The 57,319-nt window shown below is 38.7% G+C and carries 63 protein-coding genes and 3 riboswitches (2 of these 66 running past the window's edge); of the genes, 19 read left to right on the top strand and 44 right to left on the bottom strand.

Annotation, left to right across the window (positions count from 1 at the left end; genetic code table 11):
- On the top strand, nt 1–39 hold the 3' portion of the coding sequence (locus AC6CHS_RS12275; RefSeq protein ID WP_119575442.1) for a TraR/DksA C4-type zinc finger protein. 315 nt of this gene lie to the left of the window's left edge; only the last 39 of its 354 coding nucleotides appear in the window; its start codon lies beyond the left edge, outside the window; it ends in the stop codon at nt 37–39.
- A gap of 128 nt (nt 40–167) precedes the next feature.
- On the opposite strand, the gene AC6CHS_RS12270 is transcribed toward AC6CHS_RS12275, so the two are convergent.
- The 3 genes from AC6CHS_RS12270 to AC6CHS_RS12260 form a co-directional block, all read right to left on the bottom strand.
- Nucleotides 168–752 carry an ECF transporter S component gene (locus tag AC6CHS_RS12270; RefSeq protein WP_161464049.1) on the bottom strand — a complete coding sequence of 195 codons (585 nt, stop codon included), beginning with the start codon at nt 750–752 and terminating at the stop codon, nt 168–170.
- Between the two features lie 161 nt (nt 753–913).
- Nucleotides 914–1,057, bottom strand: a riboswitch (FMN riboswitch).
- 185 nt (nt 1,058–1,242) lie between these two features.
- Nucleotides 1,243–5,628: a S8 family serine peptidase gene (locus AC6CHS_RS12265; RefSeq protein WP_498236418.1), complete on the bottom strand. Its 4,386-nt coding sequence runs from the start codon at nt 5,626–5,628 to the stop codon at nt 1,243–1,245.
- A 570-nt stretch (nt 5,629–6,198) separates the two neighbouring features.
- Nucleotides 6,199–7,257 (bottom strand): M20/M25/M40 family metallo-hydrolase, encoded by a 1,059-nt coding sequence (locus tag AC6CHS_RS12260; protein ID WP_498236417.1) that lies wholly within the window; start codon nt 7,255–7,257, stop codon nt 6,199–6,201.
- A gap of 282 nt (nt 7,258–7,539) precedes the next feature.
- Here AC6CHS_RS12260 and AC6CHS_RS12255 point away from each other — a divergent pair, with 282 nt between their 5' ends.
- Entirely contained in the window at nt 7,540–8,091 is a 552-nt protein-coding gene (locus tag AC6CHS_RS12255) for a thioredoxin family protein (RefSeq protein WP_498236416.1), read from the top strand.
- A 93-nt stretch (nt 8,092–8,184) separates the two neighbouring features.
- On the top strand, nt 8,185–9,192 hold the full coding sequence (locus tag AC6CHS_RS12250; RefSeq protein WP_498236414.1) for a potassium channel family protein: 1,008 nt from the start codon (nt 8,185–8,187) through the stop codon (nt 9,190–9,192).
- Here the strand turns inward: AC6CHS_RS12250 and AC6CHS_RS12245 are convergent.
- Nucleotides 9,169–9,582: a YugN family protein gene (locus AC6CHS_RS12245; protein ID WP_036574641.1), complete on the bottom strand. Its 414-nt coding sequence runs from the start codon at nt 9,580–9,582 to the stop codon at nt 9,169–9,171. The two genes, AC6CHS_RS12250 and AC6CHS_RS12245, sit on opposite strands and share 24 nt — an antisense overlap.
- A 114-nt stretch (nt 9,583–9,696) precedes the next feature.
- On the opposite strand from AC6CHS_RS12245, the gene yugI reads away from it, so the two are divergent.
- Nucleotides 9,697–10,083 (top strand): S1 domain-containing post-transcriptional regulator GSP13, encoded by a 387-nt coding sequence (gene yugI, locus AC6CHS_RS12240; protein ID WP_498236412.1) that lies wholly within the window; start codon nt 9,697–9,699, stop codon nt 10,081–10,083.
- A gap of 190 nt (nt 10,084–10,273) precedes the next feature.
- Here yugI and AC6CHS_RS12235 read toward each other — a convergent pair whose 3' ends face one another.
- The gene (locus tag AC6CHS_RS12235) at nt 10,274–10,516 is read right to left on the bottom strand and encodes a DUF378 domain-containing protein (RefSeq protein WP_238019978.1); all 243 of its coding nucleotides are present in this window, start codon (nt 10,514–10,516) and stop codon (nt 10,274–10,276) included.
- Between the two features lie 144 nt (nt 10,517–10,660).
- On the opposite strand from AC6CHS_RS12235, the gene AC6CHS_RS12230 reads away from it, so the two are divergent.
- The gene (locus tag AC6CHS_RS12230) at nt 10,661–12,010 is read left to right on the top strand and encodes a glucose-6-phosphate isomerase (protein WP_498236411.1); all 1,350 of its coding nucleotides are present in this window, start codon (nt 10,661–10,663) and stop codon (nt 12,008–12,010) included.
- A 38-nt stretch (nt 12,011–12,048) separates the two neighbouring features.
- Here the strand turns inward: AC6CHS_RS12230 and AC6CHS_RS12225 are convergent, their stop codons facing one another.
- Complete coding sequence (locus AC6CHS_RS12225) at nt 12,049–13,542, bottom strand: hypothetical protein (protein ID WP_498236409.1); 1,494 nt, start codon at nt 13,540–13,542, stop codon at nt 12,049–12,051.
- 241 nt (nt 13,543–13,783) lie between these two features.
- On the opposite strand from AC6CHS_RS12225, the gene AC6CHS_RS12220 reads away from it, so the two are divergent.
- Nucleotides 13,784–14,956, top strand: a complete 1,173-nt coding sequence (locus AC6CHS_RS12220) for a MalY/PatB family protein (protein WP_498236407.1) — start codon at nt 13,784–13,786, stop codon at nt 14,954–14,956.
- A gap of 245 nt (nt 14,957–15,201) precedes the next feature.
- Here AC6CHS_RS12220 and AC6CHS_RS12215 read toward each other — a convergent pair whose 3' ends face one another.
- Entirely contained in the window at nt 15,202–15,780 is a 579-nt protein-coding gene (locus AC6CHS_RS12215) for a superoxide dismutase family protein (protein ID WP_498236405.1), read from the bottom strand.
- Nucleotides 15,781–15,858: 78 nt separating this feature from the next.
- Nucleotides 15,859–16,050, bottom strand: coding sequence for a hypothetical protein (locus AC6CHS_RS12210; RefSeq protein ID WP_106897233.1), 192 nt, complete (start codon nt 16,048–16,050; stop codon nt 15,859–15,861).
- A 119-nt stretch (nt 16,051–16,169) separates the two neighbouring features.
- Here AC6CHS_RS12210 and kapB point away from each other — a divergent pair, with 119 nt between their 5' ends.
- Nucleotides 16,170–16,547 (top strand): kinase-associated lipoprotein KapB, encoded by a 378-nt coding sequence (kapB, locus tag AC6CHS_RS12205; protein ID WP_498236403.1) that lies wholly within the window; start codon nt 16,170–16,172, stop codon nt 16,545–16,547.
- 96 nt (nt 16,548–16,643) lie between these two features.
- On the opposite strand, the gene AC6CHS_RS12200 is transcribed toward kapB, so the two are convergent.
- Nucleotides 16,644–16,907, bottom strand: a complete 264-nt coding sequence (locus AC6CHS_RS12200) for a phosphocarrier protein HPr (protein WP_036574659.1) — start codon at nt 16,905–16,907, stop codon at nt 16,644–16,646.
- Nucleotides 16,908–17,121: 214 nt separating this feature from the next.
- Between AC6CHS_RS12200 and deoD the strand changes: the two genes are divergently transcribed.
- The 3 genes from deoD (at nt 17,122) to AC6CHS_RS12185 (ending at nt 19,346) form a co-directional block, all read left to right on the top strand.
- Entirely contained in the window at nt 17,122–17,829 is a 708-nt protein-coding gene (deoD, locus tag AC6CHS_RS12195) for a purine-nucleoside phosphorylase (RefSeq protein WP_498236401.1), read from the top strand.
- Nucleotides 17,830–18,010: 181 nt separating this feature from the next.
- Nucleotides 18,011–18,604, top strand: coding sequence for a biotin transporter BioY (locus AC6CHS_RS12190; RefSeq protein ID WP_498236399.1), 594 nt, complete (start codon nt 18,011–18,013; stop codon nt 18,602–18,604).
- A gap of 268 nt (nt 18,605–18,872) precedes the next feature.
- Complete coding sequence (locus AC6CHS_RS12185) at nt 18,873–19,346, top strand: divergent PAP2 family protein (RefSeq protein ID WP_036574666.1); 474 nt, start codon at nt 18,873–18,875, stop codon at nt 19,344–19,346.
- 96 nt (nt 19,347–19,442) lie between these two features.
- On the opposite strand, the gene spsC is transcribed toward AC6CHS_RS12185, so the two are convergent.
- The 3 genes from spsC to AC6CHS_RS12170 form a co-directional block, all read right to left on the bottom strand.
- Nucleotides 19,443–20,141 (bottom strand): stationary phase survival protein SpsC, encoded by a 699-nt coding sequence (spsC, locus tag AC6CHS_RS12180; protein WP_498236397.1) that lies wholly within the window; start codon nt 20,139–20,141, stop codon nt 19,443–19,445.
- Between the two features lie 107 nt (nt 20,142–20,248).
- Nucleotides 20,249–20,560 carry a YuiB family protein gene (locus AC6CHS_RS12175; protein WP_498236496.1) on the bottom strand — a complete coding sequence of 104 codons (312 nt, stop codon included), beginning with the start codon at nt 20,558–20,560 and terminating at the stop codon, nt 20,249–20,251.
- A gap of 214 nt (nt 20,561–20,774) precedes the next feature.
- Nucleotides 20,775–21,992 (bottom strand): NAD(P)/FAD-dependent oxidoreductase, encoded by a 1,218-nt coding sequence (locus AC6CHS_RS12170; protein ID WP_498236395.1) that lies wholly within the window; start codon nt 21,990–21,992, stop codon nt 20,775–20,777.
- Between the two features lie 649 nt (nt 21,993–22,641).
- Here AC6CHS_RS12170 and AC6CHS_RS12165 point away from each other — a divergent pair.
- Complete coding sequence (locus AC6CHS_RS12165; protein WP_498236393.1) at nt 22,642–23,628, top strand: NAD(P)/FAD-dependent oxidoreductase; 987 nt, start codon at nt 22,642–22,644, stop codon at nt 23,626–23,628.
- 61 nt (nt 23,629–23,689) lie between these two features.
- Here AC6CHS_RS12165 and AC6CHS_RS12160 read toward each other — a convergent pair whose 3' ends face one another.
- The 3 genes from AC6CHS_RS12160 to AC6CHS_RS12150 all read right to left on the bottom strand — a co-directional run bounded on the left by AC6CHS_RS12160 (nt 23,690) and on the right by AC6CHS_RS12150 (nt 25,325).
- On the bottom strand, nt 23,690–24,046 hold the full coding sequence (locus AC6CHS_RS12160; protein ID WP_106897239.1) for a HesB/IscA family protein: 357 nt from the start codon (nt 24,044–24,046) through the stop codon (nt 23,690–23,692).
- Between the two features lie 82 nt (nt 24,047–24,128).
- The gene (gene dapF, locus AC6CHS_RS12155; RefSeq protein ID WP_498236391.1) at nt 24,129–24,959 is read right to left on the bottom strand and encodes a diaminopimelate epimerase; all 831 of its coding nucleotides are present in this window, start codon (nt 24,957–24,959) and stop codon (nt 24,129–24,131) included.
- A gap of 36 nt (nt 24,960–24,995) precedes the next feature.
- Nucleotides 24,996–25,325, bottom strand: coding sequence for a YuzD family protein (locus AC6CHS_RS12150; protein WP_498236389.1), 330 nt, complete (start codon nt 25,323–25,325; stop codon nt 24,996–24,998).
- 148 nt (nt 25,326–25,473) lie between these two features.
- On the opposite strand from AC6CHS_RS12150, the gene AC6CHS_RS12145 reads away from it, so the two are divergent.
- A complete protein-coding gene (locus AC6CHS_RS12145; protein WP_036574679.1) occupies nt 25,474–25,698 on the top strand; it encodes a NifU family protein in 225 nt (74 codons plus the stop codon).
- 157 nt (nt 25,699–25,855) lie between these two features.
- Here the strand turns inward: AC6CHS_RS12145 and AC6CHS_RS12140 are convergent, their stop codons facing one another.
- Entirely contained in the window at nt 25,856–26,821 is a 966-nt protein-coding gene (locus AC6CHS_RS12140; protein WP_498236494.1) for a 2-hydroxyacid dehydrogenase, read from the bottom strand.
- A 27-nt stretch (nt 26,822–26,848) separates the two neighbouring features.
- On the bottom strand, nt 26,849–27,817 hold the full coding sequence (locus AC6CHS_RS12135; RefSeq protein WP_498236492.1) for a YutH/CotS family kinase-like spore coat protein: 969 nt from the start codon (nt 27,815–27,817) through the stop codon (nt 26,849–26,851).
- 149 nt (nt 27,818–27,966) lie between these two features.
- Between AC6CHS_RS12135 and AC6CHS_RS12130 the strand changes: the two genes are divergently transcribed.
- Nucleotides 27,967–28,476 (top strand): phosphatidylglycerophosphatase A family protein, encoded by a 510-nt coding sequence (locus AC6CHS_RS12130; protein ID WP_498236387.1) that lies wholly within the window; start codon nt 27,967–27,969, stop codon nt 28,474–28,476.
- Nucleotides 28,477–28,544: 68 nt separating this feature from the next.
- Here the strand turns inward: AC6CHS_RS12130 and nucF are convergent, their stop codons facing one another.
- Together nucF and AC6CHS_RS12120 are read right to left on the bottom strand one after the other, a co-directional pair.
- Entirely contained in the window at nt 28,545–29,318 is a 774-nt protein-coding gene (gene nucF / locus AC6CHS_RS12125) for a 5' nucleotidase NucF (RefSeq protein WP_498236385.1), read from the bottom strand.
- Between the two features lie 46 nt (nt 29,319–29,364).
- Nucleotides 29,365–29,805 carry a DUF86 domain-containing protein gene (locus AC6CHS_RS12120; protein ID WP_498236383.1) on the bottom strand — a complete coding sequence of 147 codons (441 nt, stop codon included), beginning with the start codon at nt 29,803–29,805 and terminating at the stop codon, nt 29,365–29,367.
- Nucleotides 29,806–29,946: 141 nt separating this feature from the next.
- Between AC6CHS_RS12120 and AC6CHS_RS12115 the strand changes: the two genes are divergently transcribed.
- Genes AC6CHS_RS12115 through AC6CHS_RS12105 form a run of 3 tightly spaced genes read left to right on the top strand, consistent with a single transcriptional unit; the run spans nt 29,947 to nt 32,019 of the window.
- A complete protein-coding gene (locus tag AC6CHS_RS12115) occupies nt 29,947–30,216 on the top strand; it encodes an SAV0927 family protein (RefSeq protein ID WP_498236381.1) in 270 nt (89 codons plus the stop codon).
- A 36-nt stretch (nt 30,217–30,252) separates the two neighbouring features.
- Nucleotides 30,253–31,704, top strand: coding sequence for an amidase (locus tag AC6CHS_RS12110; protein WP_498236379.1), 1,452 nt, complete (start codon nt 30,253–30,255; stop codon nt 31,702–31,704).
- Nucleotides 31,705–31,764: 60 nt separating this feature from the next.
- Nucleotides 31,765–32,019 (top strand): hypothetical protein, encoded by a 255-nt coding sequence (locus tag AC6CHS_RS12105; RefSeq protein ID WP_443148868.1) that lies wholly within the window; start codon nt 31,765–31,767, stop codon nt 32,017–32,019.
- Between the two features lie 146 nt (nt 32,020–32,165).
- On the opposite strand, the gene AC6CHS_RS12100 is transcribed toward AC6CHS_RS12105, so the two are convergent.
- The gene (locus tag AC6CHS_RS12100; protein WP_498236377.1) at nt 32,166–32,465 is read right to left on the bottom strand and encodes a YutD family protein; all 300 of its coding nucleotides are present in this window, start codon (nt 32,463–32,465) and stop codon (nt 32,166–32,168) included.
- A gap of 129 nt (nt 32,466–32,594) precedes the next feature.
- On the opposite strand from AC6CHS_RS12100, the gene AC6CHS_RS12095 reads away from it, so the two are divergent.
- Together AC6CHS_RS12095 and AC6CHS_RS12090 are read left to right on the top strand one after the other, a co-directional pair.
- Nucleotides 32,595–33,182, top strand: a complete 588-nt coding sequence (locus tag AC6CHS_RS12095; RefSeq protein WP_498236375.1) for a YhcN/YlaJ family sporulation lipoprotein — start codon at nt 32,595–32,597, stop codon at nt 33,180–33,182.
- Nucleotides 33,183–33,296: 114 nt separating this feature from the next.
- Nucleotides 33,297–34,256: a M23 family metallopeptidase gene (locus AC6CHS_RS12090; RefSeq protein ID WP_498236373.1), complete on the top strand. Its 960-nt coding sequence runs from the start codon at nt 33,297–33,299 to the stop codon at nt 34,254–34,256.
- Between the two features lie 75 nt (nt 34,257–34,331).
- Here the strand turns inward: AC6CHS_RS12090 and AC6CHS_RS12085 are convergent, their stop codons facing one another.
- The 9 genes from AC6CHS_RS12085 to AC6CHS_RS12045 all read right to left on the bottom strand — a co-directional run bounded on the left by AC6CHS_RS12085 (nt 34,332) and on the right by AC6CHS_RS12045 (nt 43,312).
- The gene (locus tag AC6CHS_RS12085; RefSeq protein ID WP_119575406.1) at nt 34,332–34,430 is read right to left on the bottom strand and encodes a methionine/alanine import family NSS transporter small subunit; all 99 of its coding nucleotides are present in this window, start codon (nt 34,428–34,430) and stop codon (nt 34,332–34,334) included.
- A 1-nt stretch (nt 34,431) separates the two neighbouring features.
- The gene (locus tag AC6CHS_RS12080) at nt 34,432–35,964 is read right to left on the bottom strand and encodes a sodium-dependent transporter (protein WP_498236371.1); all 1,533 of its coding nucleotides are present in this window, start codon (nt 35,962–35,964) and stop codon (nt 34,432–34,434) included.
- Nucleotides 35,965–36,280: 316 nt separating this feature from the next.
- Nucleotides 36,281–37,840, bottom strand: coding sequence for a Na+/H+ antiporter NhaC family protein (locus AC6CHS_RS12075; protein WP_498236369.1), 1,560 nt, complete (start codon nt 37,838–37,840; stop codon nt 36,281–36,283).
- 165 nt (nt 37,841–38,005) lie between these two features.
- Nucleotides 38,006–38,181: riboswitch (Lysine riboswitch) on the bottom strand.
- A gap of 51 nt (nt 38,182–38,232) precedes the next feature.
- Nucleotides 38,233–39,024 carry a sporulation protein YunB gene (gene yunB, locus AC6CHS_RS12070; RefSeq protein ID WP_498236367.1) on the bottom strand — a complete coding sequence of 264 codons (792 nt, stop codon included), beginning with the start codon at nt 39,022–39,024 and terminating at the stop codon, nt 38,233–38,235.
- A 58-nt stretch (nt 39,025–39,082) separates the two neighbouring features.
- Complete coding sequence (locus AC6CHS_RS12065; RefSeq protein WP_498236365.1) at nt 39,083–40,168, bottom strand: HD-GYP domain-containing protein; 1,086 nt, start codon at nt 40,166–40,168, stop codon at nt 39,083–39,085.
- Nucleotides 40,169–40,366: 198 nt separating this feature from the next.
- Nucleotides 40,367–40,669 carry a YunC family protein gene (locus AC6CHS_RS12060; RefSeq protein ID WP_498236363.1) on the bottom strand — a complete coding sequence of 101 codons (303 nt, stop codon included), beginning with the start codon at nt 40,667–40,669 and terminating at the stop codon, nt 40,367–40,369.
- On the bottom strand, nt 40,666–41,022 hold the full coding sequence (locus AC6CHS_RS12055) for a hypothetical protein (protein ID WP_498236362.1): 357 nt from the start codon (nt 41,020–41,022) through the stop codon (nt 40,666–40,668). The genes AC6CHS_RS12060 and AC6CHS_RS12055 overlap by 4 nt, the downstream gene beginning before the upstream one ends.
- A 58-nt stretch (nt 41,023–41,080) precedes the next feature.
- On the bottom strand, nt 41,081–42,484 hold the full coding sequence (locus AC6CHS_RS12050) for a bifunctional metallophosphatase/5'-nucleotidase (RefSeq protein WP_498236360.1): 1,404 nt from the start codon (nt 42,482–42,484) through the stop codon (nt 41,081–41,083).
- Between the two features lie 12 nt (nt 42,485–42,496).
- Complete coding sequence (locus AC6CHS_RS12045) at nt 42,497–43,312, bottom strand: sulfite exporter TauE/SafE family protein (RefSeq protein WP_498236358.1); 816 nt, start codon at nt 43,310–43,312, stop codon at nt 42,497–42,499.
- 411 nt (nt 43,313–43,723) lie between these two features.
- Here AC6CHS_RS12045 and AC6CHS_RS12040 point away from each other — a divergent pair, with 411 nt between their 5' ends.
- Nucleotides 43,724–45,043 carry a TrkH family potassium uptake protein gene (locus tag AC6CHS_RS12040; protein ID WP_498236357.1) on the top strand — a complete coding sequence of 440 codons (1,320 nt, stop codon included), beginning with the start codon at nt 43,724–43,726 and terminating at the stop codon, nt 45,041–45,043.
- A 226-nt stretch (nt 45,044–45,269) separates the two neighbouring features.
- Here the strand turns inward: AC6CHS_RS12040 and AC6CHS_RS12035 are convergent, their stop codons facing one another.
- From AC6CHS_RS12035 to AC6CHS_RS11965, 15 genes are all read right to left on the bottom strand, one after another.
- Complete coding sequence (locus AC6CHS_RS12035; RefSeq protein WP_498236355.1) at nt 45,270–46,283, bottom strand: Gfo/Idh/MocA family protein; 1,014 nt, start codon at nt 46,281–46,283, stop codon at nt 45,270–45,272.
- A gap of 226 nt (nt 46,284–46,509) precedes the next feature.
- Nucleotides 46,510–47,907, bottom strand: coding sequence for a Fe-S cluster assembly protein SufB (gene sufB / locus AC6CHS_RS12030; protein ID WP_498236353.1), 1,398 nt, complete (start codon nt 47,905–47,907; stop codon nt 46,510–46,512).
- A 46-nt stretch (nt 47,908–47,953) separates the two neighbouring features.
- A complete protein-coding gene (sufU, locus tag AC6CHS_RS12025; RefSeq protein ID WP_036574842.1) occupies nt 47,954–48,388 on the bottom strand; it encodes a Fe-S cluster assembly sulfur transfer protein SufU in 435 nt (144 codons plus the stop codon).
- Nucleotides 48,378–49,598 (bottom strand): cysteine desulfurase, encoded by a 1,221-nt coding sequence (locus AC6CHS_RS12020; RefSeq protein ID WP_498236351.1) that lies wholly within the window; start codon nt 49,596–49,598, stop codon nt 48,378–48,380. The genes sufU and AC6CHS_RS12020 overlap by 11 nt, the downstream gene beginning before the upstream one ends.
- Nucleotides 49,598–50,905, bottom strand: coding sequence for a Fe-S cluster assembly protein SufD (gene sufD, locus AC6CHS_RS12015; RefSeq protein ID WP_498236349.1), 1,308 nt, complete (start codon nt 50,903–50,905; stop codon nt 49,598–49,600). Before sufD ends, AC6CHS_RS12020 begins: the two co-directional genes overlap by 1 nt.
- A gap of 17 nt (nt 50,906–50,922) precedes the next feature.
- Complete coding sequence (gene sufC, locus AC6CHS_RS12010; protein ID WP_036574850.1) at nt 50,923–51,708, bottom strand: Fe-S cluster assembly ATPase SufC; 786 nt, start codon at nt 51,706–51,708, stop codon at nt 50,923–50,925.
- Nucleotides 51,709–51,963: 255 nt separating this feature from the next.
- Nucleotides 51,964–52,125, bottom strand: a complete 162-nt coding sequence (locus tag AC6CHS_RS12005; protein ID WP_182858757.1) for a YuzK family famiily protein — start codon at nt 52,123–52,125, stop codon at nt 51,964–51,966.
- 209 nt (nt 52,126–52,334) lie between these two features.
- The gene (locus AC6CHS_RS12000; protein WP_498236346.1) at nt 52,335–53,165 is read right to left on the bottom strand and encodes a MetQ/NlpA family ABC transporter substrate-binding protein; all 831 of its coding nucleotides are present in this window, start codon (nt 53,163–53,165) and stop codon (nt 52,335–52,337) included.
- 24 nt (nt 53,166–53,189) lie between these two features.
- Entirely contained in the window at nt 53,190–53,858 is a 669-nt protein-coding gene (locus AC6CHS_RS11995; RefSeq protein WP_498236344.1) for a methionine ABC transporter permease, read from the bottom strand.
- On the bottom strand, nt 53,848–54,873 hold the full coding sequence (locus AC6CHS_RS11990; protein ID WP_498236342.1) for a methionine ABC transporter ATP-binding protein: 1,026 nt from the start codon (nt 54,871–54,873) through the stop codon (nt 53,848–53,850). The genes AC6CHS_RS11995 and AC6CHS_RS11990 overlap by 11 nt, the downstream gene beginning before the upstream one ends.
- Before the next feature lie 99 nt (nt 54,874–54,972).
- A riboswitch (SAM riboswitch) is annotated at nt 54,973–55,085 on the bottom strand.
- A 78-nt stretch (nt 55,086–55,163) separates the two neighbouring features.
- Nucleotides 55,164–55,478, bottom strand: coding sequence for a thioredoxin family protein (locus AC6CHS_RS11985; protein ID WP_498236340.1), 315 nt, complete (start codon nt 55,476–55,478; stop codon nt 55,164–55,166).
- A 22-nt stretch (nt 55,479–55,500) separates the two neighbouring features.
- Complete coding sequence (locus AC6CHS_RS11980; RefSeq protein WP_058950550.1) at nt 55,501–55,854, bottom strand: toprim domain-containing protein; 354 nt, start codon at nt 55,852–55,854, stop codon at nt 55,501–55,503.
- 133 nt (nt 55,855–55,987) lie between these two features.
- Nucleotides 55,988–56,374, bottom strand: coding sequence for a glycine cleavage system protein GcvH (gcvH, locus tag AC6CHS_RS11975; protein ID WP_498236338.1), 387 nt, complete (start codon nt 56,372–56,374; stop codon nt 55,988–55,990).
- Nucleotides 56,375–56,443: 69 nt separating this feature from the next.
- Nucleotides 56,444–56,806, bottom strand: a complete 363-nt coding sequence (locus AC6CHS_RS11970; RefSeq protein ID WP_498236336.1) for an arsenate reductase family protein — start codon at nt 56,804–56,806, stop codon at nt 56,444–56,446.
- A 196-nt stretch (nt 56,807–57,002) separates the two neighbouring features.
- Nucleotides 57,003–57,319 carry the end of an acyl-CoA dehydrogenase FadE gene (locus AC6CHS_RS11965; RefSeq protein ID WP_498236334.1) on the bottom strand. The gene runs 1,468 nt beyond the window's last position, so 317 of the gene's 1,785 nt are visible here — the last part of the coding sequence; its start codon lies off the right edge, out of view; the stop codon is at nt 57,003–57,005.

Raw genomic sequence — 57,319 nt, 5'->3', positions numbered from 1 at the left:
GTACAACCCACAGCAAGATATCTTGTTGAAGAACAATAGATTACAGAAAAACCTGCTTGCATATAATTAATGCAAGCGGGTTTTTTAAATAATATTTATATATAGTAAAAGATGCAAAAAGGGCTAGTCTTCGCATGACTAGCCCTTTTAGAAAATAAAATATTAAATTAGATAAGACTTGCTCGCTTTTCCTCAATCCACTGTCTCATTTTCAAGAATAATGGTACAAACAACAGCCCGACCACAATTCCTTTTATTAGATTAAATGGTAGTATACCAGCGTATACCGAAAACCACTTAAATTGCTCTGTCATTTCCCAGCCCATAAACCAGCCATAAGCTGGTAATATTAAGAAGTAATTCAGTACACTCATGCCCAACGCCATCACAATTGTGCCCGTAACTAACCCTGAAATAACACTTTTAACACCTTTAAATTTATGATACATCAAGGCAACAGGGACGATAAATAAAACACCAGTAAGGAAATTAGCTAGTACGCCAATTATTTCTCCCCCACCGATTGCTAAATATAAAACATTTTTAATTGCAACAACAATTACTCCTGCTAATGGCGAGAAAATAAACGCGGCCATAAGGGCTGGCACCTCACTAAAATCAATTTTTAGATAAGGGGTTGGTAGAAAAGGTAATGGAAAGTTAATAAAGAATAATACCAATGAAATGGTCCCCAGTAATGCGAGAATAATAAGTTTTAATAAGCTAAATGATTGTGTCTTTGATGATTGCATCATCATTCTCCTCCTTCATCTTTAATCGATTCCTATCTCGTGATGAAGGATCCACCGTCTTCCATTTAAACACAAAAAACCCTAAAGCCTAATCGGGGCTTTAGGGTATGTTTAAAAAATCATAGGAAAATTAAGCGCAATATATGCACTAAATTCCGGCTCGACATCTTCTCCCATCCAGACTGTAACTGTCGGTTCTGGACTTGCACCAGATCAGCCGCAAATAACTTTGCGGGTCACGGACTTAAAGCATGAAATTGCTTCTTACCGTCGGTCGGGAATTGCACCCTGCCCCGAAGATGGAATCGATTATTAAATTATATTAATAGTATACGGGAGTTTACGAAATTTGAAAAGTGTTTTGCTTCGTTTCCTTAGTATGTAGTTTGAAAACCTTTGTTTAGTATACCTAAACCTCAGCTACTCTTAAATCTTCTTCAAAAAAACAAGGTGTGTAGACTAAGCTACACACCTTGTTAGATTAGTTGGTTCAGTCGACGTTAATAATTAGTTTTCCGTCAGCCTGTTCCCTTGTTTCATTTCCATAGTCATCCTTAACTTTCACTTCTACTAAAGCACCATCTGCTACAACATTGCTAGTCGCAGTCCAGTAGCCTACATAGTGCCCATCAGAAGTTTCCATCATAGGCAATTCTGTAGCATTAGATACACTGCTCTTTGCATTTGTTAGTGGCATATGGATAGCGAAAGTTGCGTCTAACCCAGGCTCACTGTCAAATTCAATTTTGACACTTTCGCCTGCTTCTAGTGTTTTATCTTCAGTTGGTGTTAGATTCTCAATCTCAGGCGCATCGTATTTTACGTCAATTGTTACTGTTTCAGATGTCGTATTACCGGCAAGATCGTGTGCGATAACTTCGATTTCATTTTCCCCGTTATCTAACAGAATCCGCTTGGAGTACGCACCATCTTCTACAGCTGCAGACTGTCCATTAACTTCTACAAAGTCTAGGTTAGCATCAGATACAGTTCCCTCTACAGTAACTGTCTCACGATTAGATTTGTCCCCATCCTCTGGGCTGTCAATGGTTAATTCAGGAGCTTCTGTATCCAATGTTACGACAACCGGCTCTGATTCACCTATTTCTGTACCATCTAGCAGAGATACAGCAGTAAGTTCATTTTCTCCTTCTGTTAATTCTGCATCAATAGCGAAGGATCCTTCTTCACCAATTTCAGCAGACCCAACTTCTTCTCCGTTATTCAGAAGTTGTACAGTAGTTGTTGGTGAAGCAGTTCCTTCTACAGTGATTTCTGCTTCATTTGTAATTAGATCCTCTGCAGGAGAGGTAATTACAGGAGTTTCTGCTTCATAGCTTACACGTGAACGAATCATATAGTTACCTTCAGCAGCTGGTGACGGAGACCAAGCTCCTCCTACCATTTGATAACTTCTTTCTGCATTCGGTCCATTTTCATCTGTTGCAAGGCCAGGTGCGGCAGTATTCGGCTGTGTTTGGACATAAACCATGTAGAAGTCGCCCTCTACAACAATTCCATGCTCTGATAAGTCTACAACAGTCCAAGTACTAGAATCTCGGGTTGCTTCAGCAGAAATTGGTCCAGCTAGTTTTTCACCAGGCTGTCCATCTGTACCAGAGGCATCCCATACTTCTACTGCAAATTCTGTTCCACCTGGAGAAGGAAATTCTTCATCCCAGAATTTGAATACACCGTCCGTTACGACAGCAGATTCTTCGCCTTCTGGAAGTGACATTTTTACTGCCCAGCCGTTTCCTGCATCATAGAAAGCACGTGCGTTTTCCGCAGTACCATCATCATAGCCGATTTCCCCACCTGGTACAGTGTAGAAAGGTTCTAGAGAGACGTTTGCTTCTGCATCGCCTTCCTCCAAATTAACTTCTACTTCTGTTCCATGGTAACCAGCAGCCAAAATTTTCAGCGTATAGTTACCTTCATAAGCTGTTAATTCATAATTACCTTCTGCATCCGTTTCTACAGGTGCAATATTTGCATCTTCCACTACTATTACAGTAGCACCTTCCACTGGTTCACCAGTAGCCGCATCTGTCACGGTACCACTTACAGTATGTTGTGCAACCTCTTCGAGTGTAAAGTCAGCAGTTGTGCTTTCATCACCTTCTATAGTGACTGTTTGTTCTTCTGATTCAAATCCATAAGCTTCTGCTTTAACAGTAAACTCACCTGCTGCGTGAAGCAAAGAATACGAGCCATTTTCTGGATCAGTATTAACTGTTCTTCCGCTCTCAAGCACACTTACTTGTGCACTCATAGGTAACAATACCGGGCTGATTGGATCCTTTTCTGGCTTATCCTTCTTTTCAGGCATTAGTGGAGCAATTTTAGCCGGATTTACTTTTTCTTTTAAAGAAGCCTTTTTATCACTTTTTATTACTCCAAGTGCATTGTTAAAGCCTGCAACTCCCATTTGCCCATTATTAAGGCTGATGGCACCTTTATTCTTACCATTAGCTTTGCCTTTATTTCCTTTTACAGAAGCACTCGCACTATCAGAAGTGTCAGCTAGTTTAACATCATCAATGTAGAAACCATCTCTGACAACAGAGCCATCTGTAGTTAAGTTAAAGCCAATGTAAACACGTTGTCCACTGTATTCGGATAGGTCAAGTTCAACCTCTTCCCAATCCTCAGATACATTTGTTATTCTAGCTAACTGTGTCCATTGTTCTTGATCTGTCGAAATAAATACATGTCCATAATCCCAGTTATTTTCTATGTTGTACCACTGACTGAATTGTAAGTATGATTCTCCTTCTGGTAAGTCAACGGGAGGCATAACGAGCGTTGTATTTGCATTACTATCATACGTTCCTGCTAAGTTTGTTGCATATACGTTCTCACCGGATACAGCACTTTCCGGTCCTGACGTAGGAACACCACGTTCCCAACTGTTATTTTCTCCGAATACTGTCCAACCTGCAGCCTCTGATTCAAAGTCCTCTGAATAACCAACAGAGATTCCAGGGTGCAAGGTTACAACATATTCATCGCTGGAAACCTCATTGTTTCCAAAGTCGTTAATTTTCCAGCTGTAAGTCAGGGAGTCACCATCAATGTGGTCTCCAGGAATGGTAGCTGTATATTCTCCATCTTTGAAGTCTCCAGAAACTCGATCTGCATCAATTGTTTGAGTATCACCATTATGATCTGTGTACTCAAGTTGAACAGAAGAAACACTGATGTTGTCCATTACTTGAATGGATAGATCTAGATCCATTCCAATATAGGATTCTGCAGGTGCTTCATGTTCAAAAGTAGGCGCTTCAGTATCTTCTCCTTCTTTTGTAACTTGACCTTCAAGTGTCCCTAATCCAGTCACAAGGGATGATACTGCGTCATATCCACTAACAAGGCCATATCCATATCCGTTGTTTGGCACTTCTGTAAAGTTACCATCTGTTAATGGTGTGGCAGTAGTGGTGATAAGTTCTTCTATTTCATCTACAGTTAGACTAGCATCCGCTTGCTTTATCAAAGCAACCACTGCAGCTACTGCAGGTCCTGCCATTGAAGTACCATTCCAGCCACCTTCATAACCTCCACCTGGTACACTAGAGCGAATATTCACTCCAGGTGCAGAAATATCCGGTTTCACTTCATCATAAGGAGAAGGTCCTTGTAATGAAAAGCTTGCCAGCGCATCATTCGCATCAGTAGCTCCAGTTGCGAATGACTCTGGGTAATTGGCTGGTACTGCAATTGATTCAGGTCCGCCTGGGTTTGTCAATGTAGTATTACCTGCAGAGAATTCAGGGAAAATTTCCGCTGCTCTCCAGTTAGTAACAACATCACGGTACCATTCATCTAATCCAGGTCCACCGCCCCACGAGTTGTTTACGACATCTGGTGCCATATCAACACGTGCATTGCCTTCTGAGTCTGTAGGAGCTAAAATCCACTCCGCAGCTTCGAGTAAATCAACATCTGTTCCACCAGCTGCTGTAAATGCTTTAACAGCAATCCATTGTGCACCAGGTGCCACACCAACCTGATTAGATCCATCTGGCTCACTACCAACCATTGTTCCTGTTACGTGTGTACCATGTCCTTGATCATCGTATGGTGCTTCTTCACCTGCAGTAGCGTCAAACCAGTTAAAGTCATGGTTTACTTCGCCCGTACTTGCATCATACCCACGGTATTTTTCTTGTAGTGCAGGGTGATCATATTGAACCCCTGTATCAATACTTGCAACTGTAACTCCAGAACCATCAAATCCCATGTCCCAGACAGCTGGCGCGCCAACTCTTTCTACGTTCCATTCTACATTGGCGATTTCGGAAGTAGGTGCTTTCGCGTCTTCTGTAACGGTTGTAAACAGTTCGCGATTTTCGTTTGGCAAAATCTTTTCAACTTCCGCAAATGTGGCTATTTTTTCGGCCACTTCTTTCGTAGCAGTAACAGACATACCGTTTACTATATGAAAAGATTTATAATCCTCTACCTTCCCTGAATCCAATTGTGATTCAAGAAAGTCTTTTACATTTTGTTGAGAAGTAAGAGATGTCGCTTTTAATTCGGAAACGACTGCTGAACGTTGTGCCAGTTCTGCCTTTTGTGCCGAAAGGTTTGCTTTAGCTGTAGATTTCTTAGCTTCCTCCGCTACCTTTGCCGTATCTGCCTTTTCTGCAAACTTTACGAGAAAGGTAACTTTGTCATCTTTCTTAAACGTATCAAGCAATCGATCCGTTACCTTATTCTGTACAACCGAGCTTGATGATTCATTAACAGACTGGTGCAGCTTGTTGTTTGATTCGGCACTAGCCAAGCCTGGTGTGACCAATGAGAAAGTCATTAATACGGACGCAGCAATACTAAATGCTCTCGTCTGACGCCTCTTCTTTGTTTTCAAACTATTTCCTCCCCTCAATTTGTAAAACAGATTTTGCTAAGCAAAAAAACACCTACTGCCTCCTCTCCCTTTTGATTCTTATGTGGGTTCATTGGTGTCAGTGGTGGGATTTGTAGAATCTATGTTGTTAATGTAAGTATAATCAGCGCCTAGCTAGATTTGTGTCGAATTATGTCGTTTATATACTGAATTTTCAAAATTAATTAAATAGTCGCGGTTTTTCCTTCAGAGTTCATAGGCCCAATGACTAAAGACTAGTAGAAAACTGTTCTCCAACACCCTGCCAAGCCCGTCATCATAGGAATTAGAACGTGTTGCAAAAGGTATTCTACTTAGCACTAATAATAAAAATGAATCAAATTACCCTGTCTAACCAAATAAAAAAGTCCTTTTATTTCTTATTAAAGAAATAAAAGGACTTTTGCAGCTATTTAATTAACTAATCATCCATCTATCTTCACATTAAAGTTAACAAATGAATCTTTCGAACTAAACGCTATCTAATCTCGTTTTTGCAGAAAATAGCAATTGATGGTCTTTTCTCAAACATCTTTTGTTATTACAAGAGAATTAATCTTCTAATGGGTTTAAGCTTTCTTCTCCTGTTAACGATGCCAGCATTGTAACCAGTAATTCAATTTCTTCATCAATATCTTTTAAGCTCGCCGTTTCTACTGGGGAATGCATGTAACGTAATGGTAATGAAACGAGTGACACCGGAACTCCTGCTCCAGTTAATCTCATCTTATCGGCATCCGTACCAGTCATTCTCGGTGTCAATTCATACTGAACAGCCATCTCTAAACGTTTTGCAGCTTTTTCCAACAGTTTATTTATTTTAATATTAATCGGCGCACCCTTTGCTAAAACAGGGCCTTTTTCAAGTCTCACATCACCGTGTTTGTTTTTGTTCACGCCAGGATAATCTGTTGCAAAGGTAACGTCACATGCAATCGCCATAGTTGGTTGAATACCTGCCGCAGCGAAATAAGCTCCACCCATATTTGTTTCTTCATTAACTGTACTTGCTGCATATACACCTACAGAACAGCCTCTTTCCTTTAAACGCCTTAATACTTCAGCAACAATGAATGCACCAGTGCGATTATCCAACCCACGGCCGGCAACATAGCGATCCTTTAAAATTTCTGGTTCTGTTTTATAAACAGCCAGATCCCCAATTTGTATATTTTTTTCAGCTTCTTCTTTTGATTGATAGCCACAATCAATAAATAAATCTTCCAATCCAAAGTCGTTTTTTAAGCCACCATGATGCTGGGCGTTCACACCAATCACACCTGTTACGGTTTTGTTATAGCCCAGTACTGTTGTTTTCATGCCTACTGCTGCCTTTGGATTTATGCCACCCATCTTATCAAAATGTAAGAATCCCTCTTCATCAATTCGGTTGATAACCAGACCTATCTCATCGCAATGTCCTGCTAGCAATACCTTAAAAGTAGCATCAGGATTTAAAACACCAATTGCATTGCCTGCATTATCTGTTCTTATTTCATCTGCAAATTCCTTTACATAGGTAATCCATTTCTTTTGAATTTCCATTTCATTACTCGACGGTGAGGCTGTATGTAACAAATCTAATAGGAAATCACGGTTTGCATTTTCCATTTATTATTCCTCCTTCAATTACTTCTTTTACTCCCGGTGCAAGCGTCCGTAACACTCCCACTTCAAAACATGAAGTGAAACAGTGATGTTTAAGTGGAAGTAAACGGACGCTAACACCCCGATTCGTTCAACTAACAATCAGTGGGGGAAGAACGAAAAGCCCCCGCCGATTGAAGTTTCACTTTATATAATAGCAAATAATCAAATAAAGAGCACTTTAGTTTACGTAACATTTTATTATGGATACACTCAAAGTAAATATAAAAAAGGGAGCAGATAGCGATGAATCTGAATACGTGGTTTGAAAAAGGAATGTCTCCAGATATGTATATAGAATCAATGGAAAAGCATAAGGAAAACCTGCTTTATATATACGATACTTTTTCTTTACCAGAGGATACTGCGTTTTTCACACGATTGCAGAAAGAGCAACTACGTGCCATCGTCTTAACAGAAGACTGGTGTGGCGATGCCATGCTTAACATCCCAATATTACTTCATATTGCTGAAGCAGGTCACATTGATGTTCGTATGTTACTTCGCGATCAGAATTTGGAGTTGATGGATAGCTATTTAACAAATGGAAAATCCAGATCCATCCCTATTATCATCTTTCTAGACCAAGATGGAAATGAAGTTTCAAAATGGGGACCGAGGGCAGAAAAGATTCAAGAATTTGTAACGGAGTCACAGGCAAAACTCCCAGAAAAGGATGCGTCTGACTATAAAGAGAAATTTAACGAAATGATTCTTTTTATGACTAAGTCGTTCCGTGACAATCATGATTTTTGGGAAGAAGTTTATAACAGTTTAAAAGAAACCCTATCTAAGTAATAGAAAAGCTGGCAAATTATTGTCAGCTTTTTTGTATACACCTTAAAAGCCTGTGTCCATACTAGAAGTAAAAAAGGAACAACAGGTGAGCATATGAGCGTTCGATTTATTAAACAAGTCTACCACCAATTACCAGTTATCTTTAGACTGCTATTGAGTATTACTGCCCTTATGCTTTTTTTCGGTACCATCATTCATTTAGTGGAACCAAATCAATTTCCTACTGTATTTGAGGGAATTTGGTGGGCAATTGTTACAGGCGCAACAGTTGGCTATGGAGATTATGTACCTCTAACCATTTCGGGGAAAATCGTAGCAATCACATTAATTCTGTCAGGTGGTGGACTCGTAGCATTCTACATTACCACTTTGTCAGCAGCCACGGTACAGCATGAAAAAGATCTCTTGGAAGGAAAGCTTCAGTTTAAAGGAAGTAATCATTATATCTTTATTGGCTGGAATGAACGCACCCGCAGACTGATCGACTTGACCATTGAAAACAGTCCTAGCACCCAAATTGTCTTAATTGACCGTACACTAAACGCTGTAGAATATCGTCACTATCCTGTGCATTTTATAAAAGGAGACCCCACGGAGGATCAAACCCTCAAGAAGGCAAACATTTCACTGGCTCATCGTGTCCTTATTTCAGCAGACATTTCTGCAAAGAACGAAAGACAGGCTGATAATGACACTATTTTATCAACCGTGGCCATAAGAGGAAATAATAAACACGTACTCATTATTGCGGAGATCCTCACAAGAGTACAGATAGAAAACGCACTGCGAGCTGGCGCTACGACGATTATTCGCACGAATGATTTTATGTCTGGGCTTTTTTATCATGAATTATCTCATAAAGCATCCTCTACACCCTTTGAAGACTTATTACAGCTAATGAAAACACAGCAATTTCATCATACGGAGGTCACCGAGGACTTGCACGAAAAGACATTTAGTGAACTTTCTACTATTCAAACAAAACAGCAACATATTTTACTCGGGATTATACGTAACCATGACTATTATTTAAATTGTGCCCCCACTTTTGTACTAAAGCAGGGCGACATTGTAATTTCATTGGTCGCTTGGAAGAATTAGCGCCTCAAGTTTTTGAACGAGGCTTTTACCGATCTCAATATATTCTGCAGGAACATCTGCATCTGGGTTTGTCGGTGTCTGGAATTGATTAACCATACCTTGAAATGGACCATTTCGACTATCTTGATCATTCCCAGACTCGTATTCATGCGCCAACAAGAAGGGCTTTTCCAAACGAACCGTGACCCCGGGATAATCCAGAGAACCTGCTACGGCATAAAACGGCACACGCAAAAAATAATATGCCCCCTTATCATCCACTTTCAAGTCAAAGTAACCATTATCATAATCCCAATTCGCACCAATCACATAGCCTTCTGGTTTTAATAGTTCTTCCAATACAAATAACGGATAAATTCTCTCTTCCACTTTTGAGTCTAATGGTACCATTCTTAACATCCCTTTCTACATTGTTTTTCTTATATTTTGCCTAAACCTGTTTATTATGCTAAAATAATATATTGTGTGAAATGAATCGAATAATGTATATAGGAGTTGTTCAGCATGACAAACAAATTTGAGGTTGGTCAAATATTAGATGGTAAGGTAACAGGCATTCAACCATACGGTGCTTTCGTTGCTTTAGATGAGGAAACACAGGGCTTAGTTCATATATCCGAAGTAACACATGGCTTTGTAAAGGATATTAACGAACATCTAACTACCGGCGATGAAGTAAAAGTTAAAGTTCTTACTATTGATGAAGAAAAGAACAAAGTTTCTTTATCCATCCGAGCTACAGAAGAAGCACCAAAAAAAGCACCAAAGCCACGTAAGCAACAAACTGTAGCAGTTCAACAAACCAATGATTCAGCTGGTTTTAACACACTAAAAGACAAGCTTGAAGAGTGGATTGAACAATCTGAAGAACGTGACTCATTTAAGAAATAAGTAGAAAGGGAAACTCAAACTTGAGTTTCCCTTTTTTTACACGTTGGGAATGTTTGAAATTTTAGCCAGAAAGCAATGACAATCTAGCTGGAATTTCGAAGTCCCAAGTATTAGAAAACTTACACATTCACTAAAAGACGAGCGAATGAAAGCTTTTCTAATTTGTATAGCAACTTACTTATGTTCAGGATTAACCATCAACACGGTCGGGTTCTCTTTGTTTTGAAAAAGCCTCATCTGTTTTAAATAGCAATGGAATGAGCACAAGGCCGCTAATACCAACCAATCCATAAATAATTCTGGCTAAGGCTGCACTTTGCTCTCCTCCACCGAAAATAGCTGCCACTAAATCAAATTGGAATAAGGCGATTAGTCCCCAGTTAACAGCTCCAATAATTGTCAGCGCTAAGGCTGCTCTTTGTAAACCATTCATTTTTGTATCCTCCTTTTTCTAGTGATCGTGACTAGTTTTTACAGATCCGCAAAGAAATATGCAAAGTACTTTTCTTGATTTAACCCCAACGCTTAGGTAAAGTAAATGTTGAACATTGAAACAAGAATCAAGGAGGGAAATAACGTGACACATGTTTCGTTTACGTATGATAAAGCATTATCTTTTTTCAACAAAGAGGAAATAAATAACATGGCAGGTTTCGTTGAGACTGCACACCAAGCATTACATAATAAAACTGGAGCAGGTAATGATTATCTTGGTTGGATTGATCTACCAAGCAATTATGATAAAGAGGAATATAGCCGTATCAAAGCTAGTGCCGAGAAAATTAGACAAGATTCTGATGTTTTACTCGTAATCGGTATTGGCGGTTCATATTTAGGAGCCCGAGCAGCAATTGAAATGCTTACCCACTCCTTCCAGAATTTGATCTCTAAAGAAGACAGGAAAGCACCACAGGTTATCTTTGTTGGACATCATATGAGTTCAGCTTATGTGAACGAGCTTTTTGATGTGCTAAAAGATAAAGATGTATCCATCAATGTTATCTCTAAAAGTGGTACAACGACAGAACCGGCAATCGCCTTCCGTATTTTCAAAAAGTTCCTTGAAGAAAAATATGGTGTCGAGGAAGCTACGAAACGCATCTATGCAACAACAGACCGCGAAAAAGGGGCACTAAAAACATCTGCTGATGAAGCAGGCTACGAAACTTTCGTGATACCTGATGATGTAGGTGGACGCTATTCTGTTCTTACAGCTGTAGGACTATTGCCAATTGCAGTAAGTGGCGTTTCCATTGATAGCATGATGGAAGGTGCACAGGCAGCAGAGAAAGATCTATCCACTTCTTCTCTTGAGGAGAACCCCGCATATCAATATGCTGTTGTTCGAAATGTCCTATACAATAAAGGCAAAACCATTGAAATGTTAATTAACTATGAGCCACAGCTACAATACTTTGCAGAATGGTGGAAGCAATTATTTGGTGAAAGTGAAGGGAAGGACCAAAAAGGAATTTACCCTTCTTCCGCTAACTTCTCTACAGATCTTCACTCTCTTGGACAGTACGTACAGGATGGAAGAAGAGATTTATTTGAGACAGTTCTTCATGTTAATAAATCGAAGAAGGAAGTCATTGTGGAAGAGGAATCCAATGATTCAGATGGCCTGAATTATCTAGCTGGTAAATCACTTCACGAAATCAATGATAAGGCATTCCAAGGAACACTTCTTGCCCATACAGATGGCGATGTTCCAAACTTAATCGTAGAAGTTCCAGAGCTTGATGCATATACATTTGGTTACCTTGTGTATTTCTTTGAAAAAGCATGTGCGTTGAGTGGCTACTTACTTGGTGTGAATCCTTTTGATCAGCCAGGAGTAGAAGCATACAAGAAAAATATGTTCGCCCTACTTGGTAAGCCAGGTTTTGAAAAAGAAAAAGCAGAGCTTGAAAACCGATTAAAGTAAATTTTATATAGCAAAATAAAAACCCCAGTTTGGGGTTTTTATTTTGCCGTTATATCCAGTAGTTTCCATCCTTCATTTGTTTTTCGCAATATAAACTTCATCGCTATCTCATTCGACGAATCCGCACTCTTTAGGAAGAAAACTGTCGCTTCTTTTTTATTCGTCCTTTCTACCACATATTCTGTTTCATAAGCTAGATCCACCCAGAGATGAGCTGCAGATTGACGTAGCATCTCCTGCCTTAAACTATCCGTACCACCCTCTATAATAGAAGCATCATATAGAGTTATTGTATCGTCTACTCGCCCCTCTTCTATGATATACACGTAAAGAAAAACAACTTGTTTTGGAGATAAACCGTTTAGAAAGTCGTGATCCTTTTTTTCCGTAAGTAAATCAAAGTGATCTAATGTCTGTTTATCAAATGGCCAACGGTTTGCACTAGTAATATCATCTGCCTGTACGCCAGAAAACTGATCATCAAACATAATATACAATTTATTTAAAGCTCTGTTATTTGTAAGATTCCAATCATTGGATCTGTACTCCTTTACTGCATCATCAATGATACTCCAATAGATGGAATCTTTATGGTTTGCTAAGAATCCCTCCAACTCAGTCTTAGTAGTCTCAACGTCAGGCCTAGTCATCAAATAAAGCTCAAGCAGGTGAGCCGCATGGTTACTTAAAAGTTTTCTCGCCCAGGGGGATAGTTTATCCTCATTATGTGTATCATAGATCATTTCAAGCTCGAGTAAAAAAGCAGCGATTTCTTCCATTGGTAGCTCAATCAATTCTTCATATGCTCTAGTGGCTATCTTCTCATTATCTGTTAAAAACCGAAGGAGTGCTTCATCTCCCACAATTTCTTCCCTAAATTCAATATTGTCGAGGAGCCATTCCGGATCTTGGTTGATTCCGTAATTTACCAACATATAGCCCTGCTCTCCAAGAGAACCAAGCAGTTTGTCTAAGGATTCACCACCAGTCGCTTCCCCTTCCTGTATTGCCTTCAATATTTCTTCATATTGCTTAGTCGATTTATCGTGTAGCTCCCTCTCAAGAGTTTCATTAAAGTCTATTTCATAAAAACGCTGGAATTTCAACCTTTCTTCTAGCAAATCTTCATATGCTTGCAAGTCAAGCCTTTCGTTTTTATTGAATGTTTCGACCAACGTCTTTGGTGTCCTTAATATTTGTTGTACCTTTCTTTTTGCATTTTCCAATTCATCTGAATCAGCATTTTCTTCAGTGGCTTCTACGATCTTTTTTGCTTCGTTTACTTGCGGAAAAAGATCGACATTTTCTACCCCTAATGATTCACGAAAAGCTAATTTCTCCAGTGAAAAGAATTTCTCAATAGATATTTCTTCTTCTGCTGTCTCTTTCTGCTTGTTTATATTTAGATTAATGACTGTACCTACAATTACTATAATAATGATCAGCAACCCAAAAATATAGCGTCGTTTTTTCAGTTTGCTATGTTTACTTGTACTGGCTTTTTGTTTGTCTTCTCCCCTAATTTGAACCATTCCATTACCCCTTTCGAATAAAACTACTAAGAAATTTATATAAAAAAACTAAATAAATGTTTTAAACATGTAAATGCTGGGTAATACTATCAATGTAAGACTTTCTCGTATTCCCCCTGTAAGCAAGGCGTTCTGAACGCTTTGCTTTTTTTTGTTCTATTTTTAAGACAGCGTCCATGCAGTCCTGTTATCAAGTTTGCTATACTTAGTATAATTGAATTTTGTAAGGAGGAGAACATCGTTGGGTAAATTTGATATATTACACGATAGAAAAAATACAAGATCAGTAAAATGGGATATGCTTCAGCCCATATTTCAGACAGAAGACGTCCTTCCAATGTGGGTTGCTGATATGGATTTCATGGCACCTGAAGAGGTTAATCAAGCTATTATTGATCGGGCAAAGCATGGAATATACGGCTATACAATCGTAGACCAAGCTGTAAAGGGTTCAATTGAATCATGGTTAAAAGAACGCCACGATTGGCAAATTGATCAAGGTTGGCTATCTTTCAGTCCAGGTGTGGTAACCAGTTTACATATGGCCATTCAAGCTTTCACAGAGGTTGGCGATAGAGTATTAATTCAAACACCTGTCTACACCCCCTTTTACAAGGTCGTAGAAAGCCATGACAGACAAGTTGTGAAAAACCCGCTTCTATACAAAGAAAAAACGTATCAAATTGACTTTGTTGATTTTGAGGAAAAATTACAAGACGGGGTAAAGGCTTTTATTCTTTGTTCACCACATAACCCAGTTGGGCGTGTATGGTCAAAAGAAGAGCTAACAAAGATGGCGGAACTATGTGTAAAACATGAGGTTCTCATAATTTCAGATGAGATACATGGTGATCTAGTTTTTCCAGGGAACAAACATATCCCTATTGCCTCATTATCAGAGGAAATTGCGCATCAAACCATCACGTGTATGGCTCCATCTAAAACATTTAATCTCGCTGGGCTGCAGGCATCCTATGTCGTGACACCAGATAAGCAAAAGCGAATAACGCTGGAAGAGCATTTTAACAAGCAAGGTGCACATATGTTAAATATAATGGGAAATACCGCCTTAGAAGCGGCCTATTTGCACGGTGGTCCATGGCTTGATGAACTTTTACAGGTCCTTTATGATAACAAAACCTATGTAAAGAAAATGTTTGCAGAACATGCAAGCGACCTCGAAGTAATTGATTCCCAGGGAACGTATTTACTATGGATAGATTGTACGAAGCTAGGTATGGATGAGAAAGAATTGAAAAAGTTTATGATTGAAAAAGCTAAGGTGGGACTGAATACCGGAATCGAGTATGGTGATGAAGGAAAACACTTTATGCGGATGAACATTGGGTGTCCTAAAGCAACCGTTGAAGAGGGTGTACAACGGATTATTCAGGCTATCCAAACCATAAAGTGAAACTCCAATCAGTAGGGGTTTTCTTCTTCCCCCACTGATTGTTAGTTGAACGAATCGGGTGTTAGCGTCCGTTTACCCCCACTTTAACTTCTTCGTTTTACTTTATGTTTTGAAGTGGGAGGCTTACGGACGGTTACACCGGGATAAAATAATTAAAATATAAAAGGCCGAGTGAATTCTTTTCTACTACTCGTAGAAGGTTGAATTCGCTCGGCCTTTAATCTTCCTTTTTATAACTTGTTATTCTACTCTTCTTGGTCTTCATTAAACTCAGTCGGATCTGTTGGTGACTCCTCATTCTTTCCTTCCTCAGGATTCGTTTTTAATTCACCACATACGATTCTTGGCCCGCCACCGCCACCCGGCTGTGTTAGTCCGTCGTCTGGACCTTCCTGTATAATAAAGGATGTGCCATCTTCTTTTAACAAAGAATTTTTACCCTCCATTAAGGTTGCTCCAGCCAGCATTAATTCAGCATCTACTAGTCCCCCGGCATCTGCCTCAAGATTTGGTAAGTCTCCAAGATGTGGCCCCTCTGGGTGCATCAACCCATGCTCTTTTCCTTCAGGATTGTAGTGATTTCCTGCAGTTGTAAAATCAGGAGCTTCACATATAGGATATTCATGTACGTGAAAGCCATGGAAGCCAGGTTCCAGTCCCTCTAGCTTTACTTTTACTTGAATACCATCAGCTTGCTCACTTAAAGCAACTGTTCCTATCATATCACCAGACACATTATACATATCAACTGTTTTCAGTTTTTCAGCAGCATTGGATTGGCAAGCAGTAAGGAAAAGTAAAACAATAAAAAAAACGAAGCGCATACGAAATACTCCTTTATGGTCATTTTAGCTTAGTATTCGCCACTTCGTTTATTTTAATGAATTGGACATAGGAAATGTTTAATTTTCCTTATTGCCCTGTTGCTCGGTTAAGGTCTCTTTGTAGCTTTCATTAAATGCCTTTTCCTCTTTCTTTGACCGTTTATACAAGAGGTACATCACAACACATGCAGCGATCATAAAGATGATAAGTGTGATGACGGCAGGTATATATTCTGTTTTATCTTCTGGAAAATATAAAAATGGCATCATTTTGTTTCACGCCTTTCTGAATCTCATTATAGCAAATAAAATGAGATAACCAAATGGCAAGCGATAATGTTCGCTAAACTGTGATATTTTTGGCAAAATAATAGAAGGAGGTTTTAGATATGACGGATAAACAAATTGGTGACAAGGTTAAAGCGCACTATAAATCGGGTACATACTTGGGAAAAATAGTAGAAGATCGTGGTGATAAGTATCTTGTAGAAGTACTAGCTGTTGTGAAACACCCTATACAAGGGGATCTGCATAACCCTAATCAAACAGAAGGTGTCTTTTTCCATGAGCGAAAAGCACTTGCCTTTCATGAGAAAATGAATGTAAAAAAACCTGCAGTACACGCTTTTGATGGTGATATACCGGAATACATGATTTCCTTACAAGAAGCAGTCCAAAAATATAAGGAAAAATTGTTACAAGAGGATTCAGCATATAACCGCGAAGCACTTCTAGCAATAGAACGACTTGAAAAGGAATATGCTTAGACAGTGATTGACTGAACTTTCTTCCTCCATGCTCCTTAACATAAAAAAAGCTGCCCTCCCAAATTGTTGGAAGGTACAGCTTTTTTTAATGTAAAATTATTCACCAAGATGTTCTTTAATTACTTCTTCTACACCTTTAAGTGCATCTTCTTCATCACTACCGTTTGCAGTCACTTTAATTTCCGCACCTTTTGGAATTCCAAGTGACATAACACCCATGATGGATTTAAGGTTTACATTTTTGCCATTGTATGAAACCTCTACTTCTGATTCAAATTGTCCAGCTTTGTTTACTAAAAGTGTAGCTGGGCGTGCGTGTACCCCTGTATCAGCAGTAATCGTAAATGTTTGTTCTTTCATTGTGTATCATCCTTCCAACCATAATATTCATAGTATGTACTATTCTCTAGTACAACGTTCATTATAAGTGAATAACTGAACTAAATATATTATATACAAAAACAAAACTTTTTGAAACAAAAAAGCCCATATTTTTTAATTCATTTGTTTTTAAAGAGCGGTTATGATAACGTTTATTTGATATATGTTGCAAATTAAATTGGAGGGGTAAACAATGAGTGTCCATATAGGTGCTAAACAAGGAGAAATCGCTGACAAAATATTACTTCCAGGAGATCCGCTCCGCGCTAAATTTATTGCGGAAAACTTCCTAGAAGACGTTTCACAATATAATGAGGTTCGTGGTATGTACGGTTTCACAGGTACATATAAAGGAGAGAAAGTTTCCGTACAAGGTACTGGAATGGGTGTACCTTCCATCTCTATTTATGTAAATGAATTAATTCAAAGTTATGATGTTAAGAAGTTAATTCGTGTTGGAACATGTGGTGCCATTCAGAAAGATGTAAAGGTGCGCGATGTTATTCTAGCGCAAGGTTCCACAACGGATTCACAAATGAACCGTATGGTATTCCAAGGGATTGACTATGCTCCACTTGCAGATTTCGAACTTCTTAAAAATGCATACGACGCTGGATTGGAAAAAGGATTAAATCTCCGTGTCGGAAATGTATTTACAAGTGATACCTTTTACCGTGATAATGCGAAGGAAGTAAATGAATTACTTGCTGCTTACAAAGTGCTGGCAGTGGAAATGGAGACAACGGCTTTATATACATTGGCTGCTAAGCATGGCCGACAAGCCCTTTCTGTTCTTACTGTTTCAGACCACATTCTTACCGGTGAAGAAACGTCAGCAGAAGAACGCCAAACCACCTTTAATGAAATGATGGAAATAGCACTAGAGGCAGCTATAAAATAATATATCAGAAGCCAAAGGAGATCGAACTATAAGATGAGTCGATCTCCTTTGGCTTATTTCTAACTCTTTAGCCAAATCTTTACAATAACGTCTTGTTAGGGTTTTATATTGTTAACCATAAAAAAAATAGGTTGACAAACGTGTCCATTTCTAACTATTATGTTGTTAAGGAGGAATGGATATGCGTACAAAACCAATCGATCTAACATTTGGAGCAGTATTTGTTTGTTTAATGGCAATTGGAGCCAACATTACAGTCTGGTTTCCTTTTCTTGCAATACCACTTGGTGGGACATCAGTTCCCTTATCACTGCAAACCTTTTTTGCCATAATAGCTGGCATGATGCTGGGAAAAAAACGTGCAAGTTATGCAATGATTACATATATACTTGTCGGAACAGCTGGTCTACCAATCTTTGCTGGTTTATCTGCCGGTCCAATGCAACTGATTAGTCCAACTGGCGGCTTTATTTTCTCTTTTGTTTTTATTGCCTTTTTTGTCGGATGGATAACAGAAAAACAAAAAAAAGCGCGTCTACCTCTCTATTCATTAGCGGCACTAGTGGGCGTAGCATTTAATTACGGAATTGGCGTCACCTACATGTATGTAGCAATGAACACATGGTTAGAACTCCCGGTTACATACGAATTGGCTTGGATTGGCATGATCCCATTTTTAATTAAGGACATTGCTCTTTCCTGTCTTGCTGCCCTATTTATTCTTCAGTTAGAGAAGCGAGTTCCCACAAAATGGATGTATGCGAAAGCTTCCTAATAAAGTGAAACTTCAATCAGTGGAGGTTTTCATTCTTCCCCCACTGATTGTTAGTTGAACGAATCGGGGTGTTAACGTCCGTTTACTCCCACTAAAAACTCACTGTTTCACCTCATGTTTGAAGTGGGAGTCTTACGGACGGTTGTATCGGGATAAATACAGGACTTAACACGAGTAACTGATAACGGGTGTTTCATGCGTTTCCTGATGAGGTATGATAAACTAAGAGCAAGATCAAATATCGCATCAGGAAGGATGTTACGCATTTATGGATTTATTCCTAAATTTCCCTTTATGGGCTGCACTTGCTGCAATTGTCTTTGCCCAAGTTGTAAAAATACCAATTAAACTCATTGTGACAAAGGAGTTTATTCCTGGCCTTGCATTCAGCACAGGAGGCATGCCCAGTAGCCACTCTGCAGCTGTTGCCGCATTAACTACAGGTGTTGGTATTATCGAAGGTGTAACATCCACCGTATTTGCTGTTTCCTGTGTTTTCAGTATTATTATAATGTTTGATGCTTCTGGAGTACGCAGACAGGCCGGAGAACAGGCAGTAGTACTAAACCAGCTAATCAAAGACTTTCAATTGTTCGTAGATGGAGCAAAGGATTGGAATAAAAAAGAGGAATTTCAAAAGCGACAAGAACTTAAAGAATTGCTCGGGCATCAGCCAATCGAAGTTTTCTTCGGAGGTCTCTCCGGAATCCTAATCGCCTTTCTCCTATATACACTTTATTAATCCAAAAGAAGAGTACCAGTAGTAACTTAAAAACCTTAACTCATACAAACACAAATAAAGGGAAGCCTGCCACTATTGGCGTGCTTCCCTTTTAAATTAGCTTTCTGTGATTTGTTGCCTGAATACCTGCAATGAATCTGTTTCGTTTAATTGTTTGAGTTCTTTTTCCGTAAGTGTTCCATCACCTAATTCAATTAGATGTACATCTAGCTCTTTCTTCCCCCATTGGGCATACACATCCTCAACAGTGTTAAAAAATAAGTCAATCTTATTGCCGGTAATGGCACTACCTTTGTCTGCCACAACACCATAGCCATAGTCTGGAATGAAAAGTATCGTCCCAATAGGATATACATCTAAATCAGCCGCAATAGTAGAATACAAATCTCGTTTTACTTGAACACCTGAATACGTTATACCATACTCTGGATGTCCTGGTGACTTCCCAGTCGACTCTACTCCTGCAGTATATCCTGTTGCTACCACTTGTGATTTTGGATACTGATTAATATTAGCCGCTTCTTCTAATGTTTTAGGCCCTTCAATTTCATCACTTGATATATACATTTTCTTCTGCTCTAAAAAGTTCAATTCCTTTTTTTCTAATGATGATTGCCTGAATTTTGACTCTGTAACTGTGTTATTATCCGTGTTAGTGATACGCATTGGCTCATAATCTACCCAATCTCGCACATCAGCAAATGACACGTTAGAAATGGATGTGATGGTAACTAAAAAGGCTGCTACAAACAACGAAAACATACCTACTCTTCGAAACGTTTTTTTGATTTTCATGATTAACACCTCTCTGGATGTCATCATTTCCAATCTAGTAATATTTTATTCAAAGAAAGATAAATTCTCTATAATATTCTGTCTTTTCCTGATTGCTACTTTATCAATTAAAACATTTGATAACCACTTTTGCGTAGCATTTTAATCACAATACCTGAAACAACCGCTCCAACAAAACCTGCCAATAAAATAGTAATGTCAGCCGGTGTAATAGATAGAAATTTTGAATATGCTTCAGAAAATGCGATACCTGGATTTTTGAAATATTCTAGTGTAGACATATCATCCACAATCATTATCACTACTAATGGGTATAATATAGCCATTAACCATGTTTTCCTTAACAGCATATTTAGGATAAAGGCAATGCCAAAAAAGATAACAAAATATAGTACGATCGATACAAGCAATTGAACGATTTGCGCCAACCTGTGTCTCCCCTTCCACATATGTACAGTAAAATTTCATACAAAATCCATTTTATACGAAAGCCAACGAAAAGTACATGTTCTCCTATTTTCTTCATTCATCTTAAAAGAATATTGAGGAAGAAAATCATCATTAGACAATTTTTATATCTTCCTAACGTGTAAAAAAAATGCAAAGCAGCTGTAGCCGCTTCACATATTAGGATTAATAAAAGATATTAAATTTTCCCTTTTTCATTAAAAGTCCAGGTCCTCCCAGTTTTAGGAGGTAACGATTGTCGCTCATCTTTTTCATGAAGGTTGCTTTCCAGCCGAATAATTTGTACTGATTAAATAGTACAGCTATTCCATCATTATGACCTAAAGATGCTATTGTTCCTAAAAGTTTTGGAGTGAATTCTTCTAGCTCTCCTCCATTAATGAAGGCTTTTACATTATGGGCGACAGTTCCTGATTGCTGAATCGCAATTTGCGCGGTAGGTGGAAATGGTCTACCTGTTTCTGGATCCATGATCAAAGCACAATCCCCAATAACAAAAACATCATCATAATCTGGTGTGCGCATATCTTTGCGAACTTCAACTTTACCACGATTTGTTGAAAATCCTGATTTCTCTACTATAGAATTCGCCTTAACACCTGCAGCCCAGATAGTAGTCATGGTCGGAATCTCTACAAGCCTTCCATCCTTCTCATATGTTACTTTGTCTGGATTACATTCTTTCAACATCGCCCCAGTCACAAATTCTACTCCACGTGATTCCAAGGAGTTCATGGCATATTCGACTAACTGTGGGTCAAAGCCAGGTAATACAGTTGGGGACCCTTCAATGTTTATGATTCGAACAAGATGCTTATCAATATCGTATTCTTCACAAAGCTCTGGAACCCGGTTTGCAATTTCGCCAAGGAATTCAACCCCAGTAAATCCACCGCCTCCTACCACAATGTTAATTCTTGCCTGATTATTTGGTTCTTCATTATGATATAATGCAAAATTATACTCCAAATGTTCTCTAATTAGACGGGCACTGTTAATATCTCCAATGGTGAATGCATATTCTTCGAGGCCTGGTATGCCGAATGTAGCTGCCTCGAACCCTAATCCGATTACCAACACGTCATATTTTAACTCATTGTTAGACAGCTTAACCTTTTTAGCATCTGGTTTGATCGAAATCACTTTATCTTGAACAAAACGGATACGGTTCAAATTTACGACTTCTTTAATGGATATGCGAGTTCGATCTTGATGCAAGGTGCCGGCTGCATTTTCGTGTAGCCATGTGGTTTGATAATGGTAGTCATTCATATTTACCAATGTAATGTCAGCTTCGTTCATTCCAATACTTTTTTGGAGTTTTACGGCCGTCATGATGCCTCCATAACCTGCACCCAAAATAACAATATGCGGATTATTCATTATTATCACTTCCGTTTATAATTTTCTGTTGTTGTTACTATCCCAAAGCCTACGTTCATTTTTTCGTTTATAGCCTTATCAAACTAGATAGCATCATCTCCACTACGGAAGGTAAGGGCAATTTATTAATTCTCCTGAAAAATGAATACTTCTTTTTATGATGCGAGATACTAGCAGAGGTATAGAACCACTGTTCATTAAACATAGATTGATGCTATAGGATGGGCAGTTTTTGTTGATCATTGTGTCTCTATATCGTTAATACGTTAACGGGGAATCTTTATACATATATTTACATGTTTGTGACAAACTTCACTTAATTACTCAATAAAAATGACATGCAGTCTAAATGCTGTGTCACCTTGTACCTTTAAAATAAAGTATGAGTCTAGTATTCATAGAAATATCATACATCTGTTACACAATTGTAATATAGTGCACTAAGTAATAGTATATCTTTCAATTCTATTTTTCAAGTGTTTCTTTTACTTTCTTAATTATTAATTTATTAGCAAATCTTCTCAATACATATTGGAAAAGTTCCGCTTTCACCTATTTCGAAATAAGCCATTCCAAAGCCTTTTTACGTTAATTATGATACGATAGGACTGTTGGGCAAGGAATTAACATGTAATGGAGGTATATAAGCATGACAGAAAAGGTTTATGACGTCACCATCATAGGTGCAGGCCCTGTGGGTCTATTCACTGCATTCTATGGCGGAATGAGACAGGCAAGTGTGAAAATTATTGAGAGTCTACCACATACCGGGGGACAACTAACCGCTTTGTACCCGGAGAAATATATATATGATGTTGCTGGGTATCCGAAAGTACGTGCACAGGAATTAATCGATAATTTAGAGGAACAGGCTAATATTTTTGATCCTACGATTGTACTTGAGCAATCCATTGAGAAGATTGAAAGATTAGAGGATCAATCATTTAAACTTATATCGAATACTGAAGAGGTCCATTTTACCAAGACAATTATTATTACAGGAGGTAATGGTGCCTTTCAACCTCGAAGACTAGATGTAGACGATTGTGAACAATTTGAAGGAGTTAACCTTCACTACCACGTAAAGGATATGAATCAGTACAAAGACCAAAATGTTGTATTGCTTGGTGGCGGTGATTCTGCAGTTGATTGGGCGCTAATGCTGGAGCCCATCGCCAAAAAAGTAACCCTTGTTCATCGTAGAGATAAGTTTAGAGCACATGAACATAGTGTGGAAAAGCTAATGGATTCGAATGTAGAGATTATGACCCCGTTTGTACCATCAGGTGTCGTCGCAAGCGACCGAATTGATAAGGTCCTTTTTGAAGAAGTAAAAGGGGACAGGCAGGTAGAACTAGAGGTCGATGCTGTCCTATGTAACTATGGTTTCGTGTCCTCGCTTGGACCTATAAAAGACTGGGGACTAGATATTGAAAAAAACAGTATTGTGGTCAATTCTAAAATGGAAACAAATATCCCAGGAATTTATGCAGCAGGAGATATTTGTACTTATGACGGAAAAGTAAAATTGATCGCAACAGGATTTGGCGAAGGACCAACTGCCATCAACAATGCAAAGCAGTATATTGATCCAAAAGCAAGAATCCAACCAAAACATTCAACGAGCATGTTCTAAAAATAAATGAATTTAAAAAAAGGGGCAGTGGATTAAACCACTGCCCCTTTTTATATCTTATTTAACAATCTCCTGGTGTGCCTACTTTATCCTTCGTTCTAAATGATGAGCCACAACCACAAGATACTATGGCATTTGGATTATCAATACTGAACCCGCCGCCCATCATGTTTTGTTTGTAATCAATTTGCGTTCCTTCAATAATTGGAATATCCTGATTAAAAAACACAACTGGCACTCCGTTTATTTCATCTACTGTATCGAGTTCTTCATTGATTTCATATTCAAAGCCCAATGAATAGGACAGACCACTGCAACCGCCGCCTTTAATACCAAAGCGCAGGCGTGCCTCCGCGGACTCTTCCTTCATCATTTCATGGATTTGATTTGCCGCATTGTCGGTAATTGTTATAACCATCCCTTGGACCTCCTCAGATCATGATCATTACAATTAAGTATACAAAGAATAACACTACAATTCAACTATTTGAGTTGATCTTTTAATAGTGAAAAACACCCGTAGCTATTGTCTTAGCTTCCCCACTCATCCAAACCATACCAACTTCATCCCAGTTAATTACAAGGTCTCCTCCCTGCAAATGAACCGTTACATCTTCTCCTCGAGAAACAAGACCATTTAATGCAGCTGCTACAACCGCTGCACAAGCTCCTGTTCCACAAGCCTGTGTGACTCCTGATCCTCGCTCCCATACACGAAAATGAAGTTCCCTTTCTGATATGACCTGAATGAATTCTACATTTACGCCATCAGGAAAGCGGGTGTCCTTTTCGATAACTGGTCCCAGTTCATATAGCGGAGCATCCTTAATATCTTCTACAAAAAAGACAGCATGCGGATTTCCCATGGATACAGCTGTTAATTCTAATAGTTGGTCTTCTACCGTATACTCTTCTCTAATAACCGTTTCTGCTTCGTCTCCTAGCATAGGAATAGCCGTTCTTTGTAATGCTGGCTCTCCCATGTTTATCGTTACCTGATCAACTCTTCCTTCTAAAAGAAAAACCTCAGCTTCCACAATATTCGCCTTCGTTTCAATTTGAAAAGTAGGCTCTGTTACAATCCCATTTTCAAAGGCATACTTCGCTGTGCACCTGAGACCGTTCCCACAACTTTTCCCTTCCGAACCGTCCTTATTAAAAATTCGCATCCCAACGTCAGCTTTCGTACTTGGGTGGATTAAAATCATTCCATCCGAGCCGATCCCTTTATGTACATCTGCCATTGCACTGGCTATTTTGGGCATACTTGCTTCTTCCATCTGATAATGGAATAAATCTACATATATATAATTATTTCCTAAACCATGCATTTTTGTAAAAGGTATTTCCAAATTAATCACTCTTTTCTAATTAGACTGTAGATGGATTTCATTTCGATCCAGCTCCTGATAAATTGTTTTTAGCCTCGGAATGCCTTCAGCTACCAGTTTATCATTTACCAGTACAACTGGATAAAATAAATCCTCCTCGATTATTCGTTCGACAAACTGTTGATGTTTCTCCACGGTCGGTGGATTATTTATATCGATATATTCATAGTCAATGTGGTCAGCCACGTATTTTCTTCCAATTGCAGCCTGTAACCAATCATATGTGTCCCTTGACCCAGGTGCGCCAACACAGCTTGCGCAAATCTGGTTTGCACCATAGACTGTTATTGTAACCTTCCCCATCATTTGTAGCCCCCTTTTGCAGTTACTTATATTTTACAAAATGTTTGGTTAAAGATAAAATATAAGTAACCGATGAGTAAAAATATAATTTCAGATAGATTTTTACATGAATTCGTTTTATACTATTTATATGGAAAGGAGAAGATGGATAATGCAAGAACAGGTACAGGAAGTTTTAAATAAACTACGCCCTTTTCTACTGCGTGATGGTGGAGATGTGGAGCTAGTTGATGTAGATGATAATGGCATTGTACTTCTTCGTCTTATGGGTGCATGCGGTAATTGTCCAAGTTCTACCATAACATTAAAGGCAGGAATTGAGCGCGCCCTGATGGCTGAAGTCCCAGGCGTTACAGAAATTGAACAAGTATTTTAGAACTATCAAATATATAAAAAAGGCAGACTTAAATGTCTGCCTTTTTTGCACGTTAAAAAGTATAAAATGTAGCTAGGATACAATGACGACGCTTGAAGCGTTCAGCTATTAATATGAGGCTATCTCGTTCACAAACGAGTATATACATCCTTGTGGCTTATTTCACTGCTGTAATCGGCCCTGTACCATGAATAACCCCTGATATATTCTCCAGGCATAACTGTAGCATATTGCTTCTCGTTTCAATGCTTGCTGATCCAATATGCGGCAAACAGACAACGTTTATTTTGTTTAGTAGTGGGTGATCAGATCGAATTGGTTCTTCTGCAAACACATCTAACCCTGCTGCAGAAATTTCCCCTGTTTCTAATGCTTTAACTAATTCATTTTCATTTACTACACTGCCACGTGAAACATTAATAAAAATTGCAGAGCTCTTCATTTTCTGGAAAACTTCTTTATTAAACATTTGATTTGTTTCAGGAGTAGCAGGTACTACAGAAATAACAAAATCAGCTTTGTTCAGCAATGCAGTAAAATCTACATACGTGGCCCCAACCCGCTTTTCCGCTTCCACTTTACGAGAACGATTGTGATACAAGATTTCCATTCCAAACCCTTGGGCGCGTCTTGCAATCGCTTCACCAATCCTCCCCACTCCTACAATACCGATTGTTTTATTATGTACATCCATACCTGCAAGTAAATAAGGCGACCATTGTTTCCATTTATCTTCTTTTATATATTGGTTTGCTTCCACAATTCTCCTTGCTGTCGCCAGAAGAAGAGAAAACGCTAAATCAGCTGTTGATTCTGTTAAAACCCCTGGTGTGTTTGTCACAACCACACCCGCTTCTCTAGCTGCATCAAGATCAATATTATCGTAGCCTACTGCCAAGTTAGCAACAACCTGAAGTGAACTACCTGTATTAAATACCTCCTGGTCCATTGTTTCACTTAGCATACAAAGAACCCCACGAGCATCGGAAACCTCTGTTAAAAGTACTTCTCTAGGAACCGGCTCTTCCTCATATTGCCACATTGATATAGTAAAATCTTGCTGAAAAGGTTCCAAAATCTTTTCTGGTATCTTTCTTGTGATGTATAGCTTCGGTTTTTCTATCATCGCCCTCTCCCTCCAGCTTTCTTCTTACAGCCAGTGTAACACAGGGATTTGTAATGAGGTAGAGTCTAGACCACCCCATCGATAAAGGTCGCGCATTTTCTTTTCATACTCTTCTTGCATCGTTAGTAAGGAGGAAAACGCTGTAAATGGATCTTCAAGTGTCCTCCCACTCATTACAGAATCAAAGTGGTCAAAAAAATGTACGGGGTAAAGTAGCCTTGCATACAACAGGCGCCAACTAAAAATAGATAGCGGTCTTTCTGCTTGGTAGTCATGCAAGAATTGTACGATTCCTTCCGATGGTGCATCGCTTAACAGCATGCCTCTCGTATATTCCGCTAAATCACGGACCGGATGATCAAAAACAAAATCATCTAGCCAAATAACAGATTTTTGTAGATTATTTGTATATCGTTGAAATGAAATAGTTCCTTGATCTACCGTATCAAATCTGTTTTCTCGTTCACTTTCCTGTAAATACTGGATAGCATTTTCACTTATCCCAATAATATAGGGCAAGGTATCCATCACCATGCGAAAGTAATCATTTGGTGATTCCTTTGCGGCCAAAGGCACGTTTTTTTCATATGCCTCTAGTTTGTCTATCCAAAGTTTTTTCCATAGTCCATAACTAGATATCTGGTGTGGCTCGAAGCTATATAGGGTACCGATAGTATGAAAGGCTGCTAGAGATCGCCCACTGCTTTCTCTTGTCGTATTGTTAAGTTGTTCTACCATGACGACCATGTACGTATTGTTCTGAAATACGGTGAACCAGTCCCCATTAGTATTGGCCACTGGGATAGCGGTGTGTCGGTAATTATTTTCCAACAAATAGTAAGCAAGCGCTGCTTGTTCCATATGAATAATTTCCCTGTTATCAGAGGAAATGGTAAAATAAACATATTCGTCTTGTTTATAACCATCTCTTCCAGCCAGTACTACTTTCTCACTTGCTTGGATATTATAATGTGTGGCGAGCATGGTTTCCATTGACAATATGATCACACCCTTTGTTTTAACTTAATGAATCATCTTATCCCTTGTAGATATAAAGGGGTCAGATCTTTAACAAGATTAGTACTAATGTATGTTAGAAAAGGCAAATTCATTAACCAATTTATTAGGAAAAGGTGATGTACATGGATGCAAATACGAATCAAAGTGAACTTGAACTCAAAGCAAGACAATGGCTAACGCAGCGTGGTGTAACTTTAGATGATATCGCTGAACTGGTCTATTACTTACAATCTAAATATCACGATAATTTAAGCATGGAGGACTGTAGACATAACGTAGACAGAGTGTTGACGAAAAGAGAAGTTCAAAATGCCATCCTTACTGGTATTCAGTTAGACGTATTAGCCGAGAAAAAACAACTAGAAGAACCATTGCAAAAGACGATAGAAGTTGATGAAAGTTTATATGGAGTAGATGAGATTATTGCCCTTTCCATAGTAAATGTATACGGTTCTATCGGTTTTACGAATTATGGTTATATTGATAAACAGAAACCAGGAATACTAAAAAAGTTAAACGATAAATCAACCGGTGAGTGCCACACTTTCCTTGATGATATTGTTGGAGCAATTGCTGCCGCTGCTTCGAGCAGACTAGCACATGCAACAGGTGACAGTGATATAGTGGACTAGATTCTATTAAGAATATACGTACCATACTGAAAAACAGGAGGCCCGTTTTAAAAGGGCACTCCTGTTTTTTATATCTTTTCGATCCATTCATTTAGGCTGTGTACATAATAAGTAGGCTTTGTTGCAAAGCTGTTCATTTCCTCAAATGGAGTGACGCCTGTAAACACCATTAACGTGTCAAGGCCTGCTCGAATGCCTGCTTGAATGTCTGTTTGATAATTATCCCCAACCATTATGGTTTCTTCTTTGGTTGTCCCAAGGATTTCTAGTGCTTGTTCCATTATAATTTTTTCTGGTTTCCCTATAAAAGTTGGTGTGACACCTGTACTTACAGTCACAACTGATGTTAGGGAGCCATTCCCTGGAAGTAATCCTCGTTCAGTTGGTATTGCTATATCCCCATTTGTGGAAATAAAGGTTGCGCCATTCCGGACAGCTAAACAAGCTTTTGCAAATTTCTCATAAGTTACTTCACGGTCAATCCCTACTACAACAAAATCACACTTATCATCATCGGTTATTGTCAGCCCTTCTGCCTCCAGCGCTGATTTCACCCCTTCTTCCCCAATCACATAACAGGAAGCATTCTCCTTCCATTCTTTTATGTATTTAGCAGTAGCTAGACTAGTTGTTACAACCTGCTCAGATGTAGCATAAATACCAAGATAATTTAGTTTCTCTGCTACCTCTGCCTGTGTTTTCGAAGAATTATTTGTTACGAATAAATAAGGGATCTCTTTTGCTCGTAATGTGTCAATAAAGCCAGCAGCTTCCGCAATTGGCTCCTTACCTAAATACATTGTTCCATCAAGGTCAATTAAATAACCTTTATAATTTTTCATCCATTGACTTCCTCTCTTCACATGTTAGCTGTTGTATTTATGTCTGTTATTCTTCATTCGAGAAGGCATGAGCTACCCCAAGTTCATTATCAAGGTATTTTCGTATGTGGGTATGAAATTGACTTAATTGCACCATATTTGTGGAAAAGGCTAGATAAACCTCTTGATGATTAACGTTCACGTAATCAACAACAAGCATTTTTCTTAGTCCAATAACTCGCTTGTATGGATCACCATCTTCATTAGGTAACACGTTTTCATCAAGCAATATATCGATAATATCTTCATAACTTCCTGGGTCTCGCATGATAAACCCATCTATCATCATATTTCCAACATCCAGTATGGCTTCAATCGAAACATGTCCTATTCTTTCTATAGCCAATTTCTGCTGTACTGTTTCGTACTTCATTTCCTTCAATTCTGTTAGCATACTATCTAAATAGTTCAGACGCTGCTCTATCTTACTTCTGTCTACAAAGTACATTCTATTGACTCCTTTTAATATGATTCGTCTATAGTTAAACATTAAATTTGTATACTAATATTTTAGCATATTACACATGATATCGAGATACAAACGTGTTATAGTTAAGGAAATGTCAAAATAATGGAAAAGAGGCCGCAAATGGGAACTAAATTTGAAATACTAAAAGATGAGACGAAAACAAAAGAATTAAGGTATATTAGTTTTATGGGCAATTATCAACGCTATGATTTTGCCCTCATGAATCATGAGGAAGATCCAGATAAAACGGTTGTAATACATTTACAGAAAAATCGTTTTATCGTGGTTGGAAAAGAAGATCTTGATAACAATCGCGATGTGGAACATGTTCTTCATGAAACAGCGATGGAAGCTGATGAAGTTCGCGCATTTTTAAAAGAAGTACTGTAAAAATTAACAGGTGAAGTTGCCTAAGGAGAAAACAAAATGGAGAGTATTGATTCTGTCTTAAAAGAGAAGTTACTAAAGATGGACGCCACAGCCTTGGCAGAATGGATTAAAAGTAGAAAAGTGACAAGTAGTGAAGTGGTATCTATTTATATAGAACAGCAAAAAAAAGTTAATCCCTCTATTAACGCAGTAGTAGAGGATCGCTATGAACTCGCTTTGAAGGAAGCTAAATCGCTTGATGAAAAAAGGCATACACTTAAACAGCTACCACCATTATATGGTGTGCCGATAACTGTCAAGGAATCACTTCACGTAGCCGGAATGAAGACAACAAGCGGGTTGGAACATCGCCAGGATTTAATTTCCAGAGAAGACGCACCTGCAATTACCAGGTTACAAAACGCAGGCGCAATTATTTTAGGTAAAACAAATACACCGGCACTTTGCTTTAACCAGGAAACCGATAATCGACTCTATGGCAGGACGAATAATCCATGGGACCTTACACGAACAGCAGGAGGATCAAGCGGCGGTGAAGGGGCAATTCTTGCTGCAGGGGGATCACCAGCAGGAATTGGTTCTGATATTGGCGGGTCCATACGTTTTCCTGCTCACTTCAATGGCGTACTTGGCTTTAAACCAGGTATGCAAAGAGGCTCCTCTGCAGGCCATTACCCATCTGCAACTACTCCTTTACAGGAAAGAATGCTGACAATCGGACCGATGGGTAGATCTGTCCGCGACATGGAGTTGTTATATTCCGTACTATCACCACATTCTACTGCGAATCGTTATTTACAGTTTTTTAAAATTGAAGTTCTTCCGGGCACCGTCAATTACCCGCTTTCCGAAAAAACAATGGAGATGATGGACAATATCGAGAAATTTCTTACGGAGTCTTTCTCCACAAATCGATTTATCCCACCATATTTTGAAGAAAGCTCCCAGCTTTGGCTAGAAATGTTGGCGAGTGAAGGCAGTGAGCTTATTGAGAAGTCAGCATACCATAACGATCGCTCCAATCTTGTAAAAGCTTTTCTTAGAGAAAAGATAACCAACCGTGCATCCGTTGATCCCTATCTAACCATGGGAATTCTCGGTTCAAAGCTTTTCAGGCCATCAAAGAGCAGAGTGAAAGAAATTAAGAAAACCTTGGCTCAAGGTGATGTCTTTCTTTCGGAGTACTTGCATAACCGTTTACTCCTCTTCCCTGTCTATCATACAAGTGCGCTAAAGCATGGTAAAGTTTATAAAGAGATATTCTCTTTGCGCAGAACATTTCTTAAATTTATGCCGTTCGTTGCTTATGCAAATGTTTGGGGCTTGCCGTCCTTAACCGTTCCAATAGGGAACGATGAGAATGATATGCCAATTAGCATACAAGTCATATCAGCAAATGGAAACGAGGATGCGATCTTCCGTTTAGGCAAAATTCTTGAGAAGAAATTCAGAGGATATGTATCCGCACAGCCAACTGAATATCGGTAAGATTTGGAACGGTTCAAATATCGCTTTCCTTCATAAAGTAGGATGGAGGAGAGTGGAAAAATGTCACGTGAGCCAAAGGGTAAATATAGTGATTTTACTAATGCAAGGGATAGACAAAAAAAGCTTATCCCTGAAGAGTTTCCAGAGGGAGCGTTTGGATCTCCAATTAATGAATCCGAACCTGTTTCAGGTAAATCCACTCCATGGGAAGAAGGTCAGTACAGGGAAAGTGCATTTGTGTACCCAGATAAGTCAATGCATAAGGACGTGCCACGTCAAGCACCAACTTCCCATCCTACACAAAAAAAGGAGTAGCACAATTGCTACTTCTTTTTTTACACATTAGGAAAGTATAAAATTTTACCTAGGAATAAATATCACCGTAGTTAAAATTTTGAATTCACAAGTATTAGAAAAACGTACATTCGCTGAAATACGAGCGAATGTATTTTTCTAATGTGTTATTCCTCCGTCTTTTTCGACTTCGCACCTTTTATCTTTTGAAGCACAAAATAGGCGCAACCGAAATTACAGTACTCGTAAAGATAGTCGTCAAGCGCGCCAATTTTAGCATCCAATGAAGCTTTGTGATTCTGATCGCTATAAAATCCTTTTAGCCGTAATTGATCATAGCCCCAATCACCGACAATGTAGTCATATTTCGAAAGGATATCAGAATGACGTTCATTTAGTGCTTTTTCATCAAAACCCTCTTTAATATTTTCAATCAACTCATACTGTTTCCCATTTATTTCAATCATCGCTTTCCCTCCACATATTGTAATAAGTTTATCACATTCACCCTTATGGAAACCAGAAATAATTTCATGCATGAATTTCGTAGAGAATTGCAAACTAAAAGAGAAACAAAATTGAAAAGGAGCAATCACATGAAAATAAACCATTTTGTAATTGGCGCTCTCACTTTGTTTAGCCTAAGTGCATGTGGAACTAATGATAACGCCATGGATGAGCGTGATGATGTTGTTGACCAGCTTGACCCATCGGTAGAGCAACAATCCGCTGAAGACGAAGAATTAAATGACAGACTTGGCTATGTTCATTATACAAAAGATCAGGTAAACAATGATGATGAAATGGAGCATGGTGTTTCCATCGATCGTACGCAAGTTGCAAATGTTATTACTCGTATTGCATTACGCGGGGAAGGACTAGAGCAAGTTGCAACACTTGTTACGGATGAAGAAGTACTCATTGCTTATGAAAAGTCTGATGATGTAGACGAGAAAGAAGCCGCAAATATTGCAAGAAAAACAGCGCAATCCGTTATACCACAATATTATGAAATATATGTCTCCGATAATGAAAGCTTAATCAACGACATACAAAGCTTGCATAATTCCCGTACTACTGACGGTAGTTATGAGAATACCATTGATCAAATTATAAAAGAGATGGAAAAATCACCACAGGGTAAAGAAGATAATTTAAAAGAAGAAATGAAAAATCAAGAATAAATGCAATATATGGAAGGATCCTCTGTAAATACCAAGAGGATCCTTTTGTTATATGAATAGAATTCCTCTTCCTAACTAAAAATAACGCTATTCTAAGTAAAAGGGTGAACAACATTGTACTATCGATACCTCTATCCAGGTTTCCTTCTTATCTTCCTTATATTGTTTACTGGCAGTACAGTTCATGCCGAAGCAGATAAAGATATATACAAAGAGCGGATGGCCTTATTTAAAAAAACTGAAGCACTCACACAAATACCATGGCACTTTTTTGCGGCTATGGATAATTTTGAACGCAACATTAAAAAAGAAGATGAAGGAAAAGTTATATCAATTGAGATACCAGCTGAAATATGGTATGGATTAGGCAACAGTTCTATGATACAAGATGAAAACCTAATTACGTTCTTTAACGGAAAAGGTAAGGATGGAGATGGGGACAAACTCGCGGATCCTGATAACCCAGAAGATATTCTCCATACCATTGCTAACTACATGTTAGAATACGGTCAAACAGATGAGGATATTAAAATCGCGTTATGGAATTATTATAAGCGTGATTTGTCAGTCCAGACGATAATGAACACGGCCAAGGTTTTTAAAACTTACCAGGAGATTAATTTGACAGATAGAGACTTCCCAGTTTCTACTGATTACAATTACAGCTACCGTAGCACATGGGGAGATAGACGTGGTTTTGGTGGGTTGCGCATCCATGAAGGAACTGATATTTTTGCCGGATATGGGACTCCTGTCAAATCAACCACATATGGTGTTATTGAGCTAATGGGATGGAACTTATACGGTGGGTGGCGTATAGGTATACGAGACATTTACAATATATATCATTATTATGGCCATATGAGTGGATATCAAGATGACATTCAAGTTGGACAAGTAGTAAAGCCTGGAGATGTGTTAGGTAGTGTAGGTTCTACAGGGTATGGCCCCCCGGGTACTTCTGGTAAGTTTCCTCCACATTTGCACTATGGCATGTATAAGGACAACGGATACAGCGAATGGTCTTTTGATCCCTACCCTTTCTTGAAGAAATGGGAAAGAATGGCCAAATAGTAACTGGAAAGACGAAGAAATGACGATAAGGGTAAAAAAAAGAGAGCCATTTGTGTAAATGGCTCTCTTCGTTGTTTATTTTGATTTTTTTACAGCATATGTGATACTTGCCGCCAATCCACCCCATATGACAATCATACCAAGGATCATAACAAAGATAGCACCTGCAGTCATATTATTTTGCCTCCTTAGCTTTAGCTTCCGCTTCAGCACGGTTATTGCCTTTCCACTTCGTAAGAGAAAGGATAATCCCTATTACTAACGCACCTGCCGCAACCGACCAGCCTGCATATATAATAAATGCATCAGAATACCCTTCATAGTTTCCGGTTGGCGTATCGAACTTTCTAAGCAGATTTTGTGCAAATAGTTGGTACATTTGATATCCCAGTACAATTGGCGTTATAACAGTTAAGCAAATACTCCACCAAGAACCTAGTCGAATATCGGAAATTTCGTTAGCATGGTCTTTCAAATCTTTTACTTGTCTTAATATCCATGCAACCAAGATCACTTCTACAAGACCAAGCAGAGCCACACCGAACTGGTTAATGAAATAATCTGCTGCGTCAAGGAAGTTTAGCCCACCTTGTGTAGAGAATATAACTGAAATTAATGCGGCTAACCCTCCACCAAAAAATACAGCTTTTGTCCTAGAAATTTTGAACTTATCCACAAGACCGGCAACATAAGTTTCCGTTATGGACATTAACGATGTTAGACCCGCAAGTACGAGTGATGCGAAGAATAGGAAACCAAACAGTCCGTTTAACCCAGGGAATTCATTAATAATTGCCGGGAATACAACGAACGCTAACCCTACTCCGCCAGCTACAACCTCATCAACACCTACTCCAGATTGAGCAGCCATAAATCCTAATACAGAGAAAACTCCAATCCCTGCAAGCAGCTCAAAGCTTGAATTACCAAAGCCAACGATAAACGCATTATTCGTTAAATCGGATTTTTTTGGCAAGTAGCTAGCATACGTAATCATGATAGCGAAGGCAATCGAAAGACTAAAGAAGATCTGTCCATATGCCGCAACCCAAACGTCTGGTGATAGGATCGTACTAAAATCTGGTGCAAAGAATGCCTGTAACCCGTCAATGGCTCCAGGAAGGGTTACTGCACGGATAACAATAATAAGGAAAATAATGACCAATGCAGGAATAAAGATCCTGTTCGCAATTTCAATACCCTTCTTAACGCCTTTAAATAAGATTCCAAGTACTAACACCCATACGATAACAAGTGGAATCAATACGCCTGGAACAATTCCACCTATTTCACCAGGGGCAGCTAACTTTAAATAATCATTGAATAAAAAGCTTTCCGTATCTGACCCCCAATTCTGGTTAAAAGCAAACACAGAATACGACATAGCCCAAGCTACAATAACGGAATAGTAGGTGGAAATAACAAATGCGACAAGTACTGCCCACCAACCAATGAATTCGGACTTCTTACTCGTCCGACTAAATGTTAGCGGTGCTGAGCCACGATGCTTGTGCCCCATCGTAAATTCCATAATCAAAATCGGTATCCCTGCTGTAAGTAGTGCAAATAAGTATGGGATAAAAAATGCTCCACCACCGTTTTCATAGGCAACAGTTGGAAAACGCCAGATGTTCCCAAGCCCGATAGCAGAACCGACAGCTGCTAGAATAAAGCCAGCCCGTGTCCCCCAGTTAGAACGTGATTCCATAATAAGACCTCCCCTTTTTTATTCCTTTCTTCGATTAATTGTATGTCCTGCATAAGAAAGGAATGTTTAAAATGTTTGTTTTTTTCAGATATTTATGTTTGTATTATAAAGGTACAAACTACCTATGTCAAAGGAATTCTTATCCTATTCCTTTTTTGTCCCAAGAATGTTGCTATGTTCTCCCAAAATAAAAATGAACGACCTTCCGGTACATTATAGAACCGAAAAGTCGTTCAGCTTCAATAGCTTCAATATATTATTAAGGAAACCTTTTTATAAAGAATTTCTTCATTTTAAGAAAATGCTCGAATTCCCTTTACTCTTTTTGAGTAGCTGTTTTGGTTAGGAAATTCAAGAAGATACTAATTAAGATTATAATCAAGAGCGTGATTAACAGTGGCAGCCATACTTGATTCATTAACCCAATTAATAAATATCCAATGCTTGCAGCAACGGCTACAATGATAGCATAAGGAAGCTGTGTTAGCACATGATCAATATGGTTGCTTCCCGCCCCTGTAGACGAAAGAATAGTTGTATCAGATATTGGTGTACAATGATCACCGAAGACTGAACCGGCAAGCACTGCTGCCAGCGATGGTAACAACATTGTTGTATCTGTTACTGCCGCTACCTCTGCTGCAATTGGTAGCATGATGCCAAATGTTCCCCATGAAGTCCCAGTTGCCAGCGCCATAAACCCGGAGATCAGGAAGAATAATAGCGGCAGCATCGACGAACTTATAGAAGCGTCATTTACTAATTGAGCCAAGTACTGACCTGTCTCCAACGTTCCAATTATGGAACCGATCATCCAAGCTAATACAAGAATATAGATAGCAGGAAGCATTGTTTTCAAGCCTTCCACGATTACTCTAACTAAATTTTCTTTTGGTTTACTTTGCTGAAGATGGAACAAAAGAGCAGTAAGCACAGCAGCAACCCCACCAACAAATAACGATAAGTTAACATTAGTATTAGAGAAAATGGTTAGGATGGTCACATTAGACCCTGATTCAGCTGCCCCTGTATAAATCATTGCAAGGACGGTTGCGAGAATTAATACCACGATGGGAACTAAAAGATGATAAATTCTCCCGTTTGTATGTGCGGAAATTTTGTCTCCAAGATCCCCTGGTACATTTTTTTGTTCAGGGTCAACTAATTCCCCTGTTTCCATCGCACGCTTTTCATGCGTTCGCATTGGTCCGATATCAAGCTTGAAATAAGCCACAATGAATACGAGTAATACAGCTCCCAAAGCGTATAGATTTAATGGGATCATCTGTATAAAAGCTTCTAATGGGCGAATATCGGTAATCTCATTTGCTGCTAGCAATCCACCAATTATTCCAATGATATAAGCACCCCAGCTAGATATTGGTGATATTACGGTAACCGGAGCTGAAGTAGAATCGATTAAATATGCAAGCTTCGCCCTAGATACTTTATGTCGATCAGTCAATGGTCTCGCTATTTGTCCCACTGCAAGACTGTTAAAATAATCATCAATAAAAATAATCAATCCGAGTACACCTGTCATGGCTTGTGATCCAGTCCGCGTTTTAATTCGATGGATCATCCATTGTCCAAATGCTCTACTGCCCCCTGATGCTTGCAGAAAAGCAGTCATAATACCAAGTAACAATAGGAAACCTAGTAATAGAAGATTCCCAGTATTTAGCGAACCATCTGCAAAAAATATGTTGCTAAAACTCGTGCCAATCTCTTTTAGGGAATCGAGAATAGAAAAATGATGAATAAACAATGCTCCTACTATAATTCCTACTCCAAGTGATACATAAATATTTCGTGTTAGCAATACAAGAACAAGCATAAGTATTGCCGGTATGAGTGAAAATATCGTCCCTTCCATGCTGTTACCTCCGTTATTTTTTTGGTCGGTAGTAAAGGGAAATGTATGAATACCGCAATTGCCAAGTTCTGCCACTGGAATTTATTACCAGTTTATAAAAAGGCACAAAAAAGCAATGACAGAAAATAACCTATCATTGCTTTACAACATACGTTATCCTCCATTTCGATCAATAGTGCTCCATGCACACCTATGCATGACAGTATATCCCTTTTTCAAAGATATACCAGCTATAAATAAGTTTGACCCTTATTATGCTTCGGCAAACAACCCTTTCACCAGCTTTCATCGTTGTCATTCTCCAGCTGATTACTAATATTGCCCGCTCCTCTACCTCACCGATCTGATAAGATTTACTTATTAAATTTTCCTTATCTAATATTACCAGTCTCTTAGTCGTTATTCAAGTCATTTCGTGGAATGGAAATATTTGGACCATCCCCACTACTTTCCCCACCACCACGGTTATAAAATTCTGGAACGTCCCCCATGATAACTTTTGAATCAACATAAACCTTTGTGCTTATTGTTGTTGTTTCGGTTGTGAATGGAACCACTATTTGCACATTAACAGAAACAGGGATATAAATTTCGATTAACGCACCATTAAGTCCAATTTCTCTTTCTTCATATTTAACGTCTGACTGAATACTACCAACTATTTCAAAGTGCACGGGGATTTTCGGACCAAGATTAGAGAGAATTGTACTACCTGTTGCCTGGCCAATTGGAATTTCCACAACTGTTGGGTCCTGATTCGCTAATTCTCCTGGTGTATCTCCATACTCTATAGGGTCCAGATCGGGATCATTTATATCCAAAGTTTCTCCTTTATTCATTCCATAAAGAAAGTACTCCGCCTTATTCGTTGCAATGCGAAGTGCTCTGTTTACAGCGACAGAATTCCAACCTAAAAGAGATACGTTTCCGTTATTATCCATTCTGACATCCATGAGGTCATCAAAACTTATATTTTCTGTAGATTTTACAGCCGCATTAATAGTTCTTGTTGCAAATTCTTCGGTTTTGACAACTGCAATATCCATCAACACTGGCGTAACTTTTTTATCAACAATTACAATGCTAAGTAAAACCATTAGGCCAAATAATACAATTGTAAAAAGAAAAACTGTTTTTGCTGGAGGTGCTGCTCTACTTGTACCATAGCGTTTTCTGAATTTCACGTAAAAAAACCCCCTCAATACAAACTTATGCTTGTATTAAAAGGGCTAGAATTAAATCTTAATCTACCAATACATCTTTTACTGTAACGTTCACAGTACGTTCCAAATCAATTTCATATGGACTAGCGATCGGCTGTCCGTTTTCTTCTAGAATTCGAACAACCGGACGATCACATAAATTAGTGTTTTGCCTTATCACAACACCAATACGGCCATCACTTAATTCGATTGTTAATCCATTTGGGTAGGCAACAACACTCCGCTTAAACGCTTCAATCATTTCTTTATCAAATAAATTTACTGCTCCAGCATAAAGAATTTCCAACCCTTCATGTGGCAACATGGCTTCACGATATACTCGTGAGCTTGTTACCGCATCAAAGACGTCCGCTATTCCAATTACTTTTGCATAAGTATGGATTTCCTCCCCTTGTATGCCTCTCGGATAACCAGACCCATCAAGTCTTTCATGATGCTGGTAAGCACAGTGGGAGATAACTGCCGGCATGTATTGGTGTTTACGAAGGAAATCAAAGCCCACTTGCGTATGCCCTTTAATAATTTCGAATTCTTCATCTGATAACTTATCAGGTTTTTGCAGAATTTTTGGATCAATAAACATTTTTCCAATATCATGTAGCATTGCACCAACGCCGATTTCTGTGAGCTGCTTCGTTGAATAATTTAACTCAACACCTATGGCAAGTGAATAAATCGTCACATTTAAAGAATGTTGAAAAACATAATTATCAGAGACAAAAATATCCGCCAATAGCGACAAGGAATTTTCATTTTCCTGTATGTTACTTAAAATCTGTTCTACTACGTTCGTAAGTTCTTTTGACCTTCTATCCAGTATATAAGAACGTTGCCCCAAACCAGCATTCTTTAGCTCGATAAACGTATCTTTAATCATATTGGTTGCTTCAAGACGTAGCTTATCAGGGATAGTCTGGTCAACTTCTATATCTGGCGTCGTACCATCTTCAATGTATATGTATGTAATGCCATTGTTTAAAAGCCTTCGCAATAGCTTTTCTGTTAAACGCATGCCTTTTTTAATTAAAACCACGCCATTTTCATTGTAAATGGTTTGGGCAAGTATCGTACCTGCATGTATTTTCTTTGTGCTGGTAATTCTCATAATTTCTCCTAACCCCTATCAACAAAGTAAATGACGAAAATGTAAGCTTTAACAAAATTCGGCCTTATTCGACATAAGTCCCACTAAAATAGTACCAAAAATAAGACTAAAATGCTATTAGTTTTGGAAAATTATGTGCATATAGCACCTTCGCTTTTTTATAAATTTAAAATGCCTTCCAAAGTGGAAGACATTCTATCAGGATATTTTTAATAAGGCATCTTTACCAATCATGCCTTCTTCCCACCCATAAACTCTTGATGCATCGGTTATTTTTTCCAATGGTGCATTTAATAAGTCGTCTATCGTACGCACACCAACTGCTCTTCCAGCGATCACATTGCGATCTTTGAGTTTTTCATTTAATACGTCTACATCCAGCGCAGCACACATAATATAACCGACCTCGTTGGATATCATCAGCAAGTTAGTTTTTGGAAGTTCAACACGAATTGCAGTAAAATGCATGCCTTCCACTTCCAGAGGATTGATTGTAATCATTTATGCAAAGCCTCCTTCATCTGGTCCTTACATTTGTATGCAACACAAAGGAGCTTTGACACAATACTTACTAGTTCATAGACTCTTTCCTCTATCGTCTCAGGCAATGGTTTCCCGCTCACAAGCGATATACTCCCGCTCTCAGCGGATGTCTCCTCGCTCACAGGCGATAAACTCCTATTCTCAGCCGATGCCTCCTCACTCATGGGCGATAAAACCCCATTCTCAGCCGATGTTCTCTCACTTACGGGCGATAAAACTCCCTTCTCAGCCGATGTTCTCTCAATCACGGGCGATAACCTAACTCTCACAGCCGATATTTTCTCATCCACGAGCGGATACTTGTTACTCAAATATTCTCCACTCCGTCAAATGTACTCTATAATTCAAGTAGAGAGCTTCGTTAACGATTTAACTTTTCGAGAACTTCTCTTTTAATGTTGTGGCAAGATGGTCCCTTAGAAACTCGGGAAGAAAATAGTCCTTCACTTCAGATTTAGCTACTTCTGGCAGAAGGCGACCAAATGTAAAAGTGTCCGCAGTGGCTATCCTGTACGTTACATCCGATTCCAAGACTTTTCCATCAGGGAGACTTACTTCCTTTACAAATTCCTCGCCATTATCATGAAATGCGGTCTGGACATGCAAACCCGCAAATACCATCCTGCCCAGTACTTCTCCTCTAAAACCGAACCCTTTTAGCTTAAGTTCAGTAAAATCTTTTTTAAAGCATGCTCTAACAACTTCTGTTAATTCAATTCCAGTCATCTCTACCACACATGCATTAATGGGATGAGGACAGACCCGATGAATGTCACCGTAGCTAATATCCCCTGCAGGTAACTGATCTAAAAGTAGACCTGAATTTAACATGGCAATATCTGCGCTTGTCCAATTTTTTATCGTTTCCGTTAATTCCTGCATAATCTTGGTATGTTTAAACCACTGGACATCAATAGACCTCTCCAAATGGACAACCGTTTCACCAAGAATGACATCAGCCTTTTCTGTTAATAAATGCAGTTTTTGTTCTGTTTGTAAGTCTTTAGGCTGGTTTGTAATATCTGTTGCATAGGCCTCTTTAGAAATTACTTTTCCTTTGTCATGATCCCACGTTAAAATAACTTCCCCAATAAAACTGCAATGCTTTCCAGCAGCTGTAATGACGGCATTATTGATATGTTCCCCTGTTCGTAACAAATGGTGGGTATGGCCGCCAATGATTACATCAATATCTTCAAACCTGCGGGCGATCTCTTGGTCCTCACTAAGTCCCAAATGGGATAATAAAATAATGATGTCTGCGGAATCTTTTAGCTCCTCAATACAAGCTTTAAGCATGTCAAAATGTGGGGATACATGCCAATCCAATAGCTCATAAAAGTCATTAAATGGGGCAGTTAGTCCAATAAATCCTGCCTTTATTCCGTTAACTGACTTTATTGTAGTAGTGGGCTTCAGCCAATCTGGCTCTTGACCTTTCAAACTGTGTAAATTAGCACAAACAACTTCAAATTCTGCTTCATCGTAAAGATGAAATAAATCTTGATGGGACAAGGTAATCCCTTCATTATTTCCCATTGTCACGATGTCATAGCCCGCATCATTTAAAAGCTCAACATTTGCTTTCCCCATAAAGGCTTCTGAAATGGGATGTACGCGATCCATATGGTCTCCAATATCTACGACCCAAGTGGAGTCTTTTTCCGTCATACTACTCGCTTTCGCTTCTTTTAAATAAGAAACCACTCGTGGCCACTGTTCAAAATTACTATGTAAATCGTTTGTATAAAATAAATGAATTCGTTCTTGCATTACTCATTCTCCTCACATAAGCCCTTGATAAATCATTCGGATACCAATAACAATCAGCACAATACGTAAAATCCCCTCCAAGGTCTTCCCTGTTAGAAGCTGATTCACTTTTGCTCCAAGCTTGCCACCAATCCAGGCTCCTGGTATGAACAAAAAGGCATATTCCCAGACAATATGGCCCAATGTTATATGGGATCCTGCCCCGATAATACTTACAAAGAAAATCATAAACATGGAAGTTGCAATTGCAATATGTGCTGGCATGCCGAAAAGCAAAATCATTACAGGGACCATAATCGACCCCCCACCTATTCCGAATAAACCGGATAAGGTACCAACTACTAGTGACACAAAAAAGGCAGTCCATATAGGGACATGATAGGTATAGACCTCTCCATTAAGTTCTATCCGTCGGCTACGTTTTCCTTGCAATGTCTTCGGCTGACTTGGATCCCTTTTTAGGAGGAACAGCATAGAGACAACAATTATTAATAAACCAAAGTAAAGTAAAAAGTTGTCTGTTTCTATATACTGATTCAACCATGAACCAATCATACCTCCGGGTACACTTCCCACTAAAAACAATAGTCCCGTCTGATAATCCACCCTACCACTCTTTAAATAAGCGATTGTGGAAGAAAGTGCTGTAAAGACCATCGCGATTAAGGAAATACCGACAACTGACTGAGGGGTAACCCAAGAAAAAGTCTCGGAAATCTGTGATAGGAATAGAAGGCTTGGGATAAGTACAACGCCTCCCCCTAACCCCATTAACGCACCGATAAAAGCCGTAATAATCCCAATTAAAATGCATAGTAAAAATACCATTTATAATCACTACTATCTCTTATATTATCCTTTAATACTAGCACGAAATGCAGAGTTTTCCCAATGAGGAAGCCTGTAAATAATCTTACTTAAACAGTGTACAGCCAGTTTTATACCGTTTAAAAGAGTTGGTTAAAATGTTATTGACTTTGTAACAAAATAGGAGTAATTTAAGCTTAATTTCATACACTTCTTTTTTCGATAATGATTTTATCTGAGGAGTTACTGCTATTCAGTTGGAATAGAAAAGAGATGCTTTAATTCCAACCGCTCATCTTTCTTAGATACGTTTATTTCTTGAGGGGATGAAATATTAGAACAGGGTATAACTGTTACATTTTCTCTATTAGTCTCGTTATTTAGCAATATTCATGGAGTGTTAATAATAGTTTGGAGAGGTAGGAGTTTAAAGTGAGATTACGTATAAAATGTACACCCCCTCAACTTTTACTTATTGTATTTGTTATTTCCACAATCTTAGGTAGTATATTGCTTAAGTTACCATTTGCCACAGTAGGATCAATTAGCTGGATCAATGCATTTTTCACTTCTACTTCAGCTATGACTGTTACTGGCTTAGCTGTTGTAGATACGGGGCAATCGTTTACCTTGTTTGGCCAACTGGTTATTTTAATTTTAATCCAAATCGGCGGACTTGGAATCATGTCGTTTGCTGTGTTAATCGCTATGATTCTAGGAAAGAAAATAGGTATAAAGAAAAGACTAGTGGTACAGCAATCACTGAACCAGAACTCATTTGGAGGAATCATCAGACTCATAAAATATTTATTTATTTTTTCAATTACAATTGAACTAATGGGTGCTATTTTATTATCTTTTGCCTGGGTGCCAGACTTTGGCTTGGTAAAGGGAACGTATTACAGCTTATTTCATTCTATATCAGCTTTTAATAATGCAGGGTTTGCATTATGGCAGGATAGCTTAATGAGCTATGTTGGAAACCCAATCGTAAATATTGCCATTACCTCTTTATTTATTCTTGGTGGGATAGGCTTTACCGTCTTAGTCGATATTTGGAAAACGAAGCGCTTTAAAAAACTAGCCCTACATACAAAACTAATGATCGTTGGGACACTTCTCGTAAATGTAGCTGCCATGTTTATTGTATTTTTACTTGAGTATACAAACCCAGATACATTGGGTAGTCTTACAACTTTAAGTGATAAATTATGGGCATCTTACTTTCAAGGGGTCACACCACGTACTGCTGGCTTTAATTCATTAGATACTGCTAGCTTAAGAGAGCCAACGATATTCTTTATTATTCTTTTAATGTTTATTGGAGCAGGAAGTGCTTCCACAGCGGGGGGAATAAAACTAACTTCCTTTATTGTCATCTTATTTTCTGTTATCTCTTTTCTAAAAGGAAAAGAAGAATTAGTAATTAGTAAAAGAGCTATTAAACAATCCATTATATTGCGTGCACTTGCCATTACCTTCTTGGGCATGTTGTTTTTAGTCGTAGGTGTCTTTGTTTTATCTATAACAGAAAATAGTCCGTTTTTAGCTATTTTATTCGAGGTGACTTCTGCATTTGGCACAGTTGGACTTTCCATGGGGCTGACTGGATCATTAACAATTCCAGGGAAAATTGTTATTATCCTTATTATGTTCCTTGGAAAAATTGGCCCATTGACGTTAGCTTTCTCAATTGCAAAGCCAGCTAGAACGAAAATAAAGTACCCTGGTGAAGAGATTATTACGGGGTAAACTATATAGTTTGTTTATAGGTCTACTTTTAAATAGTAATCCTTGAACTGAAACATAGGCAGTGCACATGTTTAAACCTAAAAAACCTCCTATATAATAGGAGGTTCGATTAATAAAGATTATCTATATTTCTTGAATCGTATTTTAACCCCGTTTCGATAAGTCTTCTTTTCTCTGTTGGATACGGGCACTGTCCTTTAAAAGCTTTCGAAATCCCTAGGCCCATTTAATAGCCCCTAAAATCCTTCTCTATATCAATTCGTTCCCCTATCTCATTTGATTTGGATGCTGCTTCATTTACTAATGTTAAATTGAGTACATCTTCCTTCGTAATGGTTGGTGTTTCACCTGAATCTATAGCACGAATCCATTGAACCATCGGCATTGGCAACACGGTTAATGCTTCTGTCATCTCTGTTTGTTTGCTATCATTCACATGAATACTATTTACAGTTATTTGATCACCGCTAATACGTAATGTCCCTTCTGTACCGTATACTTCCAATTGGAAAGGACTACCTTGTGAAACAAAACTTGTTTCAATTATTCCAAGTGCACCTGAGTCGTAATCTATTAAAAGTGCAGCATTATCATCTACGTTGGAATCCACCTTGTTTTGCAGACGTGCATATACACCCTTCGCCTTTCCAGCTAAACGGTTCGTTAAATAAATGGGATGGGCACCAAGATCGATCATTGCCCCACCACCAGCCTGTTCCTTGTTAAAGAACTGTTTAGGTAACCAACCATACTCTTGGCCTTCAGGTGCTACACCGCCGTTATGAGCGAAACGACAACGAACCATAGTGACTTTTCCGACCCAGCCTTCCTTAATTGATTTTTCAGCAAATAAATAGTTGTTATCCGTAACTCTTGGCAGGGAAACCATCAATTCAACACCAGCTTCATGCACTGCCTGATAAATTTCTTCGCAATCTTTCACAGTAAATGCCAAGACCTTTTCAGTGAAAATATGTTTTTTATGTTTTGCAGCCGCAATAATAATCTCTTTATGCATATTTGTCGGTGAACTCACAATAACTGCATCAATATTTGGATTAGACAGTACATTGTTTAAATCCTGTTCAAATGGAACACCAAGTTCTTTTGCCCATTTTTCACCCCGGTCACTTTCTTCATCCCAAACTAACTTAATTGCTACATCATCATTTTCCTGAATATCGCTAGCATAATCATCGGCATGTACATGCCATCTGCTTAATAATGCTACTCTAATCATTTATAACAACTCCCTTGTATAGTTAGTTAAAGTATAGCAACTTTTCCTGTTTTGGCAGATTCATAGATTGATTCTAAGATTTATGTAATCACAAAGGCCTCTTCTAGTTTTACAATTCATGATGTATCAACGTTTTAATTGGGGGAAACTTGCCACAATTGGTTGGTGGACAAGTTTATAAAAATACCCTTGTCACAAACAGAGTGGTGACAAGGGTCTCATGATATTATCCGATTGAACCTTCCATCTCGAACTTGATTAGACGGTTCATTTCTACTGCGTATTCCATTGGTAGTTCTTTTGTAAATGGCTCGATGAAGCCCATCACGATCATCTCAGTAGCTTCTTCCTCGCTCAAGCCTCTGCTCATTAGATAGAACAGTTGCTCTTCGGAAACTTTAGAAACCTTCGCTTCATGCTCAAGTGAGATGTTATCATTATTAATTTCATTGTATGGAATTGTATCCGAAGTGGATTCGTTATCCATAATTAAGGTATCACACTCAATGTTGGAGCGGGCACCAGATGCCTTACGTCCAAAGTGTACAATACCGCGATAAGATACTTTCCCACCATGTTTGGAAATAGATTTCGATACAATCGATGATGACGTGTTTGGTGCCAGGTGATGCATTTTTGCACCAGCATCCTGGTGCTGGCCTTTACCAGCTATAGCGATGGACAACGTCATACCTCTTGCCCCTTCACCTGTTAAGAGAACTGCTGGGTATTTCATTGTCAGCTTAGAACCAATGTTTCCATCAATCCATTCCATTGTAGCATTCGCACCACAAGTAGCACGCTTCGTTACAAGGTTATAGACATTGTTTGCCCAGTTCTGAATCGTTGTATATCGGCAGTACCCATCTTTTTTGACGAAGATTTCAACTACTGCACTGTGCAAGGAGTTTGTTGTATAAACAGGCGCTGTACAACCTTCAACATAGTGCACAGAAGCCCCTTCGTCAACGATGATCAGCGTACGTTCAAATTGCCCCATATTCTCTGAATTAATTCGGAAATATGCTTGCAATGGCGTGCTTGTCTGTACACCTTTTGGAACATAAATGAAAGATCCTCCAGACCATACAGCCGAATTCAACGCAGAGAATTTATTATCTGTTGCCGGGATTACCTTTCCAAAGTATTCTTTGAAAAGATCTTCATTTTCTTTAAGTGCAGTATCTGTATCTTTAAACACGATACCCATCTCTTCAAGATCTTCTTTAAGACTGTGGTACACTACCTCTGATTCGTACTGTGCAGAAACTCCTGCAAGGTACTTTTGTTCTGCTTCAGGAATACCTAATTTATCAAAAGTTTGCTTGATTTCTTCTGGTACCTCATCCCATGTTCTACCTTGTCTTTCTGAAGGCTTTACATAGTAAACAATTTCATCAAAGTTAAGTTCTGACAAATCCCCGCCCCATTGTGGCATTGGCATTTTGTAAAAATGCTCTAACGCTTTTAAGCGGTAGTCAAGCATCCACTGAGGCTCTTCTTTCATGTTGGAGATTTCTTCCACGATTTCACGGGTCAGTCCTTTTCCAGAACGAAAAACCGAAACGTCTTTGTCATGAAAGCCATATTTATACTCTTCCATTTCCGGCATTTCTTTAGCCATTTTATAACCTCCTATTAGATATCTTTCCCATCAAATTTTTCTATTTTCACTCGTCATTTACACCTTTTTCCATTGCTTTCCATGGTAAAGTAGCACATTTAATTCTTGCTGGGAACTTTGCAACTCCCTGCAGTGCTTCCATGTCTCCGAAGTCTAAGTCTTCGGCATCCAAGTCTTCTCCAAGCATCATGTTGGAGAAAAGTTTGGAAAGCTTTAGTGCATCCGATATTTCTTTTCCCTTTATTGCTTGTGTCATCATGGAGGCAGAAGCCATACTGATAGAACAACCTTCCCCATCGAATTTGGCATCTTTTACAACACCATTTTCTACCTGCATTTGTAACTGAATACGATCGCCACAGGTAGGGTTATTCATATCAACCGTTAGTACATCCCCTTCAATATTTCCTTTATTACGAGGGTTTTTATAATGATCCATGATGACCTGTCTGTATAGTGTATCAAGGTTATTAGAAGACATCACCAAAATACTCCTTCGTTTTTAAAAGTCCATCGACCAAACGATCAACGTCCTCTTCTGTGTTGTATAAATAAAAGCTGGCTCTGGCAGTTGCCGTTACTTCAAGCCATCTCATTAATGGCTGTGCACAATGATGGCCTGCTCTTACAGCAATTCCTTCCGCATCAAGAACAGTCGCTGTGTCATGTGGATGTACATCATCCAAGTTGAAGGTAATTAATCCTGCTCGCTTTTCTGGACCGAATATTGTAATTCCATCCATCGTGGAAAGCTTCTCCATTGCATAACTCACGATTTTTTGTTCATGTTCGGTAATATTGTCCATGCCAACTTCATTGAGAAAATCAATTGCTGCTCCAAGCCCGATTGCACCAGCAATAATTGGCGTACCACCTTCAAATTTCCAAGGAAGTTCTTTCCAAGTGGAGTCATAAAGGTTAACAAAGTCAATCATTTCTCCACCAAACTCAAATGGCTCCATGTTTTCTAGCAGGTTTTTTCTTCCGTATAATACACCGATACCAGTTGGAGCGCACATCTTGTGGCCGGAAAAAGCATAGAAATCGCAGTTTAAGTCCTGTACGTCAATCTTCATATGTGGCGCACCTTGAGCACCATCTACAACAATTACAGCATTATGCTTATGGGCAAGTTCAGCTATTTGCTTTATGGGATTAACGGTACCTAATACATTGGATACATGGCTAATTGCTACGATCTTGGTATTAGCCGTGATCGTGTTAGCTGCATCTTCCAAACTTATCGCTCCGTCCGACTGGAGTGGTATATATTTCAACGTTGCTCCAGTAGCTTTAGCTGCTTGCTGCCATGGAATAATATTACTATGATGTTCCATAGGGGTGATCACGATCTCATCACCCTCTGTTAAGTTTGCCCGTCCATAACTATAAGCTACGGTATTAATTGCAGTAGTCGTTCCACGTGTGAAAATGACCTGCTTCGTAGTTTCTGCGTTAATAAACTTACGTACTTTCTCTCTAGCGCCCTCGTACTTATCAGTAGCCCGTGTACCCAGTGTATGAACACCACGATGGACATTAGAATTATCTTGCCTATAATACGTATCTAATGCTTCTATCACACTTTTGGGTTTTTGAGAGGTTGCAGATGAATCCAAGTAAACTAATGGGTGGCCATTCACTTCCTGATCTAAAATCGGGAATTCTTGCCTAATGGCATGTAGATCCATTAGTATACCTTCCTTTCAATAACCTCAGTCAATTGATTTTTAACAGATTCAATTGGCAACTGGTTTACAACAGGGGCTAAGAATCCATGAATAACAAGACGCTCTGCTTCAGCCTGGGTAATACCACGGCTCATAAGGTAATACAATTGTAATGGATCAACACGACCAACAGATGCAGCATGACCTGCTGTTACATCATCTTCATCAATTAGCAATATTGGATTGGCATCTCCACGAGCTTTTTCACTTAACATTAATACGCGAGACTCTTGCTCAGCATTCGATTTAGAAGCACCGTGTTCAATTTTTCCAATTCCGTTAAAGATGGAAGTAGCACTATCCTTCATAACACCATGCTGTAGAATATAGCCTTCAGAGTTTTTACCGAAATGCACAATCTTCGCTGTGAAATTCTGTGTTTGTTTTCCTCGCCCAACAGAAACGGTTTTCGCATTGGATAGTGAATTATCTCCAACAAGGTGCGTAATGTTTTCAGACACTGTATTTCCTTCATTCATCTGGCCAAGGGCCCAATCAATCGTTGCGTCACGGTAGGCGACTCCACGACGATTGTTATATACCGTAGTACCTGCTGCAAAGTTGTCTACTGCTCCAAAAGAGATCTTCGCATTATTCTGAGCAATTACCTCTGTTACGACATTTGCTAGTGTTTCTTCTGTTTCATTATAAGAAATGTAGTTTTCTACATAAGTTAGTGAACTGTTTTCATCGGCAACGACCAGCACATGATTAAACAATGCTGCTTCTGGATCCTCTTGCCAGAAGATAACTTGTAGTGGTACTTTCACTTCTACGTTTTTAGGAACGTAAACGAAAATCCCACCATTCATTAATGCAGCATGTAGTGCTGTTAAACGATGCTCATCAACCGAAACAGCATCCTTCATGTAATACCTTCTTACAAGATCTTCATGTTCTTGAAGGGCTGTAAAAATATCTGTAAAGATGACACCCTGTTCCTTTAATTCTTCACTGAGTGTTGCATAAGCAACCGAGTGATTTCGCTGTATTAAAAGATTCTCCGGAATATTCTCTTCATCTAAAAAGCCTTCTAATGCCTCAGGCAATTCTTTTAATGATGAGATTTTTTCACCTTCTGCTAAGTGCTTAAAACGACTGAAATTCCACTTACCGATTTTGGTTTTATCAGGTTTTGGCAATTCAAGCGTCTCAATTTGCCCTAAAGCTTGAAGACGTAGAGAATTCATCCATTCTGGCTCATTGTTATCCTTGGAAAACTGATTAATATATTCTTTGTCATATGGAAGCTTTGTTTCAACAGACATAGTATCCCTCCTAACTATTACGCGTTTTGCCCAACTGTTTCGTCTTCGATACCAAGTTCTTCTTTAATCCACTCGTAACCTTCTGCTTCTAAGCGTTGCGCTAGTTCAGGTCCACCAGATTTAACAACACGGCCTTGCATCATAACGTGTACATGGTCTGGTGTAATATAGTTCAACAAGCGTTGGTAATGCGTAATAATCAGGCAACCAAAGTTTTCATCACGAAGCTTGTTAATTCCTTTGGATACGATTTTAAGAGCATCAATATCTAAACCAGAGTCAATTTCATCCAAAATAGCAATTTCTGGTTTTAATAGCATTAATTGAAGGATTTCATTACGCTTTTTCTCTCCCCCTGAGAATCCTTCATTTAAATAACGCTGTGCCATGTTTTTATCAATTTCAAGATAATCAAGGGCACTATCCATTTCTTTAATAAATTTCATTAAAGAAACTTCGTCTCCTTCTTCACGACGTGCGTTCATAGAAGAGCGTAGGAAATCTGAAGTTGTTACACCACTGATTTCACTTGGGTACTGCATTGCAAGGAAAAGGCCTGCACGTGCACGTTCATCTACTTCCATTTCTAATACATCTTCACCATCAAGCAAGATGCTTCCTTCTGTCACTTCATACTTAGGATGTCCCATAACAGCTGATGCCAATGTCGATTTACCTGTTCCGTTTGGTCCCATCACTGCGTGGAATTCTCCACCTTTTATAGTAAGGTCAACACCCTTTAATATCTCTTTGCCTTCAATTGATACATGAAGATTCTTGATTTCTAACGTAGATCCAGCCATAACGATACCTCCAACTACTATTTTTTTCTTATTTTCAAACGGATTCAATATCCATTCTCAATTTATTCTCATTACAATCTTAAAGCATTTCAAATTTATTATCAACTTTTTTAGGTTATCTAGTTCATAACATTTCCCACTCATTTTAATACACAAAAATGGCTGATTGCAAGTCTACTTGAAATAACGTCAAATCATTGGAGATTCTACATCTTCACAAAAATAGACCCTCATTTTCATGAGGGTCTAATCCATTTACATTTTATCCAAATTATTTATGAGCGCTTTGCTTTTTTCATATTCCTTTTGGCGGCTTTTCTCCACTTCTAGACGAGTTTCCAATTTTCTCTCATACTCGGCGTAAGGCACTTTATGTGCTTGTTGCATGCCCTTTTCCATTTCTGGAGTATAGTTCATGCTTATTCCACTATTAATAGTGAACCATCCTTTCGTTTTGTGTACATGAATAAATGTATCACAATACGGTACCCTGAACAATTCAGTTATAAACCTCTTTAGAGGGTTTTACTTCTATATTTGTTCATTTGAGAAATTATACTGTGCCCTTCCAAAAGTTCTTTTAGATAACTGCTGTTTACACGCGCATCCTCAAGATTTGCAATTTTTTATTCTTTTCCGCCAACTGGGACAACTGCACCTTCATATTCTTCCAATATAAAGTTCTGTATCTCTTCTGAATGAAGAACATCTACAAGCTTGTTTAGTGCTTCATCGTCCTTGTCTTCTTCCCTTACCGCGATAACATTTACATAAGGAGATTCTTCACCTTCCACAAAAAGCGAATCTTCAAGTGGATTTAGACCCGCTTGAATAGCAAAGTTTGTGTTGATGACAACAAGTACATTTTCTTCTGAATTATAGTATTCTGGAAGTAACTCTGCGTTATAATCCGGTGAGAATTCAAGCTTCTTAGGATTCTCCACAATATCATCTACTGTTGCCGTTTCTTTGTCCACCTTTTCATCAAGGGTAATTAACCCTTTTGATTCAAACAAGGAAAGAATTCGTCCATGGTCAGGTACGGAATTACTCATTATAACTTCAGTGCCTTCCGGGATATCATCTACACTCGGAATATCTTTGGAATAAACACCAATTGGCTCGATATGAATACCACCAATTTCTGTTAACTCATATCCAGTATCAGCAATGGTTTGCTCTAAGTATGGGATATGTTGAAAGTAATTTGCATCAATCTCGCCATTTGCTAAATCATCGTTCGGTAGAACATAATCTTCGTATGGCTCTACCTCTAATGTAATGCCTTCCTCTTCAAGCAGTGGCTTTGCTTCTTCCAAGATCTCAGCATGCGGAATACTAGAAGCTCCTACCTTAATTGTATTGGTATCACCTTCAGATGTAGACTCATCCCCACCGCCACAAGCGGCTAACGCAAAAACAGCCAATAATGATACTAGGATTAGAATTTTTTTCATTTTTAATTAACTCCTTCTTCTGTTTTATCGTTTATCTAGTTTAGTTGCTATAATATCTCCAATAAATTGGAAGATAAATACAATGATCACAATGAGTACGGTACAAAGGAACACGATATCAAAGTCTCGACGCATAAAGCCCGAATAGTATGCATAGCTCCCCAATCCACCAGCTCCAATTGCTCCAGCCATCGCGGTATAACCAATGAGCGCAATAGCTGTTACTGTAATACCGGATATTAACGCTGGCATGGATTCTGGCAATAACACTTTAAATATGATCGTTCTCGTTTTTGCTCCCATAGCCTTTGCTGCTTCGACAACACCTCTATCTACTTCGCGAAGGCCAATTTCTACTAGTCTTCCATAAAATGGTGCAGAACCAATAATTAGTGCGGGTAATGCAGCCTCAGGACCACGTATTGTCCCAATTAGGAAATTAGTGAACGGGAATAACAAGAAAATTAAAATGATAAAAGGAATGGCACGAAAAACGTTCACCACTGCTGATACAACAAAATGGAAGCTTTTATTTTTCCAAATCCCATCTTTAGAAGTCAGATAGAGAAGTAAACCAAGTAAAATTCCAAGAATAAAAGTACCTATTAACGCTATGATCGTCATATAGAAGGTTTCTTTTGTTGCTTCAATTAAATCTTCTACTTTAATGCTCTGGAATAAATCATTTAACATCCTTAATCACCTCCATTTCCACAGAGGATTTTTCTTTAATATACCGAACCGCTTCATCCATTTCATTCCCTGCAATTTGTACGATTAGAGTTCCATATGCCCCAGCTTGTGTCTGTGTAATTTTTCCTTGCAGAATATTGATCTCCACTTCATACTTCTTAGCAAGCTGGCTAATAAGCGCCTGATTGGTTGTTTCACCAATGAAATGAAGCCGGATAATTTTCCCTTCTGTGTATACCTCTGTAATGCCATGAATATTTTCATCTTCCTCACCGTTGCCCATTACCTGTTCCACAAACTTCTTGGTTACATGCTGACGAGGATGGAGAAAGACATCCATTACTTCGCCCTGTTCCACTACTTTTCCACTCTCCATGACGGCAACATGATTACATATTTTACGAATTACATGCATTTCATGGGTTATTAATATAATCGTTAAACCAAACTGCTTATTTATATCTACCAATAGGTCCAAAATAGAATTCGTTGTTTCCGGATCTAGTGCAGATGTTGCCTCATCACAAAGCAATACTTTCGGATTATTGGCTAGAGCCCTCGCTATCCCAACACGTTGCTTCTGTCCACCACTTAATTGGGAAGGGTATGCCTTCTCTTTTCCTGATAGCCCAACAAGATCGATGAGCTCTTGAACACGCTTTTGCCTGTCCAATTTAGCTACTCCAGAAATCTCCAACGGAAACGCAATATTATCCTCCACTGTTCTCGACCAAAGCAGGTTAAAATGCTGAAATATCATGCCAATATCCTGTCTTGCAATGCGTAGCTGGCGAGCAGTCATCGCGGTAATATCTTCATTGTTAATCTTAATGCTACCGCCCGTGGGCTCTTCAAGTCTATTGAGCAAACGGACAAATGTACTTTTCCCAGCACCACTGTAGCCAATCACACCAAATATATCGCCATCATTTATGTTTAAATCTAAATTTTGTACTGCAGTCACGCTGCTTTTGTTTGAAGTAAATACCTTACTCAAACCTTCTATTGATATCACGTTAATCCTCCTTAGTAAACCTCGGCAATAGTATGCCCAAATAGCACAAAAAACGCCATTCTGAAAGAACAGAATGACGTAGTTAGTCGTCTTCACGTTCTCTCATCTGTCAAAGTTTTCACTTTGCAGGAATTGGCACCTTTCAACTATTAAAATAGTTGAAGGTTGCCGCGGTTTCACAGGGCCAGTCCCTCCACCGCTCAAGATAAGAGTCTATTTTTTTATCCACTTAAATTCGATAAGAATTATACTATCATGCTACTTTTACTGTGTCAATAAATAATTTAAGATTAATTTTTTACAAAAAGTTCTGGTTTATACTCCATCAAGTAACTATAAATATTAGGGATGGATTGAAAGGCATAAACCTTTTCCTTTATCTGATGATCTTTCATAATGAAAAGACAAGGTACGCTTTCCACCTGGTTCTCGATCATAAACTCTGGATAAAGGGATGCATTCATCTCATAGAAAATGGTTTCCTTGTGCACTTGTTCAATTTTTTCCAGCATGGTTCTTGCAAGTGCACAGGTACCACAAAAAGGAGTATAGATATAAAGCAAATAATCGCCATCATTAAGTTTTTTCGTTGTTATTTCTTGCAAAAAATCACCTAACCAATCTGCCTCATAATAAAAATAGAGGGTTAACCGCTATCCGTTTACTTACCAGCGCTGTAGCAAGCGCTTGTTCAGGTGTTGTCGCGACCTCACGATATTCACTGCTGACATATATATGTTCAGCATGTGGGAGTTCTCTCGCCAACTGCTTACGTAACTTTATGCCTGAATAGTCTTCATCCACCAAAATATACACGTCTTTATAGTCAAGCTCATAAGTCTCAAGTAATTCATCTAGACGTTCCACTCCAAGTGTTCCATTCGTACAAACAATCGTTACTTCATCTGTAATAACCTTTTTAACTTGTCGTTTATCTGTTAAACCCTCTACAATGATTACTTTCTCATTTTCATGTGACATGGTTACATAGCTCTCCTCGAAAATCAAGCAAAATGTTTTTTTACAAAATTAATTCCTAATAAGAGTATATGAAGAAAAGAAGGCTAACTATACAACTTTTATAAAGATGCACGTTAGCCTCCCTTTTTATTCTTTATTCTTCTTCGTTAAGCACTGCCTCATATGACTCAGCGTTCAGAAGTTCATCTAATTGCGCTTCTTCAGATGGCTCAATTACTACCATCCAAGCTTTCTCATATGGGGATTCATTAACGAACTCAGGGCTGTCTTCTAAATCTGCATTCACTTCTACTACTTTTCCACTAACTGGAGCATATAATTCAGACACTGTTTTTACAGATTCTACACTACCGAATGGTTCGTTAAGTTCTAATTTGTCTCCAACTTCTGGCAGCTCAACAAATACGATGTCTCCCAGTTCATCCTGAGCAAAATCGGTAATCCCAATACGGAGTTTGCCGTCTTCCTTTTTAACCCACTCATGTTCCTTAGAATATAATAAGTCCTTTGGTATGCTCATTGTCATCCCTCCATTATGTAATCCATCTTAACTATAACCCAATTTGCACGTATTTTTCTAGTCAGAAATTTATTCTGACCCCCAAGCCTCGTTATAAACTTCTTCCTTGAAACCGACTGTCACCTTCTGACCGTCTGTAGCAATCGGGCGTTTTATAAGCATCCCATCTGTTGCTAGAATAGCTGCCATTTCCTCGTCGGAGGCATTCGCTATTTTCTCTTTAATATTTCCTTCTCGGTATTTTTTACCACTCGTATTAAAAAATTTCTTTGCTGGCAGTCCACTCTTCTTAATTAATTCAAGAATTGTTTCCTCGGTCGGTGTATTTTCCACAATATGAACGGCATGGAAATCAACCTGATTTTCTTCCAACCATTTTTTGGCTTTCTTGCAAGTACCGCAATTTGGGTACCAATAAAACGTAAGTGCCATTGACTTAACCACCCTACTCATTTATTTGCTTCTATTATAGCAAATATGTAATAGACATGACGAGTTGAATGGTTGATATAAGCAAATGACACATCAATCCATAAAAAGACGTGTGTCTTTAAAAGCAAAAAGCCAAACGATCATTCGAATAATTTCGTGAAAATTCGAATGCGTTTGGCTTTAAGCGCATTTATGATTAAACGATATACTTCTCTTCCTCAATTATTTGCTCTGCAATTTCTCTTTTCTTCGCTACAACGTTTGTTGGTGTGTGACGTGTAAGTTTTCTCAATGAAGAAAGCATCATTCTTAACGTATCGCCTTCTTCAACAGCGATTAATGTTTCTTTCGCATCGGCTTCAATACGATTAAATGCCTCCTGAACATAAACCTGTGTATATTGCAGTTTTAATTTATTCTTTTCCAATCCAGATTTATTTATCGCCTTTTCAGTTCTCAAAATGGCCGCTTCCATGTTGTACACTTCTGCTGTCATATCTGCAAGGTTAACAA

It is taken from the genome of Oceanobacillus sp. GQ8 (assembly GCF_059758495.1).
This window is presented reverse-complemented; position numbering and strand designations above follow the sequence as displayed.

Coding starts and splice junctions, on each gene's coding strand:
- AC6CHS_RS12270 (WP_161464049.1), bottom strand. CDS start 752: ATGCAATCATCAAAGACACAATCATTTAGCTTATTAAAACTTATTATT.
- AC6CHS_RS12260 (WP_498236417.1), bottom strand. CDS start 7,257: ATGGAAAATGCAAACCGTGATTTCCTATTAGATTTGTTACATACAGCC.
- AC6CHS_RS12255 (WP_498236416.1), top strand. CDS start 7,540: ATGAATCTGAATACGTGGTTTGAAAAAGGAATGTCTCCAGATATGTAT.
- AC6CHS_RS12250 (WP_498236414.1), top strand. CDS start 8,185: ATGAGCGTTCGATTTATTAAACAAGTCTACCACCAATTACCAGTTATC.
- AC6CHS_RS12245 (WP_036574641.1), bottom strand. CDS start 9,582: ATGGTACCATTAGACTCAAAAGTGGAAGAGAGAATTTATCCGTTATTT.
- yugI (WP_498236412.1), top strand. CDS start 9,697: ATGACAAACAAATTTGAGGTTGGTCAAATATTAGATGGTAAGGTAACA.
- AC6CHS_RS12235 (WP_238019978.1), bottom strand. CDS start 10,516: ATGAATGGTTTACAAAGAGCAGCCTTAGCGCTGACAATTATTGGAGCT.
- AC6CHS_RS12225 (WP_498236409.1), bottom strand. CDS start 13,542: ATGGTTCAAATTAGGGGAGAAGACAAACAAAAAGCCAGTACAAGTAAA.
- AC6CHS_RS12215 (WP_498236405.1), bottom strand. CDS start 15,780: ATGCGCTTCGTTTTTTTTATTGTTTTACTTTTCCTTACTGCTTGCCAA.
- AC6CHS_RS12210 (WP_106897233.1), bottom strand. CDS start 16,050: ATGATGCCATTTTTATATTTTCCAGAAGATAAAACAGAATATATACCT.
- kapB (WP_498236403.1), top strand. CDS start 16,170: ATGACGGATAAACAAATTGGTGACAAGGTTAAAGCGCACTATAAATCG.
- AC6CHS_RS12200 (WP_036574659.1), bottom strand. CDS start 16,907: ATGAAAGAACAAACATTTACGATTACTGCTGATACAGGGGTACACGCA.
- deoD (WP_498236401.1), top strand. CDS start 17,122: ATGAGTGTCCATATAGGTGCTAAACAAGGAGAAATCGCTGACAAAATA.
- AC6CHS_RS12190 (WP_498236399.1), top strand. CDS start 18,011: ATGCGTACAAAACCAATCGATCTAACATTTGGAGCAGTATTTGTTTGT.
- AC6CHS_RS12185 (WP_036574666.1), top strand. CDS start 18,873: ATGGATTTATTCCTAAATTTCCCTTTATGGGCTGCACTTGCTGCAATT.
- spsC (WP_498236397.1), bottom strand. CDS start 20,141: ATGAAAATCAAAAAAACGTTTCGAAGAGTAGGTATGTTTTCGTTGTTT.
- AC6CHS_RS12170 (WP_498236395.1), bottom strand. CDS start 21,992: ATGAATAATCCGCATATTGTTATTTTGGGTGCAGGTTATGGAGGCATC.
- AC6CHS_RS12165 (WP_498236393.1), top strand. CDS start 22,642: ATGACAGAAAAGGTTTATGACGTCACCATCATAGGTGCAGGCCCTGTG.
- AC6CHS_RS12160 (WP_106897239.1), bottom strand. CDS start 24,046: ATGGTTATAACAATTACCGACAATGCGGCAAATCAAATCCATGAAATG.
- dapF (WP_498236391.1), bottom strand. CDS start 24,959: ATGCATGGTTTAGGAAATAATTATATATATGTAGATTTATTCCATTAT.
- AC6CHS_RS12150 (WP_498236389.1), bottom strand. CDS start 25,325: ATGATGGGGAAGGTTACAATAACAGTCTATGGTGCAAACCAGATTTGC.
- AC6CHS_RS12145 (WP_036574679.1), top strand. CDS start 25,474: ATGCAAGAACAGGTACAGGAAGTTTTAAATAAACTACGCCCTTTTCTA.
- AC6CHS_RS12135 (WP_498236492.1), bottom strand. CDS start 27,817: ATGGAAACCATGCTCGCCACACATTATAATATCCAAGCAAGTGAGAAA.
- AC6CHS_RS12130 (WP_498236387.1), top strand. CDS start 27,967: ATGGATGCAAATACGAATCAAAGTGAACTTGAACTCAAAGCAAGACAA.
- nucF (WP_498236385.1), bottom strand. CDS start 29,318: ATGAAAAATTATAAAGGTTATTTAATTGACCTTGATGGAACAATGTAT.
- AC6CHS_RS12120 (WP_498236383.1), bottom strand. CDS start 29,805: ATGTACTTTGTAGACAGAAGTAAGATAGAGCAGCGTCTGAACTATTTA.
- AC6CHS_RS12115 (WP_498236381.1), top strand. CDS start 29,947: ATGGGAACTAAATTTGAAATACTAAAAGATGAGACGAAAACAAAAGAA.
- AC6CHS_RS12110 (WP_498236379.1), top strand. CDS start 30,253: ATGGAGAGTATTGATTCTGTCTTAAAAGAGAAGTTACTAAAGATGGAC.
- AC6CHS_RS12105 (WP_443148868.1), top strand. CDS start 31,765: ATGTCACGTGAGCCAAAGGGTAAATATAGTGATTTTACTAATGCAAGG.
- AC6CHS_RS12100 (WP_498236377.1), bottom strand. CDS start 32,465: ATGATTGAAATAAATGGGAAACAGTATGAGTTGATTGAAAATATTAAA.
- AC6CHS_RS12095 (WP_498236375.1), top strand. CDS start 32,595: ATGAAAATAAACCATTTTGTAATTGGCGCTCTCACTTTGTTTAGCCTA.
- AC6CHS_RS12085 (WP_119575406.1), bottom strand. CDS start 34,430: ATGACTGCAGGTGCTATCTTTGTTATGATCCTTGGTATGATTGTCATA.
- AC6CHS_RS12080 (WP_498236371.1), bottom strand. CDS start 35,964: ATGGAATCACGTTCTAACTGGGGGACACGGGCTGGCTTTATTCTAGCA.
- AC6CHS_RS12075 (WP_498236369.1), bottom strand. CDS start 37,840: ATGGAAGGGACGATATTTTCACTCATACCGGCAATACTTATGCTTGTT.
- AC6CHS_RS12065 (WP_498236365.1), bottom strand. CDS start 40,168: ATGAGAATTACCAGCACAAAGAAAATACATGCAGGTACGATACTTGCC.
- AC6CHS_RS12060 (WP_498236363.1), bottom strand. CDS start 40,669: ATGATTACAATCAATCCTCTGGAAGTGGAAGGCATGCATTTTACTGCA.
- AC6CHS_RS12050 (WP_498236360.1), bottom strand. CDS start 42,484: ATGCAAGAACGAATTCATTTATTTTATACAAACGATTTACATAGTAAT.
- AC6CHS_RS12045 (WP_498236358.1), bottom strand. CDS start 43,312: ATGGTATTTTTACTATGCATTTTAATTGGGATTATTACGGCTTTTATC.
- AC6CHS_RS12035 (WP_498236355.1), bottom strand. CDS start 46,283: ATGATTAGAGTAGCATTATTAAGCAGATGGCATGTACATGCCGATGAT.
- sufB (WP_498236353.1), bottom strand. CDS start 47,907: ATGGCTAAAGAAATGCCGGAAATGGAAGAGTATAAATATGGCTTTCAT.
- sufU (WP_036574842.1), bottom strand. CDS start 48,388: ATGTCTTCTAATAACCTTGATACACTATACAGACAGGTCATCATGGAT.
- AC6CHS_RS12020 (WP_498236351.1), bottom strand. CDS start 49,598: ATGGATCTACATGCCATTAGGCAAGAATTCCCGATTTTAGATCAGGAA.
- sufD (WP_498236349.1), bottom strand. CDS start 50,905: ATGTCTGTTGAAACAAAGCTTCCATATGACAAAGAATATATTAATCAG.
- sufC (WP_036574850.1), bottom strand. CDS start 51,708: ATGGCTGGATCTACGTTAGAAATCAAGAATCTTCATGTATCAATTGAA.
- AC6CHS_RS12005 (WP_182858757.1), bottom strand. CDS start 52,125: ATGAACTATACTCCAGAAATGGAAAAGGGCATGCAACAAGCACATAAA.
- AC6CHS_RS12000 (WP_498236346.1), bottom strand. CDS start 53,165: ATGAAAAAAATTCTAATCCTAGTATCATTATTGGCTGTTTTTGCGTTA.
- AC6CHS_RS11995 (WP_498236344.1), bottom strand. CDS start 53,858: ATGTTAAATGATTTATTCCAGAGCATTAAAGTAGAAGATTTAATTGAA.
- AC6CHS_RS11980 (WP_058950550.1), bottom strand. CDS start 55,854: ATGTCACATGAAAATGAGAAAGTAATCATTGTAGAGGGTTTAACAGAT.
- gcvH (WP_498236338.1), bottom strand. CDS start 56,374: ATGAGCATACCAAAGGACTTATTATATTCTAAGGAACATGAGTGGGTT.
- AC6CHS_RS11970 (WP_498236336.1), bottom strand. CDS start 56,806: ATGGCACTTACGTTTTATTGGTACCCAAATTGCGGTACTTGCAAGAAA.